Source organism: Candidatus Endomicrobium procryptotermitis (assembly GCA_031279415.1).
Taxonomy (GTDB): Bacteria; Elusimicrobiota; Endomicrobiia; order Endomicrobiales; family Endomicrobiaceae; genus Endomicrobium_B; species Endomicrobium_B procryptotermitis.
Genome location: JAITIP010000028.1, coordinates 1 through 48,210, shown reverse-complemented (window position 1 = coordinate 48,210; position 48,210 = coordinate 1). Strand labels below are relative to the sequence as shown.

Genomic DNA, 48,210 nt, shown 5'->3' with positions numbered 1-48,210 from the left:
CTTCCTTTTTCACTTTTACCCTTCCTTCTCCTTATACCTACTATAAATACTATAAACATCAACAGCTCCTTCCCTCCTCCTCCACACCACATCTTACCTCTCCCTCCCTTCTCCACACCACATATCATTATACCCTCCCCTTGTTAATTTTTTGTTACCCCATTGTAAAATTTATGTGAACTTTTTTATACTATTTTCGTGACTCTAAATAATCTTTTCCGTTAGGGTCAAAGTTGATAATTAAAGCCAAAAGGACTAATTTTAAGCGAAATATCTGAAATAACTGGCATTAATGAAAGAATTATTAAACGATGGCGTAAAGCAAAAAAAGAATTAGGGTTAAAAGGTCTTGTGCCTTTAAGTAAATGTCCTAAGCGATTAGCTCAGTCAACTTTTTAACAAACAATATATCCTGTAAAAAATAGCCTTTAACTTAAATGGGGATATATCTCCTTTACCCTAACAATTTATTTTTGCATATCATACGACACTATTACAGCTGCGTATATGCAAGACGCTCCAGCATATTTTAATATTTTTGAGATTTCGCTTAAAGTTGCACCGGATGCAGTTACATCATCGACAATACATATTCTCTCTCCGCCTTTTAAAGATGCCGTAAAGGAATTTTTTATTTCCTTATATCTTTCTTTTTCTGGAAGAGTTTTGAGTTCTTTTATTACTTTAATTTTTTGAAGAAGTTTTTCGTTTAAAAATTTACCGAGTTTTTGAGATAAAATCCGCGCAATTTTCATTGAAAAATTTATTCTTTGCAAATTATTTGATGGAACAAAAACAAAAAAATCAAACCCATCCAAAAAATCTTTATTGAGTATTATTTTTTCACATAATATATCCACATATTTATTAAATACATCCTTTTTTGTCTTAAAATCCCGCATAAACATATGGAATTTATCCATATCGCAATAATTTACGGCAAAAATTAATTTATCCAAATTATTAATCTTCATATTGTTTTGCGTATTTTTCCAAAGAATCTTCCAGTAAAGGCATGCTTATTTGAAATTTTGAAGATATTGCATATACAGAATTTGTAAGTGATATGCGACTTAAAGTTCTCTTTCAACCGCTTTCATGCATGCCGCAGTTATGTCAAGCGTATTTTCATCGGGAGCTTTAAAATCAATATTATTGAATTTAAAAAACTTTAATAAATTCTTTTGTAAGCTTATCTAATGAACCAGTTGATAAAATTTTCAACTGCTGCTCTGTTTGTGATATTAAAAATTATATTCGGCGTTTTCAAATAAAGGATAAGAAGTGTCTTTTTGTGAAACTATCGGATTTTTTGTTTTCCACGAAATATTTAAGAAGGGATCATTGTAAAGAATTCCTCTTTCATGTTCGGGATTATAAATTTCCGTGCAAAAATATTCAAACTCGGCGCTCTCGGAAAGTACTTCAAATCCATGCGCAAAACCTTCTGGAATAAATACCATGTTTAAACTTTGCGAATCAAGCTCTATTCCCACCCATTTTCCGAAATATTGAGAATTTTTTCTCAAATCTACCGCTACGTCAAATATTTTTCCACAAACTGCACGCACAAATTTTCCCTGAGCGTGAGGATTAAGCTGATAGTGAAGTCCTCTTAAAACACCCTTTGACGATTTTGAAAGATTGATTTGTCTTATATGTCTTCTGATTCCGGCGTCTTTAAAAGCTGATTCTTGAAACAATTCCCCTAAAAAACCTCTTTCGTCTTCAAATTTTTTAGGCTCAATCACAAATACGTCAGGAATATCAAGTTTTCTAAAGATGAATGGCATTTATTTTTCCTATCTCAAAAGATTTTTTTTGGCTTCATAATATTCGCCGGAAGCTATAGCGTATCTTCCTTCGCGTCCTTTAACCAAAGCTTCTCCCCTTCTTACTTTAAAAACGATGCTGGGATATTTTTCATGAAAAGTCACTCTCGTGTCACTTCCGAAAGTTGCCAAAGCATAATCTGCAAGCCACACTTTTATTATGGGATTTCTACTTCTCGATTCTACTTTTGAAATTTCTATTTCTTTGGACACAGGATGTTTTAAAATCAGAATTTCCTGATTTTTTTCAAGAGTAACCGAAGCCATATTAAAAATTCTAATTTCTGCCGTACCGCCCAAAGCGAGTATTTTCGATCCGTATATCAACTCTGGAATTTTGTTGATATCTCTGTATATGACAATTTCTCCATCGGGAGTCTTTATCTGTATTGAGTTTGTAATTTTTGTGATTTTAATCAGATTAGTGGAATAAACATCGGATATAACAAAAAAAACGGCAAATAAAACTAAAAGAATTCTTTTCATGGTTATTCCCCTTATTTATCCAGATGTACTTCAATATTGTGTGAACCTTTTTCAAAAGCGGAAATCAAATTTCCAAAAATTTCTTTCCCGTCGACAATAATTTTTTTTGCTTCAGTATTTTTCTTAAGATTTTTATTAAAAAAATTTATATGGTAATGTGCGCCTCTGAACTTTATGCTTAATGAGCATTCGGCAAAGTCTTTGTTTGCGGGAAGATGCGGATCTATTCTTAAACCGTCAAGTTCTCCTCTGACACCGAAAAAAAAGTTTTGAAACAAATATCTTGTCCATGCCGCCGAACCGGTAAGTATCGGATATTCTCCTCTTCCGGCAATATTCGGATTATCCGAAGAAACGTAATATTCAGGTATCCACGGTCCACTTCTGAATATTTCGTGTTTGTGATTGAGTGGATTGATTCCGGAAAATATTTTATAAGCGTCTTCCGCCCTATTTCTTTTTAACATAGCCCATATGAAAAATAAATTCGCATGACAGAAAATAGCGTTATTTTCCTTTGTCCCCGCGGCAAAACCTGTAATTCTTCCTATCGCTTTGTCGAATTTCAAATAAGGAGGATAATTCAATTTTAAAGCTCCTTCTTTTTTATCATAAAGATATTTTAAAACCGAATCTATCACTTTGTCGGTCGATTTAATTTTATCCGCTCCGCCCGACACAAGCGACCAAGTCTGTGGCATAAGCATTATTTCAAAATCGTCAGAAGAAGGATTCTTTTTTGATAAAGCGTTTTTCTTAAATATAGTATCAACGGCTTTTCCGTCATCAAAAATATACCCGCTGTAATAGCTGCCGTTCCATGCCTTTTTATTGGCATTTGCAATCGAAAGCCTCGCTTTGTTTCTCAAATCTTTTAATATGTCGTCAACTTTTATTTTAATTTTCTTACCGCTGATTTTACCGTTTACTTTATTGAGATAAGCTGACAATTTTCTAAAACGCTCCTTTGCCGGTATGTCAGCAGGAGTTTTCCATTTATCTATAAGCATAGCAAGCTCTTCAAAAACTTCAATTTCAGCGATATTCTTATATTTTGTGGCTTTTTCAAGCAAATCAGCGACTTCATTGCAGTTTAAAGCCATACCGAAGGTAAAAGTTATATTTTCTCCCTTTACCTGATCTACAGCGTCATTCCAGTCTGCCCTTTTTTGCTTGAGAAGATTATTGTTTCCTACGTCATAAAACATCGTAAGCATTTGCACCAGAAGATGTTCGATAACAGTTCCTTTATAAATTGAACCACTGGAGGTTTTCTGATTTCCTATAGCACCTGCTTTCCAGTTAAAATCTTTGACTTCGCCTCTGCTTCTGTAAGCGTCTTTAAAATACGCTATTTCAGAACGAAACAGGAAATCATAGTCTCCGAGAAAATTTACGAGTATCATAACTGTTTGTACCGTCCAGTAAGGATGATCGCACCATAATCCGTTTATTTCATCACTGCCAAACTCTTTTGTTCTTGCAAAAAATCTTGTAGCATTTGTTCCGTCAATGCGGATCCCCTCAAGAGTTTTCATCGTTCTCTCTTCAAGTCCTTTGGGATCGACAACTGTAGCTGCCATCATGTCTTGCCAAAAATCTCTCCAGCCAGAAAAGTCAGAACCGTAATCCGTCTGCGGATGTCCCGTATTGCCAAACCAGTATCTCATTGACAACTGGTAGCACCACCATTTATTCCATGAAACATTAAAATTGTTGTTTCCCGTAGTTATGACAACTCTCGATGTCCTTTCACGCCAAAACGCATTTAATCTCTCAAAAGCTTTTTGTACACCTGCATAATCATATTTTTTTAGAATTTTTTTTGCACCTTTACTTCCGTCAAAAGCAATGCCGTTAACTATTATGAATTTTTCAGATTTGCCTGTGGGAATCAAAACATTTTTAAATTCAATTGCCCCTACGGCTTCTTTTCCATAGCATTGAGCTTTCGGCACTTCATTGCCAAGAACAGCCTGAGGTTTAAGCCACATATTATTCGCACCGAGAAAAGTTTCCCTGTCCGAATAAAACCTGTTTCCTTTTTTGCCCTTTTGCGTCTGCGCTCCCATAAAATAACAGATATCACTTGAATCCGTAAAACCTTCAACCCACTCAAGACCCGGAAGAATTTCAATATGGTCGGTTATCTTGCTTTTATTGTAAAGCCTTACGACGTCTCTGTGGTATTCTGCATAAGCCCTGTTTCCAGCAAATATAGGCACGGTAGGAATAAAATCAACTGTTTGTGTTTTACTAGAATTGTTTTTAATTTCTACTAACCATATTTCGGTCATTTCATCGATCGGCACAAATATTGTAGCTGACACAGAAAGTTTGTTTTTTTTTGATTTTCCGCCGAAACGCGCATATCCCAATCCCATTTCGTATTTAGGTTCCTCGGTTTCAGTAACTGTTAAATCGTAATTATTTACAAGCCAAGGCTTTTCGCCGTGAGGTCTTACCCACAAAAATCTTGCCTGCCCTTTCGGAAAATTTGGACCGTCAAATTCTCCGAACATTTTCGTATAATCAAAACCGCTAAAACCTCTTAAGAAATTATCACAAATTGAAAAATAATGCGGACCGTTGGCAAGCATATGAATAAGAGGCTGAGGCAGTTTTCTTGAATCGTTTACGGTCAACTCTCCAAAATCATTGTAACTCCAAATTTTTGACATCCCAAGCTCCCGATTAATTTTAAATTTTTACCAAAATTCCGCTTCAATAATAACTACTCTGTTTTGCTGCTTACTTTCTTCCATCTTTTCTTTAGAATGGTGGGACGATATTCCTATTGATGTAACTTCTATTTTATCCTTGTCTATACCGTTTCTTATCAGTGCACTTCTTACGTTTTCAGCTCTTTGTATCGAAATCTTATTGCAATTTTCTTCGTAACCCGCTTCGGAAATGTCTTCATGTCCTTCAATCGTTATCGAATAATCTTCATAAGTCAGAATCTTTGCGGCAAAATGGTCGATTTTATTTCTTGCTTCCTTTGAAAGAAAAGATTTTCCATGTTCAAAAAATTCTATATCCGTTCTTATTTCTTCTGGAATATGGCTTGTCGCGACAAATAAAGAAGTAACCAAAATTTCTTTGCTCGACAACATATCTTTATTTTTTTCGTGAATATAAGCTCCGTCAAGATAATCCCCATGGTTTTGAAGTTTTGAGCAACAAGCCGAAAAAAACAATGACGACAATAGTACAAGGAATATTTTATATTTTCTCTTCATATAATATATCGGATTATATAATTTTTTACCTGATACTTTCAAGATAACGCTTTAGGCAGTTTCTTTTTTTAAAATAATATAATTTCTGAAATAAAGTGCAGAATCAGCTGCAACCAAAAGAAGATTAAATATGTAAAAAGCTACGACATAATCAAAATTATATAAGATTTTATACAAAATCCCACTTAAATAACCGACTATAACTATTATTAAAAACCAAATACTTTTACCTTTATTGCTGCGTGAAATGTAAGATTTATATATGGAAAAAGGCCATGCACTTCCAAAACATAACATCATAACTGCTTCAAATATGCTCATTTTTATTCTCCGAATTATATTTTTTTATTGAATTTCCAGCCAAATAGCCCGTTGAAAACGCAGCCTGCAAATTAAAGCCTCCTGTAGGTGCATCAATATCGATAACTTCTCCGCAAAAATAAAGCCCTTTAACGATTTTAGACTGCATAGTTTTTTGATCTATTTCATCGGTCAAGACTCCGCCCCTGGTAATAATCGCTTCTTTTACGTCCCTCAAGGATAAAATCTCAAAACTGAAACAGACAAGACAATTCAGTATCTTTTTTCTTTCATATCTGTTAATCTGCGAACATTTTTTTGTCATAGACAAACCGCAATATTTGATAAAAGGTTTTATAATCTGTACGGGAAGAAGTTCTTTGAACATATCTTTCAACTGATACTGACCGAATTTATCCAGTTCTCTGATAAGCCTTTGATTTATCTGATCTTTATCAAGTGCCGGCTTTAAATTTAAAGACAAGAATAATTTTGGATTACTTGTTATATCGCTTATAATGCCACTCAAAGTAAGTATTATCGGTCCATCAGCTCCGAAAGCAGTGAACTCCATTTCTCCGAACTCTTTTGCTTCAATCGTGTCTCCATTGATAAGCGAAACTTCAACGTTTTTAAGTTTTAAACCTTTTAATTCTTTTAAATAGTCGGATTTTAAATTCACCGGCACTAAAGCCGCAGCAGGTTTTGAAATCGTATGACCAAAAGATTCGGCGATTTTGTATCCGTCGCCTGTTGAACCTGTAGACGGATAAGTGATTCCCCCGCAGGCAACAATTACGTTATTTGTAAAAATTTTATCGTTTATAATAAATAGGTTTTCTTTTTTAGTGACAGATTTGACTTCAAAAGATGTGATTATCGATGAGCTTTTTTTAACGTATTTTATCAATGCATTCACTATATCCGAAGCTTTATTGCTTATGGGAAAATATCTTCCTCCTCTCTCAAGTTTACAGGCAACTCCTAAACTCTCAAAAAAAGATATTGTGTCTTCATTTGAAAAAGTTCTAAAAGCCGAATATAGAAATTTTCCGTTTTTAAAATATTTAACAAAATCTTTTATGGCAGCGCTGTTTGTTAAATTACATTTTCCTTTTCCCGTAATCGAAAGTTTTATTCCTGGACGTGATTTTTTCTCTAAAACAATGGATTTTAGTCCGCTTTCTCCAGCGCGGCCAGCGGCCGTCATTCCAGAGGCTCCTGCTCCTATAATTACAACATCATAAATTTCAGACATTTTGTTTTAAACGGAGAGAAATATCGAAAAGAAGCTGTTCTATTTTTATGTTTAAAGCATTAATATCGTTTAAATCGTTTATAAAAATCATATCTGCAATTTTCGCACATTTTGTAAGCTGTTGTCCAGTTCCTTCGTTTTGTGATTCTCTTTTTTCAAATTCGATAAACTTTTCAAAAGTTTCTGGATCACCCGTACGTTTTCTTTTACGCATTCTTTCAAAACGTATGTTTTTTGGAGCATCAACATTTATTAAAATAAAATCTTTTCTTTTCCTTAGTTCATTTACCTCGTCGGGATGTCTTATTGAAGTTATACAATAATTCTTGTCTTCCATTTTCTCCAAAACTTTTTTTGCAAGAATCCCATTTCCATTTTGCGCTCTGAGATTTGTTCCAAAAACGATAAGATTTTCCCGGGTAGATTCAATATTCTCATCTTTCATTATTTCTCTGATAATCTCGGATAAAGAATAATGTCCGAAACCGTGTTTTTGTACTATATAATCCGCTACGGTATCTTTTCCGGAGCAATATGAGCCGGTTAAACCTATTATCATTATTGTATTTCCTCTGCAAGCTGCTGCGCAAAATCTTGTAAAGCTTCATTTGCATACCTGAAAGAATTCTTGCTTACCATATTGTATTTTTTAACTTTGAGCTGTTCATCGTAAACACTTATTGCAAAATTAAGACTATCTCCTCTTCTTATAACGCTGCAGATTATAACCTTTTTCACTTTGGTGAATTTAAAAATATTATTTATGTCGCCATTTTTGAGAAAAACATTTCCTGAATATATGCTTTTAACTTTTTCAGCTTCTAAAGGTGAAAAAGCCCCCGTTTCAAATAACTGTTTTCTCAACATTTGTGAATATACATTGAGTTCATGCAAAGGAAGTCTCGGAGAAATGAAATTGACTACCGCAACTTCTTCCATATTTTTTCTTACCGGCCGTACCGGTTGAGCTTCAGTTTCTTCCACATATTCATAATCGGAAAATATTTTTCCATAAATTATCTCATCGGTTTGCATAGGCTGTGCGTAACCTTGAACATGAACATGCGACTGAGACAACTCCTGAGAAATCCTTTGCTCTCTTTCTTTCTTTTTTTCTTCTTTATTTTTACGTGCGGCCTCTCTATCAAATTCTCTTCCGAACATCATGCCGATAGAAACGCGGTGAACATCTCCGAGATTTCCGTAAGGAGAAAAAGCATAATCGAAAATATAATCCATGTATTTTAATCCGAAACCAGTGTTTATGCGGGAAAAACCGTCAATATCTTTTTGCCTGCCGTCATATCCAGCTCTCAATGCTATATTGGTATTCTGTATTATATTTATCTGATATTCTGCTCCGAACGAAGGAAAAATATCATTGTCATTAGGAAAATTTAAATCAATGGTTACAAGAAGTTTTTTAAAAAATATCCTTGATATCCCAGATTTTACGACAAAAGGAAGAACTTCACTTTCTTCATTGTATTTCAAATTTGTTCCTACATTCTGCATAACAATTGCAAATGACGTCATATTATCGTTTAATGTAAATACTGCTCCGGCATCGATTGCGAAAGCACTAGCCGAATTGTCTATCTTTGAATAAATGTATTTCAAATTTGCCCCATAATCAAGAGCGCCAGCATTTTTGAAATTATAATATCTCGCATAAGATAATGACACTGCCAAATCATAAGTGGAAAAATCCGAAATAGATTGCGCGTCTATTCCTCTGCCATCTATATTTCCCGAAGACATATACTGTACGGCAGCTCCGAAAGAACCATAAAGAGTAGGAATGGCATATGAGAGCCATCCATAAGAAATGCCTTCAAGCCCGGATAAATACATCAGCGAAACATCTTGTCTATTTATTGGCGCCAAACCCGCAGGATTCCAATAAATCATATCGGAACCGGCCTCGGTTACGGCTGAAAAAGCGTTACCCATACCCGCCGCTCTCGCCCCTGCGCCGTATTTCAAAAACGGCACGGCAGTAGTTCCCACTGAAGTTGCAGCATAAGAAAAAATCGGAAAAGATACAAAAATAAGAGAAAAGATAATTTTTTTTATCATTGCCATTAAAACAGCTCCATTCTATTTTTATCAAATAAAATATTTAAAATGTTTTATTCACATATAAAAACAATGTACAGACACAAATAAAAAAGAACTTTATTTTAAAAAAATATTTTAACGATAATGCATTGAGCTGATGATATCTTTTTTTTATAAAATTAATTTTTTGCTTAATAAACAGAGGTAAATAATTTTTATCTGTTATACTCGGCAATTAACTATTATACAAAATAATTCATTTGTTTTATACATTTTTTATTAATTAAGACAGGAAAAATTTAGAAACCAGAAAACCGAGCAGCAACAAAAACAAGTACAAATGCTATAGCTTTTTGAATTGATTCGTATTAATTATATAAAAACAGCGGCATTAGACTAAGCCGCTGTTTAATATTTTTTATTGCGGGGGCAGGATTTGAACCTGCGGCCTTCAGGTTATGAGCCTGACGAGCTACCGGACTGCTCCACCCCGCGATTTATAGAATTATACCAGCATTTTTATATTTTGTCAAACTATAATCGATTGTTCATGGTAGCAACTTTTATAAAATCATTTGTGATATACTCAATTTCCGACGGAGAGTATAAGAAGTCAATTCTTCCATTTGACATATTTTTGGTTGTATGTCAGTCAGGATATTTGCATAAGATTGCTGTGGTGTATTCTATCTGCCAATAAAATGGCATATTATTTTTTATACATCAGATTATATTTTTCATTAACGGAAAATATGCAGCAATTTTCAAATATTTGCCTTGTTTCTCGGATATTTTCCAGTTTGACCGTTTTTTCAAAATTTTGTATTCTTAGTAAATTATGAAAGATAAATATGACGTCTATACAGATTGCGTTTATTTTCCTCTTGACCGTCCGTGCATATACCAGAAAAATAATGATATGATCTGCGACGAATGTAAAAAGTATGAGAAATTGTCATCTCAAAGCAAAGAGAAAAAAATATTAATCATAAAACTCGGCGCTATGGGAGATGTTTTAAGAACTACGTTTATGCTCGAAGGGTTAAAAGAAGTTTATCCAGAAAGCAAAATTTCATGGATTGTAGATAAAAATAATTCGCAGGTACTCGAAAATAACAAATATATAGACGATATAATAATCAATGATGAAAAAATTAATAAATTTCTTGCGATAAGCTTTTTTGATATCGTCATAAATCTTGACTTGGCTGCGGAAAGCCTTACTCTTGCAAAGCTTTCATGCAACCATGCAATTTTCGGTTATGTTTTGGATAATAACAGAAATATTGTCTGTTCAAATGAAGCTGCCGAAAAATGGTTAAAAATGAGCGCTTACGACAAATTAAAAAAAGACAATATCTTCACATATCAACATTGGATGGCTCAAATAACAAAAATTCCCAAAGACGATTACGAAATAGTCGTCGAACTTAAAGAGTCGTCCATTAAAAAATCCAAAAAATTTATAAAAGAAAATGATATTAAACTCGAGAAAAAAATCATCGGAATAAATCCCGGAGCTGGTAAAAGATGGAGAATGAAAAAATGGCATACCTCCGGATTTATCTCTATAGCAAAACATTTTTCGTCAAAAGGATACATAATTCTACTTTTAGGTGGAAAAGATGACGAAGAAGAAATAAATTCTATTTTGAATGAAAATATTAAAAATGTTTATTCGACCGGCATAAATAACACAGTTGCAGATTTTTTTGCGATGATAAATTTATGCGATATAATTGTTTGCGGGGACACAATGGCCTTACATGCTGCGGCGGGACTTAAAAAGAATATAGTTGCAATATTCGGTCCTACTTCGCTTGCTGAAATTGAAGTTTACGGACGAGGCATAAAGCTTCAATCAAAAAAATCCTGTATATGCTGTTATAGGCATGAATGTGAATTCGACGAAAATTGTATGGATTTAATCTCTGACGGAGAAGTTATAGAAGCGGTTGAAAAATATTTATAAAGGATTAATCTATATGAAAATAATGGCAATGATTCCCACCTACAACGAAGCCGCAAACATAAAACGGATGATAGAAGACGTTTTGAATTGCGGTATAGATGTACATGTATTGATAGTAGATGATATGTCACCGGACGGAACCTATAAAGTAGTTGAAGAATTGTCAAAAATAAATCCAAAAGTTTATCTGCTTCTCAGAAAAGAAAAAAAAGGCAGGGGTTATGCTGGAAAGGATGGCTTTAAAAAAGCCTTAGAAATAGGTGCCGAATATATAGTGGAAATGGACGGTGACGGCTCACATGCATCGAAATATATACCAAAATTTTACGATATGATAAAAGAATGCGATGTGGTTATAGGATCGCGTTATATCAACGGTGGAAAAGACGAAAGTAGAACTTTTTTAAGGCGGATCATCAGTAATATTTCGAAATTATACTTATCGATAATGTTGGGGATAAAGATAAAAGATCCTACTTCGGGATACAGAATGTTTAAAAAAGAAGTCTTAGAAAAGTTTGTCGATGATTTAAAAGCGGACGATCCGTTTATCGTGACTGAAGTTATTTACTATTTGAAAAAAAATAAATTTACAATAAAAGAATATCCGATAGAATTTCTTTCAAGAATGTCGGGCGAATCAAAGCTGCGTCCAAGTACGCTTATTAAATATTTGTTTAAGGTGTTAAAACTAAAGATAACGGGCAGCGTATAATGGATTATAAATTACGGTTTTGGATGGTTAACGCCGTTACGGCTTTTTTAAGGCTGCTTTTTATAGGAAAAGTGGGGTTAACCGTAGATGAAGCGCATTATTGGGTTTATACAAAATTTTTGGATTTGTCATATTTTGACCATCCGCCGCTTATTGCTTATATAATCAAACTTTCAACTCTCATTTTCGGAAATACCGAATTTGCTGTGCGTTTTCCTGCAGTAATTATTTTTTTTACAGCCTCATGGATATTTTTTATCTGCGCTTCAAAGCTTTACAATGAGAAAACGGCATTTGTAGGAGCGCTTTTATTAAACGTTTTGCCCGTATTTTCATTTTTAGGTTCAGTAGTATCGATTCCCGACTCTCCTCTAGCATTGTTTTGGATTATTTCTCTGCTTGTTTTTCTTTTAATAATAGAAACAAACGGGAAAAAATATTGGTATCTTCTGGGAGTAATAGTCGGTTTTGCACTGCTTTCCAAATACAATGCCATTATGATTCCCATAGGAATTACTTTATTTTTAATTCTTTCGCCGAAACACAGATTTTGGTTTAAAGAGAAAGAACCATATCTGGCATTTTTTATTATGGCGGCGATATTTATTCCTGTAATTTTGTGGAATATAGAAAATAACTGGGCTTCTTTCGGTTTTCAGATGAGACATGGTTTTGGGAATTCCATGCCAAAATTTTCTTTGCTTTTATTCTTGCGGTCTCTCGGAGCGCAGTCAGGATATTTGTCGCCGACAATATTTTTAGTTTTTTTTGCCGCCGCTTTTTTATGTGTGAAAGAAGCATGGAAAAAGAAAGACAGAACAGCTTTAATTATTGCTTGTTTTTCTCTTCCGACATTAATTCTTTTCAACTTTATAGCCACATTTAATGAAGTTTTGCCACATTGGCCTGCCATGGGTTATCTTGTTTTAACAATATACGTTGCCCATATAACTCTTGAATATTGGAAAGTAAAATGGTTTAAAATTTATACGATTATCGCATGGGCATTTACGATAATTTTCCTTATTATTGCATCTCTGCACTTAATATATAAAATTATACCCATCGAAAAGTTTATGCCCGAACAGCAGGCTCAAAAAATCAAATATGGCATACCTGAAGCGGAAAGAGTCGATATTTCAAATGATTTATTTGGCTGGAAAGAAGTCGGAGAGGAAATAAAAAAGATAACGAATTCTTATCCCGATAAAAACAAGCCCTTCATATTTACACATAAAAGTTATCTTGCAAGTCAGATAGCTTTCGCCGCGCCAGACATCAGAATTTATTGTTTAAGTGACAAAATAGACGCTTATGATTTATGGCAGAGGAGTCTGAAAAAATTGGCAGATAGAGATGCGATTTTTATATGCAACGATTTTTTTTATTTTGACCCTCAAAAATATGGCAGCGCTTTTGATACATATTCGCAGCCACGCGAATTTTCTATATACAGAAATGGCAAAAAAATTAAAAACTTCTTTTTTACCGAATGCAAAAAATTTAAACCGTTAAGGCTTGAAGAAAAATACACGGCAAATATTCTCAGAGATAAAAAGAATATCTCCGATGGACTTATCAAAGCCGATCATGAAGTTTTTAAATTTATTAATTCGATTATGCATGTTAAAATTTTAGATTTTTACATGTCGGTGATTTCTTTTTGCGATTCAAAAAATTTTAATCTAGGAGTAATTTCAATCTTAATAATATCAATAGCTATTATGTGGACCTCCGATAAAAAACATTTCTGGACGGATATAATGCTTATGACAAGCGTTTTAGTGACATCTGCATTAATCGTATATTTCATGAAGGCTTATTTTGAAAGACCTCGTCCCCTAAGTGTATTCGGAGACGAAAATGTAAATGTTTTTTATGAAACTGTTCACAAAAATTCTTTTCCTTCCGGACATACAAATACGGTTTTTGCGGTATGTACGGTTATGTATATGTTGGTAAAAAAGTATTGGTATTGGTATATAATTTTTGCCTTTGGAATGGGTTTCGAAAGAATATACGTAGGAAGCCATTTCCCATCAGATGTACTAACCGGCGCAGCAATAGGCGCAATGATCGCATATGTAATGGTGAGATTATTTAAAAAATACACAAAAAATTAATAGCGGCCAATTCATCCCTTTGACCATGTTTTAAACCATCCTTTCAGAATTCTTTAAAACATTATTTTGAAATAATATGATTGATGTTTTATAATATAATTTTGCAAAATAAAATTTTCAGCTTTATGCGATCCTTCAGCAACACTTAAACTTTTGCAAACATCGACTTTATAGTTTCTAACTCTCTAATTACACTTACTGCCTTAAGTCCATCGGTCAATCTTTTACCTTTATATCTTTTGATTCATCTATCCTTTTCCCATCTAAAAAAAATGTATGAAAAGCGGTGTCAAGATTTTCCTCATTACTTTCTTTCTTAGGTTTTTGCGCATCACTGAGAGTCGGTTTTTTCCGCCTATTGCAAGAACCTGCATATCACTTTTTGGCTATATTTGATTTTATTTTTATGCTGCCTATAGAAGAGTCTTTGTTTGTTTACGCCAATTTGGTTTATTACAATATCTCCTTTGGCAGTTCAAAAATAATCTTTGTTCCTCTTCCATATTCGCTTTTAAAAGAAATTTTTCCTCTATGGTTTTCTTCGATCATTCTTCTGACTATATACATGCCTATGCCTGTTCCTGACTTGTAAGAAGATTTTGTCGTAAAAAACGGGGAAAAAATTTTGCTTATATTTTCTTCCTTTATTCCACAGCCATTATCTTCCACAGAAAAAATATGTTTCAAGTCTGTATGTTTTAGCGATACTGTAATTAAAGGTTTATACATGAGTTTTTCTGCTTCTTTCAAATCTTCGTATTTTTCTTTTGTTGCTTCATAGGCGTTATCTATGATATTGTACACGGCTTCTATAATCTGCGAACGTATGCCGTATATTTTATCATCATCGTTTTGAAAATTAAATTCTATGGAAAAATCCTTGTGAAGTTTGTGTTTCAGTTTTAAAAGTTCAAGAGAAAGGTCAAAAACTTCCCGAAGGGAAAAGCTCGAAAACCATGTTCCCTGCTTTTCAGCTCTCGAATAGTTTAGAATGCCTTTTATAACGGTATCCGTGCGTTTGATGTTCTGCGTTAAAGAATCAGAAAGTTCTGTCACGTAATCCATTGTTTTTTTCAGCATCTCATTTTCGTTTACGAGTTCCACATTTGATTTTATAAAATCTTCGATTTCATATTTCAACTCTCCTGCAATCATCGAAAACTGGTTTAATCTGTTGTTTATCTGATGAGTGACGCCCTCGGCAAGTCCGCCCACAGAAGCAAGTTTTTCAGCGGCAAATATTTTTTCCTGCGTACGTTTAAACTCTTCAAAAAACAAACAACTTTCTATGGCAAGAGAAGTCTGACGTGAAAGAGCTTCAAAAGTTCTTATATCTTCTCTGGTGTAAGGCATGTCGTCTTTTTTAGACGAAAGAATCATAAAGCCGTTTGTGCCGTTGTCGAAGAAAAAAGGAATGATAAAATCTGGTCGGAAAGGCAGATCGGCCGAATTCATTATGTATAAAGGCAGATCGGCGGCAACAAAAGGCCTTTTTTTATTTCTTATAAACATTATAAAAGGGTGCATATACGAATAAGAAAATATGATTTCACATGGAACAGAAGGCCTTATATAATGGCATTCAAGAGTTTTTTTTACACTGTTTTCAAGAAATACAGCAAAGTTTTTAACTTTTAGTTCGTGCATTACTATCATGGATATAAGTTTCAGGAGTCTTGAGAGATTATGCTCTCTTGCCATGCCGCTTGCCGCCTGTATGAGCGTGTTTTGATATTTTTTTTGTTCCGCAAGAAAAAGATCTTCGGCCTTGTCCACGGCAGTTCTGTAGATATATGTTCCTATAACTGTTAAGATAAAAGTCAATACAGAAGATATTAACCATGAGTTCGCGTATTTCCACACGAAATACGAAGAAGATAAAATTACGACCGCAAGCCCTATCATTATGCAGGCTCGGCTTATAATGATTTTTATGTCAGAAATTCCATATCTTCTTAAAGTTATGACTATTGCCGATATGAAAATCGCCATTGCAACCGCGCCCGGCGGATATATTGAAATACCAACGAAAGTCAAAACAATATCTAAAAGCAAAACATAAAGGATGTAAAGGGATTTATTGATATTTCTTATTTGCTTATGTCGGTAAGCGGTTAAGTCCGGTCGTCTTAAATAGGATTTTAAATTTTTTGAACACAAATAAATAAAAAAGATAAGCTGCAACGGTATTATGACATATAAAATTCCCGCCTGAGGATAAAACCCAAAAAAATGTTCACTTATGCCGCTTATAAAAATGCCAGCCGCAAAATTTAAAACGACGGAAATCAAAGCGGCCGCATAGAAAAAAATAAAAGTCTGTGACTTTACGATTTTTTTTGTAAAGGCATAAACGAATCTTAAAAGAAAAATCGCATTAAAAGCTATTCCCGTAAATCCAATTTTGCTCCATATAAATGCATTGTGCTCATTTTTGCTTATGACCATATTTCCAAAACAAAAAAACCATATCGTTACCGAGAGACAGAAAAGCGAAAAATAAACGTTTACATTGGATTTTCCTTTTCTTGACATAGTCGTAAAAACGACTGCCGCCGTGAATATCGAAGATAAAAAATAAAATACTCCCAGTGGATTCATATTATTTTCTCTCTAAGTTTTCTGTGATACGTTATGGCAAATCTATGCGCTTCGTCTCTTACAGATTGTAAAAGCCTTAAAGCGGGAGAATGTCTGCTTAATATGAGTGGTTTGTCTTTATGTGGCATAAATATTTCCTCATTTCTTTTTGCGATAGAAATTAAAGGAAGAGGAAGCTGCATTTCGTCAAGAGCACTTTTTGCTGCTTCAAGCTGTCCTTTGCCTCCATCAATTAAAATGAGATCCGGCATTTTCTCGTTTCTTCTTATCAGTCCAGAATATCTGCGCAAAACCACTTCCCGCATTGTAGCAAAATCATCCGCTCCGATTACTGTTTTAACTTTAAACCTTCTGTAATTTTTCTTGTCAGGCAGCCCGTTAAGAAATCTTACCATAGAAGAAACAGCGTTTGTTCCTTGCATGTTTGAATTGTCAAAACCTTCTATTGCCACAGGCATATGTTTGAGTCCTAAAACCTGTTTAAGTTCGCTGATGCTGTCAGTTCTTTCAACGGATTTTTCTATGTCTTCTTTCGTAATTTTCGTTATCATAACTCTTTCCCCCATTGAACGAACGGCAAAGATCCTGTCGCGCAATTCTTTTGCTTGTTCAAATTCCATTTTTGAGCTCAGTTCGTACATCTTACTTTCCCATTCATCTTCAAGCTTTTTAAATTTTCCATTTAAAAAGAGCTCGATGTCTTTTGTGGAATCTTTATATTTCTGCGAAGAAATTTTACCCATACAGGGGCCCGGACACATTTCTGTGTGAAAATATATGCATGACTTTACTTTTTTTTCATCCGGAGACTTGTCTTCTGAAAATTCTAACTTGCATGTACGCATTTTAAAAAGTTTTGACAACCAGCGGACAAGTTTTTTCATATAGAAAGCCTGCGGATACGGCCCGAAATACAAAGCAGCGTCTTTAAGCTTTTTTCTAGTTATAAAAAGTCTTGGAAAATCCTCATTTGTCAGCTTTATATAAGGATAAGATTTATCGTCTTTCCACATTGCATTGAAATACGGCTTAACTTTGTTGATAAGCTGCCTTTCAACTATCAAAGCTTCATTTTCAGAAACGCACAAAATGTAATCTATTTTACGCATCGCCGATATTATTGCCGCAGCTTTTGAATTTATATCTGCGTGAAAGTAAGACGAAATCCTGTCTTTAAGACTTATCGCTTTACCTATATATATTATGTTCCCGATTCCATCACGCATAATATACACGCCTGGAAGTTTTGGTATGTTTTCAAGATATTTATTCATAGTTAATTTAAAGGCTGAAGATCAGCTGTTTTGAAACTTAGAGAAGTTTGTCGTCAGCGGCAATAGATGCAACACCTTCTCGATTCCTGACGCTACGTCTTTGAATTCCATTCAAACACTATTGTATATTTTCCTTTTATGCCTGGCATATTTTCCAACAAAGATGTGAATTGCTGTTCTGCAAATTTTCTTGCCTGTACGTACAAGCCTCTGTTTTGTCGTATTTTCAGTTCCATCTCGCTTTTATTTGCCAGTTGTATTGCATTGGCGTCTTTTAAAGTGTATCTGTTAAAAAGACTTGACCTTTCGTCAAACAGGCTAAAAGTTTCCGGATAAATTTCATGTGACAATATCATTATTCTAGGCATGCGCATGATTATATTATCATAAGTGATTTCTATTTGTATGTTTTCACAATTAAACCCCATCTTTATTGTTCCATCTATAGTATATATGGCCTTTTTTTCTGTCAAAGGAATATCAACACTGAAAAGTTTTGCGGCTTCAGAATGAGTTATTACGGATGTATAATGGTAAATAAGACTTGTGTATTCAGCGGCCGGCAGTATTTCTTTTACAGCTATTCTTATGTCCGTGCTTGACTCATTTTCCGTTATTTTGAAGTTTGAAAACATTTTACTTCCTATCAATATTCCTGTGGAAAGAGTCAAAACTAAAATAAACAAAATGACAAAGTATTTTAAATACATTTAATCTCCTTGAACTGTTTTTCTCTTAAATATTTGAAAAAGAGCATTTAATTCTTCAGATTTAAACAGTTTTGATATCACTAAAAACGCGATAATTCCCGCAAATACGGCTGCGGGAACCGATATAAAAATCGTATCGGACACTTTGCAGGCATACCATGCGGCGGCTGCCGTAGCCACAGCCGCGACCGACGCTCTTAACCCTGAAAATATTATTTTCATCAGGCCAAGTTTGCCTATCCGTTTCCTTAAATAGAGTATAAGCAAAAACATATTAAAATACGATGCTAAAGCCGTGGCAAGAGCAAGCCCGCTCACTCCCATAGGATACATTAAAATTATACACAAAATAACGTGAAGTATCATTGCCCAGATGGCAGTTTTTACCGGAGTGCGCGTGTCCTGAAAAGCATAAAAAGCATTGGCAAAAATCTTTGCCATCGCATATGCGGGGAGTCCTATGGAATAAAAAAACAGTGCTTTGTTTGTTATTAAAGACGCGGAAAAATCAAATTTGCCGTGCTCAAACAATAAGCGTATAATTGGCAGACCTACAGCCATTAATCCTGCCGCAGCAGGAAGAAGCACAAAAACCGTGAAACGTATCGAATAGTTTAAAGAATTTTTCAGCATTGTCATATCTTTTTGAGCATATGCTTTTGACATTGCCGGCAAAGATACACTTGCAAAAGCAAGACCAAAAATCGCAAGTGGAAGCTGCATAACCCTATTGGAATAATATAAAGCCGTTATCGAGCCGCCGTCAAGAAAAGAAGCACATATCGTATCGACAAAACTGTTTATTTGGTCTACGGAAAGACCTATAAGTGAAGGTATCATCAGAAAAGCTATTTTTTTTATGCCGGGATGTTTTAAATTAAAATTAAATTTTAGATTCCAACCTAAATTTTTAAGTTTTGGATATTGTATAAGAAAGTGAATAGTTCCGCCCGCGATGACGCTTACAGCAAGACCTTTTATCTGGCTTTCAGCACTAAACAGCGGAGCAAAAGCCAAAATATAAAATATTTCACAAACACTTAAAGCAGACGGCGCCAACGCCGGCAAAAAGAAAGAATATAATGTATTTAAAACTGCAAGAAGAAAAGCGGCAAGACATATAAACAAAATGAAAGGAAACATTAGCCTTGTAAGTTCTATGGTAAGCTGCATTTTTTCAGGATCATTTGTAAATCCCCATGCTATTATTTTTACAAGCACGGGTGCAAAGAACATTCCAAGAACGGACACTATAAGCAAAACCAAAAATAAAGCCGTAAAAACGGCATTTAAGAATTTTTGAGTTTCGCTTTTTTCTTTCGTGTTAAGATATTCGCTGAATACCGGAATGAAAGCCGCAGAAAAAGAGCCTTCGCCTAAAAGCCTTCTAAAAAGATTCGGTATGCGGAACGCCGCATAAAAAGCATCTGCAAAAATTCCGGCGCCGAATAAGTTAGCGACAAGCATATCTCTGATATAGCCGAGTATTCTTGAAAGCATTGTGCCGAAAGCCGTTTTTCCCGCGTTTTTGGTAAGCTGTTTATGTTCCTTTTCCACTGTTAACCCTTTATAAATTCCATATCCGACTGTGACCTAAACCAAGTGTTTTGTCTTTTTGCATAATGTCTCGTATCTTTTGAAAATTCTTCAAGCGCTTTTTCTTTTGAAATTTCGTCATTTAAACAGCGCGTTATATGTCTGTAACCTATTGAGTTTAATGCAGGACAGTTTTTGTCAAAACCCATATCAAGAACTTTTTGCGTTTCTTCTGTCATTCCTCTATCTATCATTTTTTTACAGCGGTTATTTATTCTTTCGTATAAAATTTCATTTTCAACGTATATGTTGTAATGAATAAAATCATATCTTGGTTTCTTAGGTTTAAAATGTTCCGACATCGTTTTGCCAGATAAAATGTTTACTTCAAGCGCTCTCAGAAGTCTCTGCGGATTTTTTCTATTTTTTACCGCTGCTTCTGGGTCAAGTTTTGAAAGCTGATCGTATAATTCATCGACGGTTTTCAATTTTAATTCTTTTCTCAGATTATCATCAGCTTTAGGCATTTCATCAAGTCCATAAAGCAAGGCTTTTATGTACAGACCCGTTCCACCTGCAATTACGGGTATTTTCTTTTTTTCGATAATTTGATTTATCGCAAAATCGGCATCTTTTACAAAATCAGCGGCGTTGTAAATTTTGTCAGGCTCGATTAAGTCAGTCAAATACTGAACGATTCCGGATACCCGCCTTAACCCGTTATCCTGCATGACGCCTTCTTTATTAGTGCCGACGTCAAGATATTTATAAATTTGCCTTGAATCGCACGAAATGATTTCGCCGTTTTCTTTTTTACATATTTCAACGGCCTTTTTAGTTTTTCCACTTGCCGTTGCCCCTGAGATAACGATTATTTTTTTCATTAGTAATTTTTAAGCTTATAAGTTTGGGAGTAATGTCATCCTTAGCGCAAGATGGCATTACTTCCAATATTCAATCTTCCATATTCATCATTTTCTATTAAAATATTTTTCAAGTTCGTTTAAAGATATTTTATATGCCGTTGGTCTGCCGTGCGGGCATGTGAATGGATGGCTACATTTAAACAAATCATTAATAAGCTTTTTTGCTTCAATGTCAGAGACATTGTCTCCAGCTTTTATGCTTGCCCTGCAAGCAGAACGGATAATCTTTTCTCTTTTTTTCTCTATTTCGATATTTTTTTCAACTTCTAAATCTTCAATGATTGATTTTATTATATATTCTATAGATATATTGTCCAACAGTGCAGGATATGCAGTTATTCTGAAAGCGTTCTTCCCAAACTCTTCGACAACTATACCCAAGTCGTTAAACAATGAAAGGTTTGCTTTCAAAAGTTCGGACAGGCTCGGATTAAGCTCAAGATTTTCCGGTATGAGCATTTGCTGCAGCTTCAAAGTATTTTTTTTCGACTGCTCAAGATAAATTTCATATCTTATGCGTTCGGCGGCGGCATGCTGGTCAAAAATATATAAGCCGCCGTCTTTTTGCGCTATTATATACGTATCAAAAACCTGCCCTAAAACTTTTATGATATCATTGCTGCCTTCTTGCAAATCTTGCTGTTTGCCATAAAGATTTGCATAATTTTCGATATTATAATTGTGTTTCGGCCGAACATAATATGTTTTAGGTTCAGTAATAAAAGTGTTTTTTTGCCAAGGTTTACGGTATTCGTCGTAATAGTTTTTATTTCCGGGTATTTTAAATTCTTCGACTTTTGTATTTATGACGATTTCCGGATGTGTATGCGAAGTCAAAGCATTTTTAAGCACTTTAAAAATTATATCGTAAATTTCTCCTTCATTGGCAAACTTTATTTCACGTTTTGCTGGATGAATATTTACGTCTATATCGGAAGGATCTATCATTACGTATATTAAAATTCCGGGATGTTTGTCATGAGGTATAGACTCTTTGTACGCCTGATAAATAGAATGTATAAGAAATTTCGGTATGTTTAGCGGTCTTGCGTTTACGAAAAGATATTGCTGATTTTTGTTGGGCTGCGAATCTTCACGTCCAGTAAAATATATGTCGAAAGCGGCTTTTGTGTGGTTTATTTTTACATTTTTAAGTACGGAAGCAAAACCTTTTCCGATAATGTCAGCTATTCTTTCAATCTTATTTTTCGTTACAGCACAGGAAAAGACGGTTTTATTCTCAGAAATAAGTTTAAACGCACAATCGCAGTTTACGAGAGCCGCTTCTTCAAGGGAATTTATTATTCTGGATTTTTCCGTGGAATCACTTTTTAAAAACTTTTGCCTTGCGGGAGTATTAAAAAACAAATTTCTCACTTCGGTTATTGTTCCTTCCGCAAGCGACTGCGGAGATATATCAATATTTTTTCCGCCTTCAGCAAACAATTTCCATCCGGAACTTTCTCCCTTTTTTCTCGTTTTTATTTCGAATTCTGATACGGCAGCTATCGAAGCAAGAGCTTCTCCTCTGAATCCGAGAGAATTTATATGCGACAAATCGTTAAAATCTTCTATTTTGCTTGTCGCATGCCTAAGTATTGAAAGTTCCAAATCCTTCCTGTCCATACCGAAGCCATTGTCGGAAACTCTTATAAGTTTTTTTCCCGCTTTCAGTATTTCAACCGTTATTGAAGACGCACATGCGTCAAGAGAGTTTTCTACAAGCTCTTTAACGGCATTTAATGGCCGCTCTACCACTTCTCCTGCAGCAATTTTGTTTATAGTTTCTTGTGATAATATATTTATAGGCATTTTTATATCTTTTGCGGTTTTTCGCAAATTTGATGATACGAACATCTTTTTATGCATACATCAGGCACGCCGAGCGAAATTTTGTTTTCGCAGTCATTGAAATCTATGGCCATTCTGTTGATATATTTTGCATCGAGCGTATCCATAGTGCCGATGTAAATCCCAATGCGCCACATATCGCCTTTCGACATAGTCCATATGATCTTTCCGCTCATGGGTCTTGTTTTCAGCATAGGAAGATCTATGGTCATGCAGATTTCTGTGCCAACTGGAATATAGGCATAAGTTATCATTGAAACCCCGTCGGCCGATAAATCTAAAATCACACCTGGAACAGATTTACCTTCCATCTGTATCATCATGGGCTCTCCAAATTGTTTGATAATTGGCATTCTGCGGTTTTTTCTTTTTTCAACCATTTTCCGCTCCATTTTTTTAGATTTCAACCGTTTGGAATCGAAGATTTTGCTCAAGACCATTTTATTTATATTTCTCCTTCCATTCACTCAAAATTTTAAATGCTTCCATAGGGCTCATGTTATCAATATCCAACTTTTTTAATTCTATCAAAATTTGGGGTTCTGCTGCACAGAAAAACTCTATTTGTGCACTTTCGTTAAGCTTTGAAGGTTCTACGCGTTTTTTTTCAAGTTCTCTGAGAACGGAGTTCGCCCGCTCTATAACTTTGTGCGGTATTCCCGCTATTTTCGCAACATGTATGCCGTAAGATCTGTCCGCACTGCCCTCTTTTATTTTATGAAGAAACACCACATCACCATTCCACTCTTTTACGTCCACGCTGAAATTGATAACGCTTTTATATTTTTTTGAAAGTTCTGTAAGTTCAAAATAATGCGTGGCAAACAGCACTTTTGCACCCAAATTTGCCTCACGTTTTTCATCGGCAAAATACTCGATGACCGCCCATGCTATAGACATTCCATCATAAGTAGAAGTTCCCCTTCCGACTTCATCGAGAATTATCAAGCTTCTGAAAGTATATTGGTTTAATATATTTGCCGTTTCGGTCATTTCAACCATAAAAGTCGATTCTCCGCCGGCAAGATTATCGCCGGCTCCAATTCTTGTGAAAATTCTGTCGATTACTCCGATTGTGGCAGCTTTTGCCGGAACGTACGAACCCACCTGCGCCATTATAGCTATCAAAGCGTTTTGCCTTAAATATGTGGATTTTCCGGACATATTAGGACCCGTCAAAATCATTATGCGTGAACTTTCACATTTAAAATCAGTGTCGTTGGCGACGAATTCTCCAGATTTTAAAATGCGTTCTACTACAGGATGTCTCCCCTCCTGAATATTTAAGTCGGTCCCATCGTTGATTTCAGGGCATGTATAATTGTAATCAAGAGCGTTTTGGGCAAAGCCGCAGAAGATGTCGATCTCGGCTACTGCATGGGAAGTTTTTAAAATATCGTTGCAGCATGTCGCAAGTTCTTGCCTTAAAATATTGAAAAGCTCGCTTTCCAATCTTAAAATTTTTTCCTGAGAAGATAAAATTTTGGATTCAAGCTCTTTAAGCTCTTCTGTTATATATCTTTCGCAGTTTGCAAGAGTCTGTTTTCTTATATAGTGTTTTGGGGCAAGAGGTATATTTGCTTTTGAAATTTCGATATAGTATCCAAAAATAGAAGTGTAACCAATTTTCAGATTATTGATTGCGCTGTTCTGTCTCTCTTTTGTTTCGAGATTCGATATATACGTTTTTGTGTCTGTAGAAAGCCTGCGTAATTCGTCAAGCACGGCGCTTACGGAACTTTTTATTACATTGCCGTCTTTTAATGAAACGGACGGTTCTTCAACTAAAGTATCTTCTATTTTTTTAATTATAATATCATTTTTATCTTTAAGCGCATTCAGTTTTTCATCGCTATTTAATATTGCGGCGATTCCATTTATTACACGCAAAGAATCTTTTAACGCCGATATCTCTCTGGGATTGGCCGAAGACGAAGATATGCGGGCGGCAATTCTTTCTATGTCGGAAACGTTTTTTAATTTTTCGCGTATCTCTTTGCGTATAATGCTATCTTCGATAAAAAAGCCTACCTTTTTTTGCCTTTCTTTGATTTTAACCGTGTCTATAAGAGGTTTTATAAGCCACTGCCTTAAGGTTCTGGCGCCCATAGGTGTTTTAGTGCCATCCATTACCGATAGAAGAGAGTTTTCCGTTTTTCCTGAAGACATCGAATAGAGCAGTTCCAAATTTCTTATAGCCGTGCCATCAAGACACATGAAATCCGTATTCCTTAGATGATTTATCGAAGAAAATATTCCAACCGACTGAGGTTGAGTTTCAGCTATATAATTTAAAACCGCCGCACAGGCCGAGACGATTTCTTTTTTGTCAAGCCCAAACGATTTAACGGAATTTGGGCCAAACGTCTTTTGAATTTTTTGCATTCCCGAAGGAAAATCAAAATATTTCTCTTCAACTTCCGATACGGGAATTTTAAGTTTTTCAACATACTGAGCAATATAAGGATTTAAAAGATTTTTTGAATTTATGACGATTTCTCCGGGATTATACTTTGAAATTTCCGATTCAAGAGTTTTTAAAGAGCATTCTGAAACAAAGAAATCTCCGGTGGAAATATCCGCCGCGGCAAAAGCTCCCGAAAAAGTATTTTCGTCAAAATATACGGACATTAAATAATTGTTTTTTTTCGATTCAAGCAAAGTATCTTCAAGAACAGTGCCGGGCGTGATAACTTTTGCAACGCTTCTTTTGACTATGCCTTTAGATGCTCCAGCCTCTTCTATCTGTTCACAGACTGCAACTTTATGCCCTTTATTTATCAGTTTTCTAATATATGTGTTGACGGAATGATGTGGAACTCCGCACATGGGCATCCCCGCGCGCTGAGTAAGCACCACTTCCATAACCGGAGAGGCCTTGACGGCGTCATCACCGAACATTTCATAGAAATCACCTAAACGAAAAAACAAAATGATCCCCGTATATTCGGATTTTATGCTCCAGTATTGCTGCATCAGAGGAGTCATTTTTTCTTTGTTTTCATAAGAGATTTTAATCGTAGCGCTCCTTTATGAAAAGTATATGTGATAACAATAGCCTTTACGTGTTTTCTTGTTTCTTTAAACGGTATTTTTGAAAACTTTTTTGCTATATCAGGATCTTTCTCAAGCCACTTATCGACATTACCTATGCCAGCGTTGTAAGCCGCCAGAGCAAGAATCAAATTATTGTTGTAATAGTCCAAAAGTTTTGAAAGATAATATGCGCCGAACATTATGTTAATCGAAGGGTCGGTAAGTTTATTTTCATTATAATCGCCGAAAATGATATGTTCAGAAATTTCCAGAGCTGTTTTTGGCATAATCTGCATAAGTCCAACGGCGCCTTTGTTAGAAATCGCTTCAGGATTCATATTAGATTCTCTTTTCATTACGGATTCAATAAGAATCGGATCTACGTTAAACAAAAGAGAGGCGGCTCTTACTTCATTATAATAAATATTTTCTTTAAAGATTCCTATGCGATTAAGCCCGTAAAGAAGGTACCATGTGGTAAGCAAAAACAATAAAAGCAAAATTACAAACTTGATATTTTTAGATTTTTTCATATAATATCGCCGAAAAGAGAATTTATTTTTGCTTCTTTTATCAAAACATTCATGTTTCTTCCCAAATCTTTTTCTCCACCTTTTATAAACACTTTTCTTGCGCTTCTCGTTCTTGCTTGCAGAATTCCATTTTCGTGTTTTTCCGTTAAAACCTCCTGTGCGGTTCCTACATATTTTGACACTATTTCAACCGATATTTTGTTTGATTCTTCAAGTATTATCGCATGCCGCCTTTTCTTTTCTTCCAAAGGCACATCATCGCGCATGGCCGCTGCTTTCGTATTAGGTCGCGGAGAATAACGGAAAACGTACAACCCCCCGAAACGTATCTGCTGTATGGCTTTTAAAGTAGTCAGAAAGTCTTCTTCCGTTTCACCCGGGAAGCCGACGATAATGTCAGTTGTAATGTTAATATCAGGAATTTTATTTCTGAGCATGCTCACAAGTCCGAGATAATGTTCATAAGTGTATTTCCTCTCCATGTCATACAGAACTTTATTTGAAGCCGACTGCATCGGCAGATGTATATGTGGACACACTTTGGAATGTGCCTCCATCGTTTCAATTAATTCAGAGCTCAAATCCTTCGGGTGATTTGTCATAAATCTTATTCTTTGAATTTCATCGATTTCAGAAACTTTTTTTATCAGAGAAGCGAAATTAACATCTCCGCACCGGTAAGAATTGACATTTTGTCCCAGAAGTATTATTTCTTTGGCTCCATTTCCGGCCATAACTCTGCATTCGTTGATAATATTTTTGTAATCAAAGCTTATCTCTTTCCCCCTCACAGAAGGAACTATGCAGTAAGAGCAGTAATTGTCACAGCCGCACATAATCGTCACATAACGCACTATATCTGATTTTTCTCCATGTATTTCACTTTTTACATTTTTATCCATACCGCACAAATCAAGTATTCTTACCGCAGCATTACCTATGTCTTTTGCACCTATGATGAGGTCAATTCCGTGAAAACGTCTTTTTATTTTGTCCCCGAGTCTTTCGGCCATGCAGCCGACGACCACAATTTTCAAACCGCGCTTTTTTTCCTTTTTAAACTCGTCAACTCTTCCCAAAAAAGAAAAAGCTTTTTGTTCAGCCTGAGCGCGTACTGCGCAAGTATTAATAATGACGACATCCGCATCGGACAAAGTATTTACTTTTGTACCGCCATATGACAAAAGAACTGAATTTAGTATATCGGAATCGCAGACATTCATCTGACATCCGATTGTCTCTATTAAATAATTCATTATTTTGCAATTATATCAATTTTGAAGGTATTTTTGCAGGGTTCGACTGGACAATCTTAGTGCAAAGATAAAAACGCGTACTGAATGTTGTCTTTGAAAAAAGAAGCATTTTAGCAAGAGACAAATAGAGAATGAACCTCTGCACAGCTTGCTGTGCAGAGGTTCATTTACAGCTCTTATCATAATAATATGCAAATTATAAAGCTATATATTTCGCTTTTTTTACACCTTTTATTTTTGCAATTTTGTCAATAACATCGTTTGAGATAGCGCTGTCAACTTCAATAACAGTAAGCGCTTCTCCGCCGACAACTTTTCTTCCTACATTCATTCCTGCGATGTTTACATTGTTGTCACCGAGCGCGGCGCCCACTCTGCCGACTACACCGGGCTTGTCATCATTAATGATAAGTATTTTTCCGGCAGAAGGTACAATGTCAACGATTAGTCCGTTAATATTTACTATCCTTGGATTTGTATCACCAAAAAGAGTTCCCGACATCAAAAATTCGCCTTTATCAGTTTTGAGTTTGGCGTTGATTGAACCGACATAATCATCTATATCGCGGTTTATGATTTGTTTTATTTTAATTCCTCTTTCCTTTGCTATAAGAGAAACGTTTACGGAATTCACTTTTATATCGAGAATATGGCTTAACAAGCCCTCAAGATAAGCCACTGTAAGCGGATTGATATTAAAGGCTGCAATATTTCCGAAATAGCTTATCTCTACATTTATAATTCCACCTTCGGCAATTTGCCCCTGAAAAGAACCGATTTTTGAAGCAAGTTCTATGTAAGGTTTCATTTTCTTATAAGTTTCCCAATCAACCGTAGGAACGTTTACGGCATTTCTTATAAGACCTTTAGTAAAAAAATCTATTATAACTTCGCTCATTTCCTGCGCTATTTTTACCTGCGCTTCCTCGGTTGATGCAGCTAAATGAGGAGTGGCTATTACGTTTTCAGTTTCAATTAAAGTCCATTCTTCCGGAGGTTCCTTTATAAAAACGTCCAGAGCAGCGCCCGCAACTTTTCCGGATTTTACGGCTTCCGACAAATCTTTATCATTAATAATCGCACCTCTTGCACAGTTAACTATTCTTACTCCGTCTTTCATTTTGGATATATTGGCTGCGTTTATCATTCCTTTAGTATCGTCCGTAAGTGGAGAATGTATAGAAAGATAGTCGGACTTTGCAAAAACTTCGTCAAGAGCTATTAAATCTATACCGTTGGCTTTGGCAATTTCGGTATTTGCAAACGGATCGTAAGCCACAACTTTCATTCCAAAAGACAACAGCCTTTTTGCGACTTCAGTGCCTATTCTCCCAAGTCCGATAAGTCCAAGAGTTTTTCCGAATATTTCATTTCCCATAAATTTCTTTTTTTCCCACTTTTTGTTTTTCATTGAAATGACGGCATCAGGAAGGCTTCTAGCCATGGAAAGTATCAGTCCTACAGTATGCTCGGCTACAGAAATCGTATTTCCGCCGGGTACATTTGCTACGATAACTCCTTTTTGGGTCGCTGCATCTTTGTCAACATTGTCAACGCCGGTGCCGGCTCTGCCGATAAATTTAAGTTTTGGTGCGGCCTTTATAAAAGCTTCAGAAACCTTGACTTCAGAACGTATTAAAAGACAGTCTATATCCTTTATAAAATTTTTTAAATCTTCATCAACTGTATCAAATTCTTCCTTAAGCGTTTTGTACTTATCGGAGGAAGGCTTGTCCTTTGTAACTATTTCAAACTCTTTGTTCGATATCAATGCCTCAAGCCCTTCATCACTTTTATAAGTCTTTAAAATTTTATACATTTTTTCCATTCTCCTCCTATTTTATCGGTTTTTTTATGTGGTATTATAACATAAATAAACCTGTTTTTAAAGAAAACGAATCTTGTCAAGTAAAATGACACCAAAAAAGACAAACAACGACAAACTATAATATATTTTCGGTGTCTTTTTTAAATGATTTGACAGGGAAAAGAAGATACACAATAGGCCATCATATGCGGCAATTTTTTTCTATGTTGTATTTATCCGTCAAATTTCATCATTTTAATTTTAAAGTATTCCGATTGTTTTTCAAACTCTTCGGTTACATCGGAAAAATCATCATATAAAAAGCCAAGTTCAGCTTTTAATCGTTTATCCACTTTTGGACCTTCGGCAAGAAATTCTATGTCTTTTTCAATCGAAGCCTTGATAAGTTTTTCTGTATTTATTTGCAGTTCTTTTTCTTTCTGTAATATTTCTTTTTCAAGTTTTATAATTTTTTCTTCAAGAGGTTTTAAAACTGCGGACTTTTTCTGAATAAGACATGCTCTCTGCTTTTTGATTTCTTCTCTGCCCAAATTTTTATTTTTTACATCGTCTTTTGACTTTATGTTATCGCCTTCATCTTCCCATCCTCTGCCGTTTAAAAAATCCCTATAAGAGCCTTCAAAAACGCTTACTCTGCCTCTGTCAAAAACTATAAGCCTTTTGGCTATATTGTGGAGAAGCTCTTCATTATGTGTAACCATTATAACCGAACCTTCAAACTCTTCAATGGCTTCAATAAGACTTTCGCATGATTCCATATCGAGATGATTTGTAGGCTCGTCCAGAAGAAGCAGATGGGCAGGCTTGACAAGTATTTTTCCAAGTAAAACACGGCTTTTTTCCCCTCCGCTTAAAACTTTGATTTGTTTTGATACATCATCGCCGCTAAACATCATCGCGCCCGCAATATTTCTTGCTTTTTGAGGCAGGCATTCGCTGTCAGTACTCATAATTTCTTCGAAAACCGTTCTTTGTGCGATAAGATTTGTGCTGTCCGACTGCACAAAATAAGATATTTTTAAATCGGGATGTTTTTTTATGCTTCCCTCGATGGGAACAATCCTTTCAGCTAAAAGTTTTAAAAGAGTCGATTTACCTTTTCCATTTTTACCTATAACGCATATTCTGTCCTTTTTTAAAATATCAAAAGAGAGTTTTTGCATCAGCATATTGTCCGCAGTATATCCAAAACCAAGATTATGGACTCCCAGCATTTTCGCCGCATGAAATGCAATTCCCGAAAAAGAAAAATCGAGATTTTCTATTTCAGGAAGCTCTTCCATATTTCCCTGTTTTTCAAGACATTTAATTCTGGACTGCACCATGCCCGCAAGCCTTGCTTTCGCTCTGAACCTTCTGATAAAAATTTCTGTCTGTTTTCTCTTTTTCTCTTGATTCTGTCTTGTTTTTTCATAAATCTCTTCTTCTTTTTCTATCTGCTCATAAAGTTTCTGCGTGTTTCCGTATGTTTTTCTTATTTTTGTGCGGTGAATCGCAGCACAATGTGTTATGACGCTGTCCATAAAATTTCTGTCATGCGTTATAAGCATAAGTTCGCCTTTCCAGCCGCGCAAAAAAGAAGAAAGCCATCTTATAGCCACAATATCAAGATAATTATTCGGCTCGTCAAGCATAAGCATATTTGCGTCCGACAACAAAACTTTTGCCAGATTTATGCGGATTTTATAACCTCCGGAAAAGTCAAGAGGATTTTTCAGCATATCAGAAGAGGAAAACCCAAGCCCTGAAAGAATTTTTTCCACTTTCCATTGTTCGTTTTTTTCCATTTTGGGCAATGCCAGACAGGCTTCTTCAACTGCCGTTTGTTTTGTGAAATTGATATGCTGCTCCAGGTAACCTATTTTGTAATTTTTAGGCATGCTTACGGAACCGGAATCGTATTCCGTTTCTCCAAGAATAATTTTAAATAAAGTGGTTTTTCCGTGACCATTTCTTCCAACCAGTCCGACGCGTTCTTTTTCATTGACGCTCAGATTGAGATTGTCAAAAAGAATTCTGCTTCCGAATGATTTATTGAGATTTGCAATTTTTATCATTTGCCGTTATATAGTTTTAATTTTCTGCATATTATATAATATTATTTAATTCTTATATCTTGCGGTATAAGAAATTTTTAAATAATTTTAGAGGAGATTCTTCCATTATGAGCAAGAGAACGTTTATTTGGATATTTGTGGCGATAGTTGGAATTACAGTTATTTCCTGCAATGCAAGAATGCAGTTTAAATCTGCAAAAAATGAACCTAAAAAACAATACATCGAAGAAGCTTCAGTAACTGTGACAGCTCCGCTGCTTGAAAAAAAGAGTTTAAACGAAGAGCAGATTAAACAGTCGCAGAAAGATTCAGTTGAATATGCTGCCGTTTATGGAACATTTTATAAAAAGGCCGAGTATTCGCTGATATACACGCTTTATAAAAACGAAATAAATCTTGAAGACGCGCAAAAAAATATTGTTAATATTTTTGAAGGAAAATCGTTTAAATACGATGTTTCACAAAATTCCAAAGGTGAAGACAAGATGGTTACGCTTTCTGGAACTTTTGACATAGATGGAAAACCATTTGGAGCAGAAATTCTGTTGATAAAAAGAAAATTGAATTTCTGGCAAGTGCTTTCGGTTTTTCCTTATTCACAGGCAAATAAAGAGTCGTCAAAAAACTATATAAATTCCGTTATCATAGATGAAGTCATAGTCCATAAGGCGGAAAAGAAAAAATGACAAAACAATCATTGATAATATTTGTAATACTTGCAGCGCTGTTTGCCGCGGTAAATATTTCAGCTAAAAATCAGGAAAAAAAGAATGCTCCCATAGAACAGAACATTGAAACGGCCGCTGTTACCATTACCGCGCCGCCTTTAACCAGACGGGAACTTACCGAGCAAAACGTTAAAGAACAGCTGAAAGATAAAATTAAAACCATATACTTTTACTCTTCGATATATAAAAAAGTCGAATATATCGTCCATTACTGTGAATATAAAAACAAAGCCAGACTTCAGTCGGGAATCAGTACAGCTGTGGCAAAATTTAAAGACAATAAGTTCAACTATAAAACTGTCGAAAATAAAATCGGAATGGCTGACAGTATTCTTCTTGAGGGAACTTTTGAAAAAGGCGGTAAAAAATTTGGGATTAAACAGCAATTTATAACGTATAAAACACATTTTTGGCAGATATTAAGCATTTACCCTTATTCAGTTAAAAACGAAAAAGCTGCCGAAGAATTTATAAAATCAATTTCACTCGGCAGCATTGAAAAAAAATAAATTAACCAGCAAGCGTGCAGTCTTTAACATCAAGCAAAGAGTAAAGTCTTTCATAATCTTCATCTTTTATCATTATTCCTTTTGAATCGTCAAACAAATATAAAATCTTATTTTCACCGAGCAAAACTTCAATGCTTTTTATGCTTTCCAAATTTACTATGAACTCTCCTTCTCCATGTACGCCTGCTTTAGTTCCTCTTACTTTGACAAACATTGTTTCCCCCTCCTAACCGAAATTTTTTATTTTATATCAATTATCCTCATTTTACTCCGCCTGCTTGTTACTACTCAAAATATTTTTAAAAATCTGTCGTTATTTGTTTTGTAATTCCAATTTGTTTGTCTTTCCATTCAATCACACTTTTTATCGCAAGTTTCTGTTGAATTTTTATGAATTGGGTCATATATTCAAAGTCTGGACTGCCTTCTGAAGTGCAAGGCAGCAATATTTCAATAGAATTAAGTTTTGCCGACGAAACTGTATTTGAATAACTAAATGATTCAAGCTGTTTTTTTATAGAGACAGTTATATATAACCCCATTTCAGAATTTTTTATATTTTGTTTTTTTTCCATTAATACTAAAACACCATCAGTAGTTATAAAATTCTCCGGTTGAAAATAAATAACCGCAGTTTGTCTGCCAATGACAATGCTGTTTTTAGGGAATACTTTATTGAATTCTTGTTTGACTTTCTTAACATGACCGTTTGAGTTATCGTTTTGAGCAATAAAAGAAATACCATTTTTATCGGGTACTAGTTGATTCTGATTTTGGATATTACCTCGGCCAATGTAAAATAAATCACCTATACGGAAGGGTTTAAAATTTACCCCCCCCCCCCCCCCCGACGATAATCAACTAAAATCTTTTTCTCTTTTTCCGTAAGTATATAATCTCTTAATCCTGTAACTTTTAAATAGGCTTCAAGCTCGCGAATGCGAGCGGCTTCAAGCTCGCGAATGCGAGCGGTCATATAGTCGTAGTCTGGACTGCCTTCAGACATTACTGGAAGTTCAATTTGTTCAGTTTTAATTTTATTCCAAGTCGCCTTATTTTCATAGCTAAATTTTAATTTAACAGATTTTTTAATAACTACAGATAAATAAATTAACGCTTCCCTTTTTAAATCTGTAAAAGGCTTGATTAAATACGCATTATACAAAACTCCTGTTTTATGAATTTGGGGATATACATCGCCCGTGGAAACGGCACCGTCGGCAATAATGGCAATGCTGTTTTCTACATATTCAAAGTCTGACAAGCGGCCATAATACATAATGCCGTTATCGCCATGCTTTGCATTAACAAGAGGTAAATCAAACTCTTTATTTCTAATTTTAGATAAATTGCCGCGTTTTATATATTTAAACGGATATTCACCGATAAATTTTAAATCAGGTTTATAAAATAAATCTCCGATTCTAAATTTTTTATATTGCATTTATTTGCCTTTTTGTATTTTGCCGCTGCCAAGCCGCTTTTTTTAACTGTTATCTGCCGTTAAAACTTGCTTTACTTCCCATGCCAAATAATCGCTTACAACTTTCATAAAATCGGCTTCAGTCGGTTTTGTGTCAATTTTTTGGTGTTGGTCAAAATTCCAACCCACACCGCTGTCATCTATTTCTTCCATAACGAATTGCTTTTCTAAATTCCACGCAGCTTTGACTTTGGCAGTTTTTCCATTTTTAAAAATTTGAACAATGTCTTGATATCTTTGGACGGGGTTGTCCGATTCAATAATACCGCGCTCGGTTCTTTTATAGCCGTCGTTTCTAAAATCTATAAATTTCACCTGCTTTGACTCATCGTGAGGCTTTCCTGTATGCTCTACAATATAAATCGAAGTCTGTACCCCGGCCATAGGCACAAATAAATCAACGGGCATTTTAATACTTGCTATAAGCTGATTATGCCTTAATATTTCTTTATTTGATTTTATCGCCTTGCCGTTTCCTGCAGAATCTTGAATAATAATTGCCGCTTTGCCGCCGATTTTCATATTTTCTAAGCCAAACTTCAAAAATGGCATTCCGTTTTCCTCAAAAGTAAAAGGCGGATTTAAAAGCAGTTTATCAGCTCTGAAATCGCGATAAAGTTTAGGAGGTTCTTTAAACGAGTCGGCGGCTTTGATATTTGACGAGCCGTCGCCTCTTAAAATCATATTTGTTGAAGCCAGCGTAAACATTTGGATATTTAATTCAACTCCTAAAAGCTGTTCTTTTTTAATTTTTTCTATTTTGTTATTTGCCTTTGTAGAACCTTTGCCATATTCTTTTTCTATCTGCTCAATCATTATTTGCATTGCCGAAATTAAAAAACCTGCCGAGCCTGTGGCTAGATCCATAACTTTAGAATCTTTGTCAACACCTAAAATTTGAGCCATCATTTTTGTAACATACGGCGGCGTTAAAACAATTCCTAATTCTTTCCCATCGCCGAGAGCATACTTTAAAAACTCGCTGTACATTTCGCCCATAATATCAAGATGTCCTGCCATGCCGTCTATGGATTTATAAATATTTTCGTAAATATAAGTAAAAATCTGCTTATTGACGCTGGATTCTTTATTGAGTAGTTTTTCAACTAATTTGTCACGCTCGGTCGTTTTATCGCGCAGCGGAGCTTTTTTGATTTCATTAAATTCAGAAAGCATTAAGCCGCGTTTATCTTGCGGCACATCTCTGGATTCTAAATAATTTTCTATTTGATTTACTATTATCACGCCGTCTCTGCCTGAATTCGTTTGCAAGTCTTTTAAATCGTCAGGGATAAGCCCTGTTTTGAGAAGCTCATTATCCTTGCCAAATAAACTTTGCATTGAAAGAAGCATGCCTGAAACATATAAAACCCTTTGCGGAGCAGTGATTGAGTGATTATGCATTAATTTATTTAATTCTTTGGCGTATTTTTGAAGTTTTTCACGGCTGTTAATTAAAATTTTATGCTTATCTTCTTCGGTAATAGTGGCGTTTTTATAAAAATCATTAAAGGTTTTTTGGTTTTCCAAAAAGTCAAAAGATATATAATTTGACATTTCTTTATAGGCGCCTTCCGAAGAGCCGTAGACATAATAAACTTTGATTTGAACGTTTGCGGCATTGTCGCCGGCGCAGCCTATGGCGATAACTTCGCGATATTTGCCGCTTGCAATCATATTTTTAGCGTAATATAAAGCTCCGTTGACGGCATAAGCGCTGATTGACTTATCATCTTGTTTTATATCTTTATTAGGCTTAAATATGAGTCTGTTTAAATGAAATTTATTTTCAATTATCACAGGTAAAATTGTGTTGTTTTGTTTGAATTTTTCAATTTGAAAATCAGGCACGCCGAAATTTGATTTCTGTTTGGTTTTTGCAGAACTTTTAAGTGCTTCTTTCATATAGTAGGACATTGACGACTTTTGAGTATAGTCAATGTTTTTTCTTTTGCCCAATTTGTCAAAGCATCTTTTTACATAATCGTCAACATCGTCTTCATTTTTCCAGTATGACATTGATATATCTTCTTTTATTTTAGACATTTATCCTCCCGACAGTCAGAGCTGCACGCAGCATTTACAGTATCTTTTCTAAGTGTTAATTTTGGTTGTGATATTATACAAAATTAATGAGGTCGTAATGGCATAGTGCAACTGTAACTAATAGATAAATTAAAAAGGCGGCGCTTTTAAGCGACCGCCTTTTTTATAAAGCAGCTTATTTATTCAAAATAAATATAATCTATATATACAGTTTCATTTGGTATGTTACCATGTTTGGCTTCATTTGCAAAAATAAAATTGGCAAGAATTCCTATTGAAGTTCTATTAATGGCAGATATATCAATTTCATATTTCTGCCATGATGTAGTTAGATTAAAAAGCTTTGGTGTACTTAAATATCCACTATCTCCATTGTTAACACTGCCAAATTCAACGGATAATTTATCTGAAGCTGTAGTTCCTTTTGCATAAAAAACTAGTTTAGTATAAGCTGTCAAATCTTTTTTCGTATACAATTTAAAATTCCAACCACACACTTTATTAGTTTGTGCATCATAATTATTTATTATTACAAAATATTTAGAGGTATCACCAGGAGCACCACCACCATCTGTTTTTTCAGTCATCAAAGCACAAGGAGATGCTTCTTGCCCTGAGGGATATGTCCAAACAAATTCACTATAATTTATCCCTCCGCTTTCAGTAGTCAACCCTGCATCGCTATATACTAAAAACTTTGTAGAGCTTTCACCTCCAGTCCCAGTACTTATTACAACATTGACAACACTGCTGTTTACAGTACCATAGCTTGCTTTAACGGCTGCATTGCCTGCAGTGCCAGAAGGAGTAAATGTAACAGAAGAGCCGCTGTTGCTGGGATTTGGAGATATGCTGCCGGGTCCTGTTACCGTCCAAGTTATCTGGGTTCCAACTCCTGTAACAGTAGTAGTTCCAGCTTTTGCCGTAGCCGTAAATGTAACTGTCTGCGTACTGACGATACTTTGTGTCACCGAAGGAGATATTACAACTGAATCGATTATCAATGGTTCTTCATTTATAGAAAAGTTGACGGGAGCAGAATTTACTCCATTATAAGAAGCGATTATTGTTCCGCTCCCTGTTTGAGTTGTATCAGCTGTAAATACCGTAGAAGAAGACTGTTTGGGAATGCAAACCCCCATAGTTGAAGGATATACATTCCAAGTGACCGATACATTTGGCTGAACAACACCGTTATTTTTAACAATGGACATCAATGTGTGCGAAGGATTACTTGCAGTTATTCTTCCTGTTATTACATCGGGCATTACTTCTACGGTTATTTGGCTTGAGAGTTGGTTTTTATTGGTCTTTTTCCCCTCTGGCGAACAAGCGGTGAGAACAAAACCACACACTAAGAATGAGACTAAGACAAAAACGATTTTTTTCATACTCTTCTCCTCTTTTATTATTAAGCTTAAAAACTTGGCAACGACAAACTACAAACATAAATTGTGGTGAAAGTCACAATGAAATAGAAAACAATATTGATGACAGACCTGGCGGGCGACATTTCTACTCATAAACTATATCATCCAGATAAAATATCGCACCCATTGCGTTGTTTGATTTTGTAATTGTAAAACAAAAACCGCCGATGATATTTGACAAGTCGGCTTCTTCAAGATAAATAAAATATTGTTTCCATTCCGACGTAAGCTCTATCGGTCCTATGGCTCTTGAATCGGAATCTTCATATTGTTTGCCTTGAACACCGCCCATTATAAAATTACTTATAATTTCACCGCCTTCTTCTCCCCTTGCCCAGAAAGAAATTCGTTCCGCTCCTGTAAGATTAAACCCAAAACCTTTGTCTCCCCAGTTGTTTGCTGGTTCAGTCCAATACATGCCTGACCAGCCGGACTTGCCTTTAGGATCATAAATAACTTTTATACATGTTTTGCCAGAATGAGGATTTTCATTGGAACTTTGTTCTATAGTAAGAGAACTGATATCGCCCATCATACCATAAGGCGAATAATGATTCTCTTTTATGCCTACCTCACTATATACATAAAAAGGTTTAAACCCTGATTTGTTCGTAAAAACGGGCGTAGTAACAACTTCTTTTTTTGGTTTTTGCACGGCAGGCTTCGGTAAATCCGATTTAGATATTGGTTTAGGTTTTGGTTTTGGTTTTACAGCCGGCTTAGGAACAGGTTTAGATACGACAGGTTTTGGTTCAAGCACCTCATGCTTTGGTTTAGGTTCTTCTTTTACAATTTCCTCTTCAATTACAGCAGTAACCGTATTTGAGCCAACTGTTACTTCATTTATAGAAATATTTACCGTATTAGTATCGTTTTTAACGGTAAAAACTTCAGATTCAATAGGCTTAATATTTTCATTTTTGTCTTGATCTTTTTTATCATACCATGGTCCCATGCCACATGCTCTTAAAAACATAAGAACAATGAGAATCACTAAAAGAATTATAAGCATAACAGTAGTCTTTTTATTGTCCATTTTATAATTATATCCTCGCGTAATAAAATGTATTATATTACATATATAACGATTTATTTGTCAAATATCAAACCTTTTAGAATATATCAAATAATAGGCGTCATTTTTATCATCATAATAAAAATTTAAATACGACGTAACTGGAGGCAGCAAATCTATCTGATGTTTGCTTACGAAATACGCGTCGACAATCGAATAAAGCCATGTTCCGATAGCGACAAAAGTTAAAATCTGAGAAGTCGTATAATTACTTTCATATTCGTCATAATATTTACCGCTGATTTCATGCTTTTCATATTTATGGAAGGCCTGAGAATTAAAATAAAACGCTCCTGCAGCTGAAACTGCAAAAACTCCAAAAGTAACCCACGCTTTTACGGGCTGATTATTCCATCCCTGCCCCCAGCCTGGCATTAACGCTGAACGCACAAAAGCATTTACAGGCTTAGCTTTGGAAAAATCTAATTTGATGTTTCCCGCATAAGCAGCAGAATTAATAATCAAAACTGCAATAATTGTCAAAAGTATTATTTTTTTCATCTTGATAACCTTATATCGTCAAGATATATCGTTCCGCCACCACAGTACTTATTGTTTTCAGAGTCAATCGGAGCGGTTGAGTTAGGCTGCATTGTGACGGAAATATATGATTTAACCGAAGATGCATTATATGATGAAATATCAACTTCATAATGCTTCCAGTTCTCACTGGAAGGTATTACTATATCTTTTGACGGATACTCATGACCAAAAACGTTAATTACGACTTCAGTATCGCTTGCAAGTTCCGTTTTACACCAGAAAGAGATTTTTGTGTATTTGCCAAAAGTTAAATTTTTTCCGCTGCCATTATTTGTGGTGGTAAACCAAAAAGCTGCGTTATTTACCCGATCACCTTTCTCAAATGTTTCGCTGAAATCTCCGGACCATTTCATTTTTATGCACTTGTGTCCGCTGTGCGAAACGCCATTATAGCTTGCTTCAAGCTCATTGCCTAGATGCCTGTATTTTTCCCAAATATTAGTGTAAGCACCTATAGCGCTGTCAAATGGAACAACTCTTGTTCTGATGTCCCCGTTAATATAAAGTATAAATGGATCTGACCATATTGAAGGATCGGAGTCATATACTCCATTATACATAAGCGACCCGGCCGGATTTCTTTCACAGCCAGCAAAAGCAAGCATAAAAATAGTGAAAAGCAAAATCAGTTTCTTCATTTGTTCATCTCATACCTTATTTCATCCATATAAAATGTACAGCCATTAGGATTGTCCGACCTAGTTACCACAAACGAAAAACCTCCAGCTATATAAGATGTATCTTTTTTTCTTAAATCTATCCAATAAAGCTTCCATTCGTTTGTAAGAACTATCTTCTTCTTAGTTGCTGCTTCTGCAGAATCCGGAAAAGCGCCTTTAAGTCCACCGATTTTAACTTCGCTTACAACTTCACCACCTTTTTCGCCTTTCAGCCAGAAAGTTACATAAGTGGCTTTACTTAAATCGAATCCACCTTGTTTATCACCCCAGTTGTTTGAAGGTTGCTGCCAGTATATTCCAGCCCACCTCTGCGATCCTCTTGGCGTGTACTGTACTCTTATGCAATGTTTTCCTGCATAAATATCTCTGGCATACTGCTGATTAAACGATAAATCTCTGCTATCTCCCATCCAGCCAGAAGGATAGTAATGATTTAATATGGCTTTAAAGTCCGAATAGACGTAAAAAGCAAGCTGAGCTCTTTCCTGCGGTGTAAGATCATCCTGCTTAAGGGCGGCAGATTTATCAATCTTATTTTTAGCAAAATTTGACGACGCACAGGCGCAAATAAAGCTAAATGACAAAAGTAATGCTATAGATAAAGATAAAAAAGATAAATACATTTTCTTATTCATGTTATATTCTCCAAGTCGGCGGCTTTGATTATGCCGCCGCCTTGAAATAATTTTATTATTCGTAAATCATATCATCAAGAAATATCGTAAATCCATTAGGATTGTCATCTTTTGACGCTGCCCAGCAGAAACCGCCTATTATATGGGAAATATCTTTATCTTTAAGATCAATAGTGAATTTCTGCCATTCCTTAGTAAGTTCTATAGGACCGATAGACATAGAATCGGAATCAGCGAATTCTCCCGTAATTCCTCCGACTTTAAATTCGGCAATCTTCTCGTCGCCTACAGCTCCGCGTGCCCAAAAAGTAAGTTTTTTTGCACCGGTTAAATTGTAGCCACCTTTCTTTTCGCCCCAATTGTTAGCCGGATGCTGCCAATAAATGCCAGCCCAGCCTGCTCCCTGAGTCATTTTTCCGCTGTAAGTAATTTTAATACAAGTGTTGCCGCTTCTGGGTTTTTCTGTGTTTGCAAGATTAATCTTAATATCTCCGTAATCCCCCATCCAGCCAGAAGGAGCATAATGGTTTTCTTTTGAAGCATTCTCAACATAAACCGCAAAAGGCTTGAAGGTTGATCCCGCCCTCTGAGCAAAAACCATCACTGAAAGTGATGCCACAACTGATGCCGCAACTAAAAAGCTGAATACTTTTTTCATTATTTCCCCCTTTTTTACCGCTCTGTTTCTATATTTTCTTCTGAAAGATTTACACTTGAATCGTCATCTTTCAATATTATGATTTCAACTCTTCTGTTTTGATCTCTTCCTTTTGCAGTTTCATTTGAAGCTACAGGTCTCAATTTACCGTATCCCACCATCTTGATTCTGCTTGAATCAACTCCTTCTTTCACTAAGAAATCCCTAACTGATTTTGCGCGGTTTTCAGAAAGCTTCTGATTGTATGAAACAGATCCTTTCCAGTCAGTATGACCCTCAACGGATATTTTATTGTCAGGATACATTTTGAGAAGATCTGCAACTTCTTTCACTGTCTGCCTTGCACCTCTCTTGAGATTAAATTTATCAAAATCAAACAACACTTTTGCACCTAACGTTATTATGAGTCCTCTTTCGGTTTCTTTTATTTCCGCTTCTTTTGGCGTTGAAGCTACTATTATTCTTAACGGTTCGGTTTCCGCACGATTTCCATAATTGTCTACAGCTTCAAGAATGGCATAATAAGGTCCGTCTGGAAGATCTTTACGCGTACTTTCTTCTTTTCCGTTCCATTCAAGCTCATAAGGGGGCTCTCTGTCTCCGGAATAAGTTTTTACTATTTCTCCGTTTGTATTCTTTAAAGTTACTTTCCACGTATCAATTCCGGAATAATCCGATACCCAAGGTTCAATTATAGCTTTTTGATTGCTTTCAGGATAGATAATATCCGGAGTGACTTTAAGAGCAACTTCAGGAGGCGTTTTATCATATTCAACCACAAAAGGAGCGTCCATATCTTTTGAACCGAAATCCAGAGTCACATCAAAGAGTACTTTAAAAAATATCCTTATTTCATCAAAAAAGCCCATTTCATTTCTTGAAAGCTTCCCTGCTATAGAGTCCAGCACCTTCTGGTTCGTTCTTCTTGCACCCACATATTCTGCTCCGACATTAAACCATTCCCCGATATTTCTGTCTATATGGGCAAGATATATTTCATCATAAACGGAACCGAAATATCTATGCCAGTCTTCCGGCCCCCAATAATTCTTTAAATAGGCGGCTTTAAAAAAATAAGGCTTCCTTTCAACGCTTAAACTTGTTTTAAAATATCCTATCATAGGCGTAATAAATGTTTCTCTTGCATCCTCGCCTTTGGTATTTGGATATGGATAACTTAAAGTCGCCAAATCTTCGCCGATTTCAAAATCGTACAATATTTTCACTTCATCTTTAATAAATTGCGAAAGAAAATACAAGGAGCCTACATATCTGTCTGGAGCGTCGGTACCGTTGGCATACGAATCTTCCCATACACTTGAACCATCATATTCCCAATATTCCTGCCTGTCTAAAAACCCAAAATACCTCTCAAAATTAAGCTTTACCGCAAAAGAAAAAGGTGCATCTTCTTGCGGATTTAAATTGTATCCTATGGGTATGTTCGGCTCATAAATATAAAACCACGTTGAAGGAGTGGGGTCGTAAGTATAGACAAGCGAAAAAGCGCTTGTTTCCCTGTTGTCAAAACCGCTTACAGGATTGCGCCACCAAACCCAAAAAGGACTTTCAGGCCCGCGACCACTTGAAACTAAAGGTCCAGAACCTCCTCCAGAAAAAACCATCGGCATTGCTCCAATTAAAGGCCTTTGATAATAGTATCCGCCATATATATTAGAACGATTTGAAAGCTTTTTTTCTGCGGAAATATCAACTTTTTGCCTGTTACCTGCAACCAAACCTCTATATTCGTATCCTAATTTCACCAAATCTATACCCGGTATCTTTTTAGGGATAGAAAGTTTTAGCGAGCCTCCCAGAGCATCAGTTTCTTTAGTAGTATTTTCATAAAATTCATATTTTGTTCCGTCAACACCGTTTCCCGCTCCTACATCTTTAACATATTCATAGTCCCACCCCAGCCTAAACGGTCTATATATCGCTCCTATTTGAAGAGTATTTCCGATTATATTTAAATCTGTACTTAATTCAAACGTGCGCATTCTTTCTCTTGAATCACCAAAATCCCGAGATGATTCAAATAAATTATTCCATTCGGGAACTGTCGGATTTCCATAAGGAATCTGATGATCCGCATAATAAAAATTAATATTGCTGCCAAAAATATTCGTGTATTTAATATATATGCCTTGATTGTAATCCTGAAGAGCCTCCTCGCCGTACACAACATCTAAATCACCCCACACGCCTCTCATTTTCAATTCCCAGTAATCCGCCGTATGATGCCCGGAATAGCGAAGATAATTATCCGGATTGTCCATTACAGGAAACAAATCAAACATATCTCCTTCATAGCGCCAATCCATATGTCCGTAATTTCTGCTGTATGTCAAACTAGCCCAATCGTTTTTTATACCGATTCTAGCGCTATGCCATTCAAAATGAGGACCTCTTACATCCCATACGTCCATTCTGTGTTCCTGATTTATCGGAACCCAGTATTTATCAGCATAATCGCCTATCATGGCAAAACCGAATTCGGCAAAAAACCAATCGAGCGGTTTAATGCCAACGTTAAATAAAAAAGTCTGGCCAAAAGTATCCTGCCATTTATTGTCCACATTTAAAGGTTTTCCGTTAGCACCTACGGGTTTGTAATTGAAATATTTATTTATGCCCAGAATATCGTTTGAAGTGTACCAATAATCTCCGAGTTTATGGAAAATAAAATCAAAAATAAATTCTCCTTTAATTGCGATTGTACCTGTATCAAGGTTATCCGCATCAATTCTGTTATAGTTTACATAAGGGCTGAATACGTCTGAACCTGCTGCATGTGAAAAAGAAGTGAAAGAAATACTTATAAAAAATAATAAAACTAAAGCCGTAAGAATCGGATAAAATTTCATTAAATGCAATCCTTATTTATAGACTTAATTATTAATTTTACATTATAAATAAGTTTCTGTCAATGAATAAGAAGCAAATTCAAATTCAACATGCCAATTGAAGCAAAAGAAAAAGATTAATCTAGTAGCTATTGTTAAATTTTTAAAAGGGAAAAGGAAGTTAGCGGCAGGCAGTGTCGTTGTGTCTTTTTTTTGATGACAAATCAGCTGGATTGTCAATATAAAACAAGCTTGCAGTCAAACAATGCTTTGTATTGATATGTTTTCTAAAATGCCAAAAGCCTTTGTTAAGTTAATAACTTATGATATATAGAATGGACAATACAGGAGGTCTTATTAGCAACTTCTTGAATCCACAACCTACTCTCTTGCGGATATATCGTCAACCCACAAAGATTCCTGATATGTATAATATACTTCTCTCAAATGTCTTTTAAAAGGGCTTTGTTTACCGTCACCCTGTGAGCATATTCCGAGCCATTCGTCATTGAACAAACCGTCATTTGTCGGTCCTTTCCATGAACCTAGCAGCGTGTCATGCACTTTCGGAGAACCTATAAGCCACCATTTGTCAAGCCAGCAATAAATAACTCCGCCTATCGCATTTCCTTTGCCTTTCCCCCAATAACTGTTTTGTTCTATATCTCTCCATGCCGTAGCATGATATTTGGCCTGATAAAGTTCAGCTTCGGTATCTTTATTTGAATTATAAGAGTCTACTCCAAATTCCGTTATCAGAATAGGTCTGTCAAATTCCGTAATTACTTTATTCCATAAAACTCCAAACCCATAGGGACCAGTATATTGATTAAAACCGAGAACGTCTATTTCGAGAGCAAATTCTTTATAATATTTCAAAAAGTTTGTAGTTGCATTAGATATACCTACAGGGTGGTTACCATCCATCTGCTTTATCATTATGCAGATTTCATTTACAAACTTCGCGTACTCTTCGGGGTATTTCCACGCGTTTGTATTTGTTTTAGTCGAATTTATTTCGTTTCCGGGAACGTCATTTTCATTCCCAAGCATCCACATAAGAACATAAGGTTCATCTTTATGTTCTCTTACCATCTTTCTGACGCTTGCTCTCATTTTTATTTTTTGAAGTTCGTTTGTATAGTCCGTGCCCGATAACCAGTCCGCGCCGCTTCCTTTTGTATAAGCTCCTAAAAAGTTACCCATTATGACTCTAATCCCGTAGGTATAATACAACTCTCTAAGCAGCTCTTTATTTATATTTTCTGAATTATATATTCTTATCGTATTACAGCCCATGGCTTTTAAAAGAGCAAAATCACCTATCGGATTTTCATCTATATTTTGAAATTCGTCCCTGTCTAAGTCTACCCATGAATCGTAGGGAGCATCTATTTTTCCGTTTTTGTTATCGTCTTTCCACATCCACTCATTTGAATCTGGATATGTACCTATAGCATCTGGAGAATATTCGATTCCTTTAATAAAATAAGGTTTTCCGTTAATGAGCAATTTCCAGCCGAACTGTTCGCGAACAACTTCAATCTTATTGATATCAGCTGCCAACAAAACAGCGTTAAAAATAAGAATAAAACAAAATACAGACAGCAGAGATATTATGAAATATCCGATTTTTTTTAAGATCATTTATTTTTGCCGTATTTTTTCCATAAATCTTTATACATAAAATAAGACTGCCTCAATTGCCTTTTAAAAGGAGTATCTTTGCCATCTCCCTGAGAAGTTATTCCGAACCACTCTTCGTATGCGCCGCCGTCAAGAAAAGGACCCATCCACTGCGTTATTAAATCGTGAGCAGAAGGATCAAATTCCGGAGGAGGACCCGCTTTCCACCATTCATCAACCCATTCGAACACCACTCCTCCCAAAGCATTTCCTGCGCCATCGACAACGCCCGACATATTGTCTTCAAGAGACGTCCAGTTCCATTTATGATAATTTGCCTGCGCGGCTTCTGCTCTTGCGGTCTCCCAGCCTTCCGCATACGCAGGACAGCCAAACTCCGTCACTAAAATAGGTTTTCCATACTCTCTCATAACATCGGACCACAAAGGTCCAAATCCCTGTTCTCCCCTGTAAGCATTGGCTCCATAAATATCTAAATCTGGAGCATTCTGAGCACATTTGTCCAAAAGATAAGTATCGCCGTTACATATTGCCACAGGACGCTGATAAGGGTCTATTGATTTAATAAGTTTTACGCATTCATTGACAAAAGAATAATAGTCATCGGGCTGCTTTTGCGCCTGATTGCTGGTGCCCGCAAAAACCCCCTGCGTGCCGACAGTGCCGTAATTGTTTTCATTTCCTAAAACCCACAACAAAACATAAGGCTCGTCTTTATATTCTTCAACCATTTTGCGAACGCTTGCAAGCATTCTTTCTTTTTGCTCTTTATTTGTGTAATCTGTTCCGGTGTACCATTCCGCTCCTGAATCCACAGCGTACATTCCCAAAAGGTTTCCTATCATGTACATAAAACCGTAATTTTCATATCCATCTCTTAAAAGTTCTTTGTTAAAATTCGGATAATGATATAATCTTATAGTGTTTATTCCCATCTCTTTCATTAATGCAAAATCACCTATATTAGGCTTGCCTGCATCCTGACGTTCAGTTCTATTCGTATCTACCCACGCTTCATATGGTCCATCAATTAAACCGTTTTTATTTGAATCCGCTATAGACCAGCCCATGTCCGTATTAAGAGAACCATTATCCGGAGATAAGCCTATGGGACTTGGAGAATAGCACGTAGCTCTTATAAGATAAGGTTTGTCATCTACGGTAAGCTGAAAATGATTATTGTTATATTGTATAAGTTTTACTTTTCCCGTTCCTATTATTTTTTTTATGCCGATTTTATCTAAATTGACGTATTTTCTTTCAAAATCTTTTGCTTTTGCAGGAACAAGTTTTCCGGGGTTTACATAAAAGACATCATCATTTTTATTGTTATCGTACCTGTTTTTAATAATAATTTCAGCACCTTCAAGTTTTACTCCAAGTTCCGGATATTTTCTCGTCAAATATTTAATTTTATCTATACATACGGTTCCTACATACCAAGGAGTTTTCCACTGCGTATACCCTATGGATTTAGGAAAAAAAACAAGGCAGGCATAATAAGCTTTGACGGCCTGAGCATAATTTCCGGACTTCTCTAAAGCATGGGCGGTGTAATAAAGTTTAACTCCAGGATCGTCTTTTTCTATAGCCCATTTATAAAAATTAGCCTGAAAATCTGCACTGTTTACGAATGCCCATTTATTACCTTTAAGCTTTCCTTTTTTAATATAATCTTCGTATCCTTTTTCTTTAAATATGCTTTGGCTGTTCGGATATATTCCGCTTCCGGATGCCTCTCTTAGTGCCGCCATTTCTTTTACCACATATTTGTAATTCATTTCTCCGAGATTTTGGAATTCGCCATATTTTTCATAATCTATCCACTTTTCCCTCCCGGGATAATCGATATGAAAAGATTTAGAAGTATCATACTTCATTGATTTATTATATTTTTCAGCTGCATCAACAACTTTTCTTACTTCTTTCGGATTAGGAGGTTTTGGGATAACAAATTTTGCTTCCGATTCGGCAAAAGATATTGTGGAAGAAAAAACAAGGCAGGAAATTGTCATAAACAAAAAAACTGATTTCATAATTTTCATCTTATGCTCCCGTATTTATTCTGTTATTTTGAAAGGCTTGTGTACTGGTGGGCAGTGCAGGACTTGAACCTGCGACCTCTTCCTTGTAAGGGAAATGCTCTTCCAGCTGAGCTAACTGCCCAAAATACGAAGTTGAAAGAAAATGATACAAAAAATCTACTAATGTGTCAATTTCATCAAGGTCAAAATAGAGATGTCTCTTTTTTTAGATAAAATAAAGAAGGGGGCATAGAATGAACATTCTCAAAGAAATATAATGAAGGTGAAAGATTTTAGAATAAGTTG

Annotated in this window: 39 protein-coding genes and 2 tRNA genes; 5 read left to right on the top strand and 36 right to left on the bottom strand. The window is 35.6% G+C overall.

Annotation, left to right across the window (positions count from 1 at the left end; translation table 11 throughout):
- Nucleotides 1-467: 467 nt before the first annotated feature.
- The 10 genes from LBD46_05665 to LBD46_05620 form a co-directional block, all read right to left on the bottom strand.
- Nucleotides 468-974: a hypothetical protein gene (locus LBD46_05665; protein MDR2426648.1), complete on the bottom strand. Its 507-nt coding sequence runs from the start codon at nt 972-974 to the stop codon at nt 468-470.
- A gap of 270 nt (nt 975-1,244) precedes the next feature.
- Nucleotides 1,245-1,793: a dTDP-4-dehydrorhamnose 3,5-epimerase gene (rfbC, locus tag LBD46_05660; protein MDR2426647.1), complete on the bottom strand. Its 549-nt coding sequence runs from the start codon at nt 1,791-1,793 to the stop codon at nt 1,245-1,247.
- A 9-nt stretch (nt 1,794-1,802) separates the two neighbouring features.
- The gene (locus LBD46_05655; protein MDR2426646.1) at nt 1,803-2,318 is read right to left on the bottom strand and encodes a hypothetical protein; all 516 of its coding nucleotides are present in this window, start codon (nt 2,316-2,318) and stop codon (nt 1,803-1,805) included.
- Nucleotides 2,319-2,329: 11 nt separating this feature from the next.
- Nucleotides 2,330-4,999, bottom strand: coding sequence for a hypothetical protein (locus LBD46_05650; protein MDR2426645.1), 2,670 nt, complete (start codon nt 4,997-4,999; stop codon nt 2,330-2,332).
- A gap of 27 nt (nt 5,000-5,026) precedes the next feature.
- Nucleotides 5,027-5,560 (bottom strand): OmpA family protein, encoded by a 534-nt coding sequence (locus LBD46_05645; GenBank protein ID MDR2426644.1) that lies wholly within the window; start codon nt 5,558-5,560, stop codon nt 5,027-5,029.
- Nucleotides 5,561-5,611: 51 nt separating this feature from the next.
- Nucleotides 5,612-5,881, bottom strand: a complete 270-nt coding sequence (locus LBD46_05640) for a hypothetical protein (protein ID MDR2426643.1) — start codon at nt 5,879-5,881, stop codon at nt 5,612-5,614.
- Complete coding sequence (locus LBD46_05635; GenBank protein MDR2426642.1) at nt 5,868-7,118, bottom strand: NAD(P)/FAD-dependent oxidoreductase; 1,251 nt, start codon at nt 7,116-7,118, stop codon at nt 5,868-5,870. Before LBD46_05635 ends, LBD46_05640 begins: the two co-directional genes overlap by 14 nt.
- On the bottom strand, nt 7,111-7,677 hold the full coding sequence (locus LBD46_05630; protein ID MDR2426641.1) for a dephospho-CoA kinase: 567 nt from the start codon (nt 7,675-7,677) through the stop codon (nt 7,111-7,113). Before LBD46_05630 ends, LBD46_05635 begins: the two co-directional genes overlap by 8 nt.
- A complete protein-coding gene (locus LBD46_05625; GenBank protein MDR2426640.1) occupies nt 7,677-9,203 on the bottom strand; it encodes a PorV/PorQ family protein in 1,527 nt (508 codons plus the stop codon). The genes LBD46_05630 and LBD46_05625 overlap by 1 nt, the downstream gene beginning before the upstream one ends.
- Before the next feature lie 397 nt (nt 9,204-9,600).
- Nucleotides 9,601-9,674, bottom strand: a tRNA-Met gene (locus LBD46_05620).
- A 343-nt stretch (nt 9,675-10,017) separates the two neighbouring features.
- Between LBD46_05620 and LBD46_05615 the strand changes: the two genes are divergently transcribed.
- The 3 genes from LBD46_05615 to LBD46_05605 are packed head-to-tail and all read left to right on the top strand — an operon-like array spanning nt 10,018 to nt 13,989.
- Nucleotides 10,018-11,151: a glycosyltransferase family 9 protein gene (locus LBD46_05615; GenBank protein ID MDR2426639.1), complete on the top strand. Its 1,134-nt coding sequence runs from the start codon at nt 10,018-10,020 to the stop codon at nt 11,149-11,151.
- Between the two features lie 13 nt (nt 11,152-11,164).
- Complete coding sequence (locus LBD46_05610) at nt 11,165-11,866, top strand: polyprenol monophosphomannose synthase (GenBank protein MDR2426638.1); 702 nt, start codon at nt 11,165-11,167, stop codon at nt 11,864-11,866.
- Nucleotides 11,866-13,989 carry a glycosyltransferase family 39 protein gene (locus LBD46_05605; GenBank protein MDR2426637.1) on the top strand — a complete coding sequence of 708 codons (2,124 nt, stop codon included), beginning with the start codon at nt 11,866-11,868 and terminating at the stop codon, nt 13,987-13,989. The genes LBD46_05610 and LBD46_05605 overlap by 1 nt, the downstream gene beginning before the upstream one ends.
- 453 nt (nt 13,990-14,442) lie before the next feature.
- On the opposite strand, the gene LBD46_05600 is transcribed toward LBD46_05605, so the two are convergent.
- The 12 genes from LBD46_05600 to LBD46_05545 all read right to left on the bottom strand — a co-directional run bounded on the left by LBD46_05600 (nt 14,443) and on the right by LBD46_05545 (nt 31,597).
- Nucleotides 14,443-16,590: an ATP-binding protein gene (locus LBD46_05600; protein ID MDR2426636.1), complete on the bottom strand. Its 2,148-nt coding sequence runs from the start codon at nt 16,588-16,590 to the stop codon at nt 14,443-14,445.
- A complete protein-coding gene (locus tag LBD46_05595; protein MDR2426635.1) occupies nt 16,587-17,816 on the bottom strand; it encodes an excinuclease ABC subunit UvrC in 1,230 nt (409 codons plus the stop codon). Before LBD46_05595 ends, LBD46_05600 begins: the two co-directional genes overlap by 4 nt.
- 140 nt (nt 17,817-17,956) lie before the next feature.
- Nucleotides 17,957-18,574 (bottom strand): DUF4230 domain-containing protein, encoded by a 618-nt coding sequence (locus LBD46_05590; GenBank protein MDR2426634.1) that lies wholly within the window; start codon nt 18,572-18,574, stop codon nt 17,957-17,959.
- Nucleotides 18,575-20,131 (bottom strand): murein biosynthesis integral membrane protein MurJ, encoded by a 1,557-nt coding sequence (gene murJ / locus LBD46_05585; protein MDR2426633.1) that lies wholly within the window; start codon nt 20,129-20,131, stop codon nt 18,575-18,577.
- A gap of 2 nt (nt 20,132-20,133) precedes the next feature.
- Complete coding sequence (gene miaA, locus LBD46_05580) at nt 20,134-20,994, bottom strand: tRNA (adenosine(37)-N6)-dimethylallyltransferase MiaA (protein ID MDR2426632.1); 861 nt, start codon at nt 20,992-20,994, stop codon at nt 20,134-20,136.
- Nucleotides 20,995-21,081: 87 nt separating this feature from the next.
- Nucleotides 21,082-22,848, bottom strand: coding sequence for a DNA mismatch repair endonuclease MutL (gene mutL, locus LBD46_05575; protein ID MDR2426631.1), 1,767 nt, complete (start codon nt 22,846-22,848; stop codon nt 21,082-21,084).
- A gap of 2 nt (nt 22,849-22,850) precedes the next feature.
- Nucleotides 22,851-23,267, bottom strand: a complete 417-nt coding sequence (locus LBD46_05570) for a PilZ domain-containing protein (GenBank protein MDR2426630.1) — start codon at nt 23,265-23,267, stop codon at nt 22,851-22,853.
- Nucleotides 23,268-23,328: 61 nt separating this feature from the next.
- Nucleotides 23,329-25,875, bottom strand: coding sequence for a DNA mismatch repair protein MutS (gene mutS, locus LBD46_05565; GenBank protein MDR2426629.1), 2,547 nt, complete (start codon nt 25,873-25,875; stop codon nt 23,329-23,331).
- A complete protein-coding gene (locus LBD46_05560; GenBank protein MDR2426628.1) occupies nt 25,872-26,456 on the bottom strand; it encodes a lytic transglycosylase domain-containing protein in 585 nt (194 codons plus the stop codon). The genes mutS and LBD46_05560 overlap by 4 nt, the downstream gene beginning before the upstream one ends.
- The gene (miaB, locus tag LBD46_05555; protein MDR2426627.1) at nt 26,453-27,712 is read right to left on the bottom strand and encodes a tRNA (N6-isopentenyl adenosine(37)-C2)-methylthiotransferase MiaB; all 1,260 of its coding nucleotides are present in this window, start codon (nt 27,710-27,712) and stop codon (nt 26,453-26,455) included. Before miaB ends, LBD46_05560 begins: the two co-directional genes overlap by 4 nt.
- Nucleotides 27,713-27,908: 196 nt before the next feature.
- Nucleotides 27,909-29,531 carry a phosphoglycerate dehydrogenase gene (serA, locus tag LBD46_05550; protein MDR2426626.1) on the bottom strand — a complete coding sequence of 541 codons (1,623 nt, stop codon included), beginning with the start codon at nt 29,529-29,531 and terminating at the stop codon, nt 27,909-27,911.
- 221 nt (nt 29,532-29,752) lie between these two features.
- Nucleotides 29,753-31,597, bottom strand: a complete 1,845-nt coding sequence (locus LBD46_05545; GenBank protein MDR2426625.1) for an ATP-binding cassette domain-containing protein — start codon at nt 31,595-31,597, stop codon at nt 29,753-29,755.
- Between the two features lie 107 nt (nt 31,598-31,704).
- Here LBD46_05545 and LBD46_05540 point away from each other — a divergent pair, with 107 nt between their 5' ends.
- A complete protein-coding gene (locus tag LBD46_05540) occupies nt 31,705-32,283 on the top strand; it encodes a hypothetical protein (GenBank protein MDR2426624.1) in 579 nt (192 codons plus the stop codon).
- A complete protein-coding gene (locus tag LBD46_05535; protein MDR2426623.1) occupies nt 32,280-32,834 on the top strand; it encodes a hypothetical protein in 555 nt (184 codons plus the stop codon). Before LBD46_05540 ends, LBD46_05535 begins: the two co-directional genes overlap by 4 nt.
- 1 nt (nt 32,835) lies before the next feature.
- Here LBD46_05535 and LBD46_05530 read toward each other — a convergent pair whose 3' ends face one another.
- The 14 genes from LBD46_05530 to LBD46_05465 all read right to left on the bottom strand — a co-directional run bounded on the left by LBD46_05530 (nt 32,836) and on the right by LBD46_05465 (nt 48,046).
- The gene (locus LBD46_05530; GenBank protein MDR2426622.1) at nt 32,836-33,048 is read right to left on the bottom strand and encodes a hypothetical protein; all 213 of its coding nucleotides are present in this window, start codon (nt 33,046-33,048) and stop codon (nt 32,836-32,838) included.
- A gap of 85 nt (nt 33,049-33,133) precedes the next feature.
- Nucleotides 33,134-33,646 (bottom strand): restriction endonuclease subunit S, encoded by a 513-nt coding sequence (locus LBD46_05525; GenBank protein ID MDR2426621.1) that lies wholly within the window; start codon nt 33,644-33,646, stop codon nt 33,134-33,136.
- A gap of 17 nt (nt 33,647-33,663) precedes the next feature.
- Entirely contained in the window at nt 33,664-34,278 is a 615-nt protein-coding gene (locus LBD46_05520; GenBank protein ID MDR2426620.1) for a hypothetical protein, read from the bottom strand.
- Between the two features lie 42 nt (nt 34,279-34,320).
- Nucleotides 34,321-36,363, bottom strand: coding sequence for an SAM-dependent methyltransferase (locus LBD46_05515; GenBank protein MDR2426619.1), 2,043 nt, complete (start codon nt 36,361-36,363; stop codon nt 34,321-34,323).
- A gap of 179 nt (nt 36,364-36,542) precedes the next feature.
- The gene (locus LBD46_05510) at nt 36,543-37,631 is read right to left on the bottom strand and encodes a hypothetical protein (GenBank protein MDR2426618.1); all 1,089 of its coding nucleotides are present in this window, start codon (nt 37,629-37,631) and stop codon (nt 36,543-36,545) included.
- Between the two features lie 247 nt (nt 37,632-37,878).
- Nucleotides 37,879-38,829, bottom strand: a complete 951-nt coding sequence (locus LBD46_05505) for a hypothetical protein (GenBank protein MDR2426617.1) — start codon at nt 38,827-38,829, stop codon at nt 37,879-37,881.
- 60 nt (nt 38,830-38,889) lie between these two features.
- Nucleotides 38,890-39,369, bottom strand: a complete 480-nt coding sequence (locus LBD46_05500) for a DUF5683 domain-containing protein (GenBank protein ID MDR2426616.1) — start codon at nt 39,367-39,369, stop codon at nt 38,890-38,892.
- Nucleotides 39,366-40,049: a hypothetical protein gene (locus LBD46_05495; protein ID MDR2426615.1), complete on the bottom strand. Its 684-nt coding sequence runs from the start codon at nt 40,047-40,049 to the stop codon at nt 39,366-39,368. The genes LBD46_05500 and LBD46_05495 overlap by 4 nt, the downstream gene beginning before the upstream one ends.
- On the bottom strand, nt 40,046-40,726 hold the full coding sequence (locus tag LBD46_05490; GenBank protein ID MDR2426614.1) for a hypothetical protein: 681 nt from the start codon (nt 40,724-40,726) through the stop codon (nt 40,046-40,048). The genes LBD46_05495 and LBD46_05490 overlap by 4 nt, the downstream gene beginning before the upstream one ends.
- Nucleotides 40,727-40,781: 55 nt before the next feature.
- A complete protein-coding gene (locus tag LBD46_05485; GenBank protein ID MDR2426613.1) occupies nt 40,782-41,384 on the bottom strand; it encodes a hypothetical protein in 603 nt (200 codons plus the stop codon).
- 14 nt (nt 41,385-41,398) lie between these two features.
- Nucleotides 41,399-42,178, bottom strand: coding sequence for an OmpA family protein (locus LBD46_05480; GenBank protein MDR2426612.1), 780 nt, complete (start codon nt 42,176-42,178; stop codon nt 41,399-41,401).
- A gap of 2,436 nt (nt 42,179-44,614) precedes the next feature.
- Nucleotides 44,615-45,880, bottom strand: a complete 1,266-nt coding sequence (locus tag LBD46_05475) for a hypothetical protein (protein MDR2426611.1) — start codon at nt 45,878-45,880, stop codon at nt 44,615-44,617.
- Nucleotides 45,877-47,925: a hypothetical protein gene (locus LBD46_05470; GenBank protein ID MDR2426610.1), complete on the bottom strand. Its 2,049-nt coding sequence runs from the start codon at nt 47,923-47,925 to the stop codon at nt 45,877-45,879. Before LBD46_05470 ends, LBD46_05475 begins: the two co-directional genes overlap by 4 nt.
- 45 nt (nt 47,926-47,970) lie before the next feature.
- Nucleotides 47,971-48,046, bottom strand: a tRNA-Val gene (locus LBD46_05465).
- Nucleotides 48,047-48,210: the final 164 nt, after the last annotated feature.

Coding starts and splice junctions, on each gene's coding strand:
- LBD46_05635 (MDR2426642.1), bottom strand. CDS start 7,118: ATGTCTGAAATTTATGATGTTGTAATTATAGGAGCAGGAGCCTCTGGA.
- LBD46_05645 (MDR2426644.1), bottom strand. CDS start 5,560: ATGAAGAGAAAATATAAAATATTCCTTGTACTATTGTCGTCATTGTTT.
- LBD46_05600 (MDR2426636.1), bottom strand. CDS start 16,590: ATGAATCCACTGGGAGTATTTTATTTTTTATCTTCGATATTCACGGCG.
- LBD46_05570 (MDR2426630.1), bottom strand. CDS start 23,267: ATGGTTGAAAAAAGAAAAAACCGCAGAATGCCAATTATCAAACAATTT.
- LBD46_05640 (MDR2426643.1), bottom strand. CDS start 5,881: ATGAGCATATTTGAAGCAGTTATGATGTTATGTTTTGGAAGTGCATGG.
- miaA (MDR2426632.1), bottom strand. CDS start 20,994: ATGAAAAAAATAATCGTTATCTCAGGGGCAACGGCAAGTGGAAAAACT.
- LBD46_05515 (MDR2426619.1), bottom strand. CDS start 36,363: ATGTCTAAAATAAAAGAAGATATATCAATGTCATACTGGAAAAATGAA.
- LBD46_05510 (MDR2426618.1), bottom strand. CDS start 37,631: ATGCCCGATGTAATAACAGGAAGAATAACTGCAAGTAATCCTTCGCAC.
- LBD46_05495 (MDR2426615.1), bottom strand. CDS start 40,049: ATGAAGAAACTGATTTTGCTTTTCACTATTTTTATGCTTGCTTTTGCT.
- LBD46_05655 (MDR2426646.1), bottom strand. CDS start 2,318: ATGAAAAGAATTCTTTTAGTTTTATTTGCCGTTTTTTTTGTTATATCC.
- LBD46_05625 (MDR2426640.1), bottom strand. CDS start 9,203: ATGGCAATGATAAAAAAAATTATCTTTTCTCTTATTTTTGTATCTTTT.
- LBD46_05560 (MDR2426628.1), bottom strand. CDS start 26,456: ATGAAAAAATCTAAAAATATCAAGTTTGTAATTTTGCTTTTATTGTTT.
- LBD46_05530 (MDR2426622.1), bottom strand. CDS start 33,048: ATGTTTGTCAAAGTAAGAGGAACTAAAGCAGGCGTACATGGAGAAGGA.
- LBD46_05595 (MDR2426635.1), bottom strand. CDS start 17,816: ATGCGTGATGGAATCGGGAACATAATATATATAGGTAAAGCGATAAGT.
- LBD46_05485 (MDR2426613.1), bottom strand. CDS start 41,384: ATGAAAAAAGTATTCAGCTTTTTAGTTGCGGCATCAGTTGTGGCATCA.
- LBD46_05610 (MDR2426638.1), top strand. CDS start 11,165: ATGAAAATAATGGCAATGATTCCCACCTACAACGAAGCCGCAAACATA.
- LBD46_05490 (MDR2426614.1), bottom strand. CDS start 40,726: ATGAATAAGAAAATGTATTTATCTTTTTTATCTTTATCTATAGCATTA.
- serA (MDR2426626.1), bottom strand. CDS start 29,531: ATGTATAAAATTTTAAAGACTTATAAAAGTGATGAAGGGCTTGAGGCA.
- LBD46_05500 (MDR2426616.1), bottom strand. CDS start 39,369: ATGAAAAAAATAATACTTTTGACAATTATTGCAGTTTTGATTATTAAT.
- LBD46_05605 (MDR2426637.1), top strand. CDS start 11,866: ATGGATTATAAATTACGGTTTTGGATGGTTAACGCCGTTACGGCTTTT.
- rfbC (MDR2426647.1), bottom strand. CDS start 1,793: ATGCCATTCATCTTTAGAAAACTTGATATTCCTGACGTATTTGTGATT.
- LBD46_05520 (MDR2426620.1), bottom strand. CDS start 34,278: ATGCAATATAAAAAATTTAGAATCGGAGATTTATTTTATAAACCTGAT.
- LBD46_05475 (MDR2426611.1), bottom strand. CDS start 45,880: ATGATCTTAAAAAAAATCGGATATTTCATAATATCTCTGCTGTCTGTA.
- LBD46_05540 (MDR2426624.1), top strand. CDS start 31,705: ATGAGCAAGAGAACGTTTATTTGGATATTTGTGGCGATAGTTGGAATT.
- LBD46_05480 (MDR2426612.1), bottom strand. CDS start 42,178: ATGGACGCTCCTTTTGTGGTTGAATATGATAAAACGCCTCCTGAAGTT.
- miaB (MDR2426627.1), bottom strand. CDS start 27,712: ATGAATTATTTAATAGAGACAATCGGATGTCAGATGAATGTCTGCGAT.
- LBD46_05630 (MDR2426641.1), bottom strand. CDS start 7,677: ATGATAATAGGTTTAACCGGCTCATATTGCTCCGGAAAAGATACCGTA.
- LBD46_05470 (MDR2426610.1), bottom strand. CDS start 47,925: ATGAAAATTATGAAATCAGTTTTTTTGTTTATGACAATTTCCTGCCTT.
- LBD46_05615 (MDR2426639.1), top strand. CDS start 10,018: ATGAAAGATAAATATGACGTCTATACAGATTGCGTTTATTTTCCTCTT.
- mutL (MDR2426631.1), bottom strand. CDS start 22,848: ATGCCTATAAATATATTATCACAAGAAACTATAAACAAAATTGCTGCA.
- LBD46_05535 (MDR2426623.1), top strand. CDS start 32,280: ATGACAAAACAATCATTGATAATATTTGTAATACTTGCAGCGCTGTTT.
- LBD46_05545 (MDR2426625.1), bottom strand. CDS start 31,597: ATGATAAAAATTGCAAATCTCAATAAATCATTCGGAAGCAGAATTCTT.
- LBD46_05650 (MDR2426645.1), bottom strand. CDS start 4,999: ATGTCAAAAATTTGGAGTTACAATGATTTTGGAGAGTTGACCGTAAAC.
- LBD46_05665 (MDR2426648.1), bottom strand. CDS start 974: ATGAAGATTAATAATTTGGATAAATTAATTTTTGCCGTAAATTATTGC.
- LBD46_05590 (MDR2426634.1), bottom strand. CDS start 18,574: ATGTATTTAAAATACTTTGTCATTTTGTTTATTTTAGTTTTGACTCTT.
- LBD46_05505 (MDR2426617.1), bottom strand. CDS start 38,829: ATGGACAATAAAAAGACTACTGTTATGCTTATAATTCTTTTAGTGATT.
- mutS (MDR2426629.1), bottom strand. CDS start 25,875: ATGACTCCTCTGATGCAGCAATACTGGAGCATAAAATCCGAATATACG.